Raw genomic sequence first — 57,671 nt, 5'->3', positions numbered from 1 at the left:
GTGTGCATGCACCCACACCCCTGGTTCGAACCCATCTTGAGTTCGAACGGTTCGATCACGTGGGAAGCCAGATATCATAAAACCCGAGCCGTTCGGGTCGCCGTCTTGACGAGCTCCGGTAGCGCTCGCGGTCGGGGCTCTCGTCCTCCTAGACACTGCCGCAGTTGTGCCCGCCCAGGGTTCCGCTTCGAGCACCCTCTCGACGTGTTAACCAGGGAGGCTCGCGACAGGCCAGGGAGTGATCGCTCGGACCCCGAAACTCTCTCTCCCTCTTGCTTGGTTGTTAACCCGAAGGTGGCGCGGTTAACGAGTAGAGAGCGCAAGCCGTGCTAGGGCTCTCCGTGTTGTTAACCCCGAGGTTGCCCCGGGTTGACAGGCAGAGAAGTTAGAATCCTCCGAGCTGTTAACCGGAAGGGTTGGCTGGCGTCCGGCCAGGAGCCCCATGAAGGCCGCACTCATTGACCGCTACGGAAGCAATGACGCCGTGAGCGTGGCGGATATTGATATCCCAACCTTGGGCGCCACGGATTTGTTGGTCCGAGTACACGCCGCAAGCGTGAATCCGGTGGACATCAAGACGCGTGATGGGAAGCTGAAGACGCTGTTGAAATGCCGTTTTCCGCTGGTGCTGGGCAATGATCTCTCAGGCGTGGTTTCCGACGTGGGCTCACGGGTGACGCGCTTGAAGAAAGGCGATGCGGTCTCACTCGTGTGAGCGTCGAGCCGCATATGGACAAGATGAATGGCTGAGCAAAGCCCTGGAGTCTTCGTCCTCTCGCCCGCATATTTCCAACGACTCAGGCGCACGATCCTCTGGACTGCGGGCGCCATAACGCTTGGATCGATCGCACTGGCAAACTTAACAGGACGAAGGGCCCCAAACGAATTGGGATCGAAGATCTTCGCTTGGGTGTTCGTGATTGTCGTTGTCGGGATCACTCTATATTTGAATTACAAGAAGCAAGTTGCCCGATGGCGGACGTTCCGGGTAGCGGTCTCAAGAGATCAAGTCCTCCGAACGCAAGATGGTTCTGACGATGTGATCGCTGCGGCGTCGGCGATCACTCGGATGGTCAGAATCCCCGGACGTGGGCTGCTGATATACACGGGGCACGCCCAACCCGCAATCATCATCCCTGATACGCTCGAACAATTCGATGCCTGCTGTACTCTCATTCAGCGCTTTGGCCCGATCGACGTCCGAACACGATCAGCCCTCCCCCGCTGGCTTACGATTCCGGCCGCGCTCGCCTTCATGGGGGTCTACATCGCGTTTGAAAGATCCTCGGACCTTCGGGTCATGAGCGCATTGGGCGCTCTCATCGCCTGCGTGATGGTATTTGGGGCATGGAGGCTCTACGGTAGTCCGGACGTTGATAAGAAGGCCAAGAAGCGATTCGCCTGGATATTGCTGCTGGCGATTGTGCCAGTGGGAATGCGGATATGGTCGACTTGGAACGCGCCACGTCGCATAGACCAGGAAATCCGAGACGATCGGCTGCTCAGTCTCCTGGACAAGGCGAGGCCTGACCTGCATGAGCGGCTCCGAGACGCAATGCTCGCTGGTGAGAAGAACAGGATCGACGCACACGGCGGGGCGTACGTCAACCCCGCTGTAAGCGTCATCTCGGAAATACTCCCACAGTATCTGCCGATATGCTCCGATGAATCCGTTATCAGGTACGCGAAGGAAACTGTGACTGTCCTCGAAAGGCTGGAGGCTGATCCCTCGGATATTTGTGACCAATGGCTGCGGCCGCACGGCGTTCATGTTGACCTTCTGGGTGTCCTTGGAAAGGACGGATTGAATCCCTTGACCGACGCTATGGTAGGAGTGATGGAAAGCGCTCTCACGGCGCCGCAGGCCGCACCGGATGTGATGGAAGCCGAAACGCTACGCGCACGGGCGTTGGAGAATATGACGAAGGAGGATAGACTCGGCCGACACGAGTTGCGCCCACCGGAAGCCCCGGGAACCGACAAGAAAGCATGGTGCCATACCGTAGAGAACACCTTCAGAGCGGTTCTCGACCTGCCACAGACACAGAGCAGCCTGGTGCTCCGATACATGTTTTCACAGGCGACAAAGAAGTAGGGCTTCCTGAAGGGCCGAAGCCCGCGTGCGGGGCTATCGATCTCGGATCGAATCGAGGCGTGCACGGTGCGAGGAAGACGTCGTCACCGGCCCATAGCTCCTCATCGGAAGAGGGGTTCACGAGCCGCTGCCCTCGCGCCTCCGGAGGATGGACACCGGGACCTCCACCTGGGTAAGCTGGTCAACAAGTCATGGGTGGAAGGTGGAGGATGGGCGACATCGCATTGTCCGACCTGACCCCGATCGTCGCACCGGGCGACTTTCCAGCGAGCAGGAGGAGTGTCTACCTCAACACCGCCTCGGTCTGTCTCATGTACAGCGGCGCGGAGCGGGCGGTGGTCGAATGGACGCATGATCTCGCCGAGAACGGAACGATCCATTTCGACGAGGCTGCTGAGGAGCGGGCCTTCGCGACACTGCACGCATCGGCCGCGCGGCTGTTCAACTGCCGTCCCGAGGAGATCGCTGTCGGATCGAGCGCGACCGAGCTGCTGGCTTCCCTCGCCTGGGCCGTCGCGCCGCCTGCCGGCAGCAACATCGTCAGCACCGGTCTGGAGTTTCCGAGCACGGTCTACCCGTGGGCGCGAGTCGCGCGCCACACGGGAGCCGAAGTCAGGCTCGCCGGCATGAAGGGCGATTGTCCGCTGGCCGACGATCTGATCGGCCTGATCGATCGCGGGACCGTCGTCGTCTGCGTCTCCGACGTGATTTACAGCACCGGCCGGCGACTCGACGTGGCGGCGCTGGCTGAAGCCGCGCACCGGAACGGAGCCCTGCTCGTCATCGACGCAACGCAGTCGGCGGGCGGAATCCCGATCGACGTCGGGGCGCTCGGGGCCGACGCCCTGATCACCGCGTCCTACAAGTGGCTGTGCGGGCCGTTCGGAGTCGCCGTGATGTATCTCGCCCCCCATCTTCACGAACGTCTCGAGCCGGGGCTCGTCGGATTCCGATCCCATGAGCGGATGTGGGATCTGCGCGCCGATCGACTGAAACTTCCCCCGAACGCCCACCGTTTCGAGTTCAGCACCATGGCCTACGGGTGCGCGCCGGGCCTCGCCAGCTCGATCGATTACCTGCTCCAGCTGGACGTCGGGCGGATCTTCTCCAGGAACAAGAGGCTCGCCGACCTCCTGATCGAGGGGTTGCGCGAAAGGAAGGCCGAAATCCTGTCGCCCACCGACGACGGTGCGCGCTCCTCGATCGTCGCAACCCGGTTCGCCGGCACGGACGTGCGGATCCTGGCCGAGCGTCTCAACGAAGCCCGGATCGTCGTGTCGGCGCGCAGGAACGTCCTGAGATTCTCCCCGCATCTTTACAACGACGCGGATGACATCCAGCAGGCGCTCACGGCGATCGATCGCTGCCTGACCTGACGGCGATGACCTGAGCCACGCCCTGCTTCTTCCAGGGTGGCCCGGCGAAGCCGTCCTCCGGCTTCAGGTGCTCGAACTCCTCCCCCTTGTCACGATATTTCTTGATGACCTCCTGGATCTTGGAAGCGTCCTCCTTGACCCAATTCAAGCCCTCGTCCGTGGTGGTGAGGGTGCGAGCGACCTCGAAGTGGGTGCGCGCCTTCATCGCTCCCATGTGGATAGCCACCTGGACGACATAGACTCTGTCGGGGGTGACGTCCGCTTCCAGGAAACCGGCGTTCGCCGCCTCCACGACGAATTCGTGCTTGCCTGGATCGACTTCAACCGGGACGTAAGGCTTGCTCATGATCAGAGCGAACCCCATGGTCTGGGTCCGCACGAAGTAGATCAGGGCCTTCCCGGGCGCAGGCCGTCGCGCATCGTCCATCGGCCTGTCATCGTGGACGGTGAACTTGTCGGATGCCGCAGCTGGGAAGGCAAGGGCCACGGCGAACAGGGCGATGAAAAGTCGGCGCATGAACCCCCTCCTCGTTTGCCAGCGATTCTAGCCTGCTCCGGCAGCAAGTGTGTGGCGATTTCCTCCTGGAATGCGCGTCACCCAGACTGTCAAGAGAGGTCTTTCCTTCAGCGGCGAAGGATTTTCTGCCCCGCGGGCTCTTACACGTAACAAGAGGGGGGGGAACGGTGACGGGAGCGGTCTGCGGCGACACGATGAACACCGCCTGGATTCGACTGGGTTGTGTTGCTCTCCTTGTCGCGCTCGTGCGTGGTGACACCTTCGCCCAGGTTGACGTCGAGCCGCGTACGATCCTGACAGCGCAATCGAGCACGTCCGTCTTGCACGGCGAGGAATGGCCGGGCGGATTCGGCGCCTTCTGGTTCAACCGGAATCACCTCCCCTGGGAGCATACCGCGCTGCGTCTCGTCTACGCCGGCATCTACGCGGATGCCGAGCTGAGCTATTTCGCGGGCGGGAATCCCAACACCACACTCGGCCTCGGAATCGGCGGCGGGGCATTTCTCGACGGAGTCGATCCCTACACGAGCGGCGAGCGGCTGTCGCACCAGCAGTTCTACGGCGACTCGGTCAACGCGCGTGTGTTTGTCAACCAGACGATCCCGGGCTCATCGCCGCTGCCGATCAACATCCGCGCCACGTACACGGTCAGCGGCACCTCCTTCCGCAACGCCAGCGACACTCTTCGCTTCACCCGTCCTCACGACTTCCGCACTCAGCAGCTCATGGCCGAGTTCCGCATCGGCGGCATCGAGCCCGGTCTCACATCAACTCGCGGCGTCGAGCTGTATCTCGAGGCCGACACCAACGAACGCACCGGATTCCATCCCTTCGGACCGAACGGCGTCACATTCCCAGCGTGGACTCGAAGCGATCGCCTCTCCGCCTCGCTTGGAGGAAGAATCCCGGCCGGCCGGACCTTGATCGTCGTGGGCGTCCACGGAGGGCTCGGCAGACATATCGACGAGCTGAGCGCCTGGAAACTGGGCGGCAACATGCTCGGCATCGATCCCTTCTCCTACACGCTTCACGGCTACTACACACGCGAGCTGCTCGCCGAGAGCTTCGTCCTCGCGAATCTTGACTTCGCATTCCCGATCGCTTCGGCGCATCAACTGACCGGGCACCTCTATGGCGATTACGCGACGCTGAGGCAGCTCGACGCGGCGACCGGCGAAACCATCGGCTGGCACCGCTTCCCCGGGATCGGCGCCGGGGTCGGCTTCAAGACTTTGTGGGGCGCGGATTGCATTATCGGCTACGGCTACGGGATCGACGCCGTCAGGGATGGCCGCCGGGGCGGCCATGAAGTCGGCTTCGCCTTCGAAAAGAGCTTCTGAAGCCTCGTGTGCAGCCCCGCGAGGCTGCCGGCGATCTGCCATCGGGTGAAACCACGACTTCAAGTGCGACACCTCGGACACGCGGAGCCCTCGTCCGGCGTCGCGATCACGATGTTTTGCTTTCGGGGCCCGCGTCCCCGGACACAGGTTTCATATTGCCCGTTCGTCGCTCTCGTGGTAAATAAGGGCGGTGCTCGTTTCTCTCACCCTGTCACCTGGAGGAGAACGACCATGCGAAAGATTGTCGCCCTCCTGTTCCTCTCGAGCCTGTCCTGCTTGCTCATCGTCCCTTACGCCAGCGCCTCCTGCGAAACCCCGACGTTCGTCGGGCACGCGCGCGGTTCCTATTTCCTCTGCGCCGATTCGACGCCGGTGGCTGCCCTGGCGTATCAATTGAGCGACCCTCTCGGGACGAACACGGGTCCTTTGGACATCGCCTGCGAAGCGAAGGACGGTGTCGTGTGCCTCAACGAGGCCGGAAGCCTTGGAGACGGGCAGACGACGATCCAGACCGACTGGTCCGACCCACAGGCCCACGGCTGCCCGGTTCAGCCGGACGGACCCCGGCGTCTCGTCATCGTCGTCCAGGGGAACGACGGCAACGGTCTTCTCGTCTCCCTGAGCGGAGCCGCGCCGGAATTCGGATATGGCGTGGAAGCCGCGCAGAAATATGACCCCGCGGCGCCGAACCTCGTGCAGCCGCTGCCCTGCGGCACAGGCGCCGGAAAGCCGGAAATCCTGGCACAGTCCTCCAACGGGAACGCGCTCAACCTGACGCTGCATTTCCGAACGCCCGTGGTCTACAGCGACTGTGATCCGGATTCGCTCGGGGTGCTGAGCGGCTCCAACAGCTGCAACGACCAGTTCGCGCCCTCGACGGCCGTCGGCCGCATCCTGGCGCGTGTGGGACCCTGCACGACGGCCCCCGACCTGCGCGACAGCCAGTGGTTCGACACCGGCGTCCTGCCCGACGCCTCCGGCGACGCGCGCCTCACGATCGTCGCACCGGCGGCCGATCTTTGCCTGTACGTGGGCAGCACGACGATCATCAACGGGTCGGATAGCGGCGCCGTGACCGGTTTCGCGTTCTTCCAGGGCATCTCCTGCGTCGACGCCGATCACGACGGTGTGTCGACCTGCCAGGGAGACTGCGACGACGCCGACCCGGCGCGCTTTCCCGGGAACCCCGAGATTTGCGACGGCCTCGACAACGACTGCAACGGCTTGGTCGACGACGACGCCAACGGTCTCGATACGGACGGCGACGGCGTGCCGAACGCCTGCGACAACTGTCCCACGATTCCGAACCCCGGGCAGGATCCGTCCGCCTGCGATCAGCGGATCGAGCCGATCACGATCAGCTTCGCGAATCCGTTGGGCGCCGGCTCCGGGACAGTCACGTGGAGCACGACGCACGAGGTCGACGTCTCCGCCTTCAACATTGCGATCTTCGACGCTCAGGGAAACAGGAGTCAGGAGAATGCTGGCCCGATCCAGTGCGAGGAGTGCATCACGGGATTGCCCCACACCTACAACTTCCCCGTCTTGAAGCACAAGAGCGGCAAGAACGTCTTCATCGAGCTGATCCGGCGCAATGGAGTCGTCGAGCTCTGGGGACCGGCCACGAAGCAATAGCGATCGCCGCGGCCGGGCCCCGCTGCTCGCCCGGAGTTCGGACTCTAACGTCGTGCCGTCCCGTGCCGACGGTTCAGTGGTGGCTCGATTGGGGCGTGCTCAGGCTCGGGGCCGCGGGCTTGCCACTGGTCCGCTCGCAACGTCCCCGGGCTTCGGCGACCTCGCGCGAGGCCGGATTTGTCCACTCGAGCGGACACGACACTCCGTCAGGCAGGCTTCTCACTTCATCAGATCATCGCCCTTCAGGGCGAAGGACAGGTCTTCCGTCTTCGCGAGACAGCTCGTGTCCAGCCTCGCGAGGGTGCCGGCGAGCATGAAGGATTCGATCATCCCGTTGACGCACGGATCCGTATCGTTGTGTCCGCGCTGCGACAGGACGAGCCGGCGTGCGTGGGCCAGCGATTGCGCCACTCGCTCCCCGTAGCGCGGCGGGGTCACGTGATCGAGGGCGCCGTTCATGACCAGGACGGGCACATCAGATTTGACCGGGATCCAGAAGTCCGGCGGCAGCCAGCCTCGGATCCACTCCCGGCAGGCGCTGACGTCCCGCCCGACGCGAAGACCACCCATGAACGTGTCCGCCGTCGCCGCCGGCAGCGCGCCCGGGTCGAACTGCGGGATGATTTCGCTGCAGACGATCGAAAGATAGATACCCTTCGGAATCCCGCTCTCTCCCCTTACGGCGACTCTCTCGGCGAGAGGCTGATAGTCACCTTGATGAGCAAGATGGACGAGCAGGGGAAAATCGTGGATGCGGGAAGCGGAGTACAACGCTCTGAAGACATAGTAGCGCAGGATCTCGTCGTCGACGGTGACTTCCATCTCCTGGCCGGTCTCCGGGTTTTTCACCTTGACCGTGACGGACTTCCCGGCGAGGCGCTTCAGGAGCGAGTTGAATTCGTTTTCGAGCTCCGGGAAGGCTTCGTGACAGCCCGGCTGCCGGGCGCAGGCGGCGAAGACCTGCTCGAGCGCCTGCTGTGACGAGCGGGGCACTTCGAGCCACATCGGCACGTCGAGGGGAATGACGCCCTGCAAGGCGACGGTCCGGACGCGATCCGGATGCTGGCGCAGGTAGACCATCGCCGCCGTCGTTCCGTACGACACGCCGAACAGGTTGAGGCGCGGATACCCGAGCGCTCCCCTGACCTCGTCCAGGTCATCCATCGCGATCGGCGTCGTGTAATAGCGCAGGTCGGCCTTCTGCTCCAGCTCCTTCCGGCACCGGCGAACCGCCGCCAGGAAGCGGCCCTCGTCGCGATACTCCGCGCTCGCGGGATCCGTGGTCAGATCGCACTCCAGCGGGTTGGACCCTCCGGTCCCCCGCTGGTCGACCAGAAGGATGTCGCGCTGACGTCGCAGATTGGAGTACGACTCGCCCAGGAAGCCCGCATAGCTGGTGGCCGGTGCGACTCCCCCGCCGGCGAGGAAGACCAGGGGATCCGCTGCGACTCTCGGACCCTTCGCCGGAAGAACGACGATGTTGAGCCCAATCTTTCTTCCCTTGCGGGCGGCACGGTTCTCATAGACCTCGTACCGGCCGCAGAGGACCTCCTCGTCCACACCCGGCACATGGCATGGCTTGAGCTTCTTCGAGCCGGCCGCAAGCTCACCCAGACTGAGGGGGAGCAGAAGGAGCGCCGCGAGAACTCTGCGTCTCGTTTTCATCGCCGGTTATACGACAACGGATCCGGGAAGGTTGCAACGATCCGGTCGGTCAGAACCCGGCGGCTGTCATCCGAGGCGGACGGCAACCGTACTGTGCAGCCGACAGTCAACTCTGGAGGCTCGTTGCGCGAAGTCCGCGAGCTGCGAGCGCCTCACGCCGCTTCGCGTCGCGGCAAATTCCGTTCGAGCAACGGTTTGTGTCGCACGGGGTCGAGAGCGCGCGGGTCCTCGAGTCGAGATTGATCGACTCCTCCGCCATAGAGTCGCGAGTGGCATGAATCCTGCTGCCGGCTCAGTCTAAAACACCTTATGGCGGGGACCACCCCGCAGGAGGCGTCATGAAGCACACGAGGAGTTTGTTGGTGACCGCGGCGATCGCCGCGACGGTCGTCTTCGGAGCGACCGGCTGCTCTAGACCGGGGCCGGGCTCGGCCAAGACTTCCGATGAGCTCTTGGGCCAGCTGCAGGAAGATCGGAGCGAAATCGACAAGACCTCGGACACCATGATGAAGCGTATCGAGGTCTTCAATTCCTCCCGCAAGCCCGGCGAGCGGACGCTCCAGTTCAGCGAGATCTTCACGCAGGATCTGAATCCCGAGCAGCGTGACGTGCTCAACGCGCTCGTGGAGCAGGAAAAGGACATTTCCTACAAGACGCTCCTGCAGAAGATCATCGCGGACCGTGACAGCATCCGGGAGCTGCAGGAGAAGGTGGCGCACCTCGAGCAGGCCCTGCCCGATAAATTCGTGATGGCGAAGCGCGGCGACAGGCACCAGGACCTGGCGATGGCCTATCTGACCGGCGAGGCCAATCTGGACGCCACTAAGGCCAAGGCCCTGCTAAGCCAGGTCGACCAGACGGACGAGCTTCTGGCAGGCAACAAGGTGTGGTTCTTCTACGATCCACAGCAGGACTCCTTCCGCACGTATGTGACCCAGGGGGATGCCGGCCAGACACCGGTCCGCGTTCGCCGGGCGCGCCAGCGCCAGCTCGTCAAGGAGCGGGACGCCTACAAGAGCGAGCGCGATGCCGCCCAGTCGGAAGCCGCGGCGCTCGAGCAAGCCAGGTCTCAGCTCGAGAGCGACATGGCTACCCGGGAGAACAGCCTGTTCTACCACGCCGCCAACGCTCAGAATCTCAAGGACGAGGGAGTGTTGAGCCCGGTTCTGAAGCGTCTGCGCGACGTGAAGGGGGTCACCTTCAACGAGTCGCTGGATCTGAGGGCGCAGACCAGCATCGACCTCGTGCCGCAGAACTTCGGCCTCGAACAGATTCGCATGGTCCGTCTGTTGCCGCCGGTCTACCAGGAAGGCAGGGACTTTTCCATCGAAACCTCCGAGGACCACGGCAGCGCCCGCGTAGTGATTCTCGACCCGGATGTCTTCAAGGGCAAGGAGGTCGTGCTCGCGATCGGCGGCTAGGCCGACAGACCCGGATCCCCCTCGACGATCCGCTGCTCGAGCCGCGGGCGCTCGTCCCTGGTCCACAGCGGCGCCCGATGAACGACTCGATACCGCAGCGGGCCGCCGTCGGCCCGCTCGGTACGTTCGAGCGGGCGCGGAATGCACACGAATTCGCTCTCGATGGCATCGCTCGCGACCCTGACCGTGGCGTAGCCGTGGCCGCCGATATCGACGAAGGAAAGGTGGGGCGCGAGATCGGGATTCGAGAGCCTTCGCGCCTTCTCCGCGTCGCCGGTTTTTCCGTACTCGACGCAGGTGCGCACGCCGTGCCGCAATAACAGGTTGATGGCGGCCTGAGGTTTTCCCCCATCCGGGCGGTCGGCCAGAAACAACGGACGCAACGGATGGTCCTTCGGGAAGCGGTGCTCGAGCGCCTCGACCAGACCCGGCGCCGAGATCGAGCCCGTGATGAAAGCGACACCCACCGGCTCGAATTTCGCCGGCGGTAGGGCCTTCGCCGCGAATCCGGCCCAGAAGCTGTGACGATCGCCGGCGACGGTCGCGAATCCCGTGATGCCCGCGTCTCGGACGAGATCGTAGATCTCCGCTCGCTCCACATACGCGCCGCTGTGATCGCCGCCGCCGAAGCCGGCGTAGCCCGCTCCGGGCCACGGCGTCGTGAGCCCGGCGGGGAGATTCTGCGGGTCGGCGCGCCAGTCGAGAGTGCCGAGAGAGTTGGCCCAGATTTTCCACGTCGCCTTCGACGTGCGCAGGCGATCCAGGAACCAGGCCTTCTGCTCGGCGCCGAGAATCGTCTGCGGCGGATCCTCCTTGCGGAAGTTCGGCACCTCGGCCGCCCCGAAGCGAATCGTCGCCGGGGGATGGCCCCCCGCGTAGTTGCGTCCGGCGTCGAGGATCTCCTGGGCCTCCTGCGGCATGAAGTTGGGGAAATCCTCGCTCGACAAGGCCGCGGCCTCGGGACGATCGGTCGGCTCCTCCGATCGGTAGCTGTGCTGGTCGGTGATGATCAGGTCCACGTTGCGGCCCCAGCGCAGGGCACGATAGCCCGTGAGGCTGGCGATTGCGGCGAGATTGTTCGGCTCCTGCCCGAGGCCCTGCGCATCGAAGCGCGTGATCGGCGTATCGACGACGTGCGGCGGATCGAAGCGCTCGAGCCCCTTGCCGGTCGATCTCTTGATGCGTGCCGGCTGGTATTCGAACCACGCCTGATTCGCCGCCACCTTGCGCGTCTGCGCCGGGCGCGTCTTGCCGCCGAGCTTCAGCAGCGACTGCCATCCGAGCCAGGAGAACTCGTGGTTGTCCCACATCGCGACGAACGGCCAGCGGGCACGCGCGTCCTGGAGATCGGGATCGTGCAGGTAGGCCCGATACACGGCCCGATAGTCGTCGACTGTCGTCGGAACGTGGAAATCGGCGACCTTCTCCCCGTTCGCGTACCGCACGATATCGCGAAGACGACGATCGTACATCCCCTGCGGCCGATCCTCCGGGTACCAGACAATCTCGTAGATGAAGTCACCCAGATGGAGGACAAAGGAGAGGCGCTCCGCAACCGGCGCACGTTCGTCCTCGTAGATCATGCGGCGGTACGCGTGCTGGGCGCCCTGATTGACGTTCTGGCAGCTCACGAACGCGAAGCGCACCGGGCGCGGGTCATCGGCGCCGGGGGCGGTGATCGTGCGTCCGACACGGCTCCCCGCTCCAGAATCGTCCGTGAAGCGATACCAGTACTCGCGAGCCGGTTTCAATCCACCGGCGAGCACGCGGCATGTCCAGTCCGACGCTGCGCTGACCCTGGCGCGCGCCGTCGCGACGATGCGCTCGAAGCCCGCGTCCTCGGAGACTTCGAGCCTCAGGCCGGCCTCGGTCGAGCCATCGCTCCTGGGATAGCGCGTCCACAGCAGCACGTTGTCGGACTGCGGGTCTCCGGATGCGACCCCTTCCGGGAACAGGTCGCGCCGCTCGCGCCACTGCACGCGCGATGGCCTGGCGTGAGCGCTGCCCCAGGCCAGCGATGCGCCGAGCGCCGCGGCGGCCACGAGGAATTCCCGCCGGCTGATCTCGTCCATAGGAGCACAGGATACCCCTTGACAGGACCCTCCGGCGGGCGTAAGTGGAAAACACACCGCCCACAGCGTGCCGATGCAATCGTGCCTCGGTCGCCCACATGGCGCAGGAGGACGAACATCATGAACATCAGAGTAGGGACGAGCATAGCCCTCGCGCTGTTCGTTGGCGTCGTTCCCGGCGGGGCGACGACCGGATCTCCCCCGGCCGCGGGGCCGCAGGTACCCGTCGAGCCGAATGTGGTCCTCAGCGGCAGCTACTCTTGTTACTACACGGTCACGTCGTATTACACCGGCCCGTTCGTGGATCCGAGCCCACCCCCCCAGACATTCGCCGAGACCACGGACAGCCTCACGCTGGGCACCACGGGAGGCAGCATCCCGGCAGACTCGAGGGCCCCGGGCATCGGCGGTATCGGCCCAGGCTTCGGAGGCGTTCCAACCGTAAGAGGCTCTATCCCCATCGCAGCGCCCGTGCCCGCATTCAGCACCGGGCACTCGTTCAACGAGGGGTCAATCGAAGACTGTGTCCGCTTCGCCCTGGCGATGTCGGCCGCAGCCAAGGGTCTCGGATGCACCACATCCGACGTCCGGCGCCGGCAGCCGCCGCAGACGATAGGCGGCAACAGCGCCAGCGCCTCTTTCAACTTCGTCTGCGAAGGGCCGCAGGCGGACATCGTCCACGACGTGGGGGAGCTGAGCCGGGCGGTCCTGGCGCTCAAGCTGCAGTCGGTGTAGTTGTCATACGGAATCCACGTCCGGGCGGACTCGGGGTTCGCCCGCGAGGTGATGGAGATCGCCCCTGCGAGCCCTATTGCGTCGAGGGGCTCTAGAACCCATCTTGAAACAGCCTGATGCAGGGGCCGATTTAGGGGAGGATCGTCATGGCCGCCGTCTCCGCTCGCACGCTTCTGCCGTTCGCGCTGCTCGCCGCGGTCTGCACTGCGGTCCACGCCCAGGCCCCTGCGACCGCTCCCTCCGGCGCGACCCCGGCCTGGACGATCAAGATGAAGGGGGACATCCGCTGGCAGCAGGTCACGCCGGCCGGGGCGCTTCTCGTCTCGACGGACGCCGGGCTCGCGGCCGTGGATATCGAGCGCGGCCAGATCGCCTGGGTGAAGCCCGAGCTCGGAGGATTGCCGGCCGACGGCGTGAAGATGATCGAGGGGTCGCTCCTCATGGAGGCGGAGCGTCCAGGGCTGACGCTCGTCTTCGACCCGGTGACCGGGTCGGTCGTGTTCGATTCCCGACGCCTGGACCTCGCGCAGGTCGTCACCCGCCGTGTGCTGCCCCAGAGCGGCACACTGCTCGTCCACGGGCGGCGCGCCGGGGGGCCGCCGGTCGTGGCGCTGTACGATCTCTCGTCCGGCACGCAACGCTGGGCGAGCGAGTCGCTCTTCCCGCAGAACGAGCCCAGGCGGGGCGGGCTGGCGGGGATGATGCAGGGTCTCGTGCGCTCCGCGTCGGAAGGGACCGCGCTGGAGGTCCTGCAGGCGGGGCCGGGTGTGATCGTCGTGCACACGTTGACCGGCCTGCGGGCGCTCGACGCGCGCACCGGCGCGGTGCGCTGGTCCGCCGTGCTGCCCACCGCCCGCGCCGGCAACCCCGCGCGACACGTGCGCCTCTACCCGTCGCTCGACAAAGCCGATCGCCTGTACGTGAGCTTCGACGACCGCCTCATGGCCTACGCCCTCGCGGACGGTCGGGCGCTCTGGGCCAAGCCGGCGACGGTGGAGGGGTGGGTGCACGACATCGTGCAGCATCCGAACGGGATCGTCATCCTCCCGGAATCGCCCCCGGCGGGCGAGGCGACGGGCAACGTGCGCATCGTGAACGGTGTCGTGCAGACGGGGCTGAACGTCGCGCGCTATTCGGATGGAACGACGATCGCCGCCAAGCCGCTGCGCATGCGCGGCACCGTCATGGACGCGATGATCGCCGATGGCTCCGTGGTCCTCGCGGTGGATGCCGAGTCGCGCACGTTCGTGAACGTGCTGGACGTGGCCACGGCCACGCTGCGTCTGAAAAAGGACGTGAAGATCAAGGGCCGTCTCGACTATGCGGAGCTCACGCCGGCGGGTCTGCTCTACATCTCGCGCCCCGACGCGGCGACGAACGCCGAAGTGAATATGATCGACCTCGCGAGCGGCGAGCCCCGCTTCGAGGACGCAATCGAGAGCGGCAGGCCGTTGAGCTCGGGCGACTACAAGGCCGCGCGGTACTCCCTGCATCATGTCGTCGAGGGGCGGACGCTCTACGTGTTCGCCAACCGTGACCATCGGCTGTACGCCATCGATCGCGACGCCGGCACCTTCAAGCCGCTCGGCGACGAAATCAAGATGCAGGGGGGCGAGGACCCGACCGACATGGAGATCCGGCCCTCGGGGCTCATCCTCATCGCGCCGCAGAACCTCGTTGTGGTGGCACGGGATGGGCGGGTGAAGAGTCAGGTTTACTACCCGGCGCCGCAGCTTCCGGGGTTGCTGCGGGCGCTTTACAGGATCGACGCCGTGCGCGCGGGATTGTACGGCGCCGCCGCCTCCGCGTACGGCGATGCCTTTGCCCAGACGTCGCGGACCGCCACGGATCCGACAGCGCGACGCATCACCGGAGAGCTGGCGACGGCCTACACGCAGGGCGGCGCTCAGCTCACCGGCTATTCGCGGCAGGCGGCGGCGCTCGCTTCGAAGCGCTTCCGCGCATCCCTCACCGTCCCGGGATCGGTCTTCATGCTGACGCGCGCCCCCGAGGGGAAGGGCAACATCCTCCTCGAGATCGCCAAGGACAGCGCGCAGCCGCGGGCGCGCGTGGATCTGGGCAAGGAGCGCGAGCCGGTGTACGCCGTCGACGACGTCGCCGGCATGCTGTTCCTGCAAACCGCGCCCGGAACGCTGGTCGGCTACCGGCTCTGACCGCGAGCGGGCCCTTTATGGACACCCCGCGGCTACGCAGGTCCCGCTGGAGTTCGTGCAGATCGTGGGCGTCAGGACCTTGGCGCACACGATGTTGTGTCGTGAGCCTCCCGCGCAGTCTTTGAACGCACAGCCGCCTCTCGCCAGCGCCGGAGTCGCAAAAGCATCCGATAGAGCAGACAGATAGGGTGTGGTCCGGGGGTCGCCCGGACCCAGGACCGGCGCCAGCAGGCCCACGACGACCACGATGACGACCAGGGGGATTGCCACTCGAAGCAGTCTCCGCATCGGCTGACCTCCCGTGGAGGTGTCATGGCTTCCCATCCGTGGTATACGAGTAGAGGGGCAGGTATGTATGACGACACGAGTCTGGACAGTTTTGTTTCTGCTGATCGCCGCCGTCTTGTATTGCGGGGCCATGAACCGGCTCTCGCTGACCGATCCGGATGAAGTCTTCTACTCTCAGACCGCGAAGGAGATGATGCGGCAGAACAGCTATGTGACGCCGCTCATCTTCGGCCACCCGCAGTATGAAAAACCGCCGCTGTTCTACTGGTTGCTCATCGCGGCGTTCAAGATCGCCGGCGTCACCCGCGCGGCGGCGCGTTTCGTCCCGTCCCTCTGCGGACTGCTGGGCGTTGTCGCGACCTTTCTTTTCTGCCGCCGTGTGTTCGATTCAGAGATCGCGTGGCTTGCGGGGACCCTGCTGGCCACATCCTCGCTCTATCTGGTCATGTCCGAGGCGGTCCTGACCGACATCACCCTGTCGCTCATGATGACGGTGGCCTTCTATGGTTTTTACCTGTGGACCGTGGAGCGGCGGGACCTGTACCTGTATGTCTTCGGGGTGGCCGCTGCCCTCGCCGTCCTCACCAAGGGCCCTGTCGCGATCGTCATCCTTCTCCCGACTACCGTGATTTATCTTCTTCTTCTCAGGGAGTTCACGCTCCTTCGGCGCTATCTCATCCATCCCTGGGTGCTGTTGTTCGGCGTCGTATGCGCACCGTGGTATGCGGATATCCTGGCAAGAGATGGCAGGGCGTTTTTCGCCGAATTCATCGTCCACGACAACATCGACCGCATCTTTCACCCCGAGCACCAGAATTTCGACCACTGGTGGTTTTATCCCGCCACTGTTGCCGTCGGCCTGTTTCCCTGGACGTTCGAGCTGACGGTGCTGGGCCGAGGCTGGGCGAGGTACAAGAGGGAACACCTTTTCTTCCTGCTTTGGTTTGCGTCGACGTTCACGGTCTTCGAGATCGCGCGCTCGAAGCTGGCGAGCTATATCCTGCCCCTGATCCCGGCGCTCGTGATACCGCTCGCGATGTCCTTGGGTCATGTGAAGCTGCGCTCGAGCTCGAAGACTGTGCTCAGCGTCATGCAGCTCCTCTCCGGGTTCGCCCTGGTCGTGCTGCCCTGCCTGGTGACCCGGGAATACCGGGATGTCGCGACCACGGGGGCCGTGAACGGCATCAGGTTCTTTGGCGGGATCTTGATCGCCGGCTCGGTCCTGCTGTGGCGAGGGAGGATCAAGGAGGCGATCATGACGAAGGCGTGCGGAGTCGTGGTCCTGGTCGTTTTGCTTGGCTCAGGGATGACCGCGGCGCTCGACCGGTCGGTTGCGGACGCTTTTGTCGGAGAGATCGTGGGCCAGGAACATTATGGAGACCAGGCGATCGTGACGGACAGGAGTTATGCGCGCGGTGTGTATTTTTACACGGGGGACCCGGTGGTCGTGATGGACCACAAGACGCAACCGTTCTGGAGCCCGCACCCGATCGAGGTCATCAGCAGTCAGGCGGACATCGAACGCTATTTCGCCGGCCGGAATCGGGTCCTGTGTGTGCTGGATGATGCCCGCGCCCAGGAACTCGACCGCATGTTCCAAGGCGAACGCGTCAGTCGACAGATCGCGAATGACGGGCACAAAGTTGTCTTCATGAGCGAGAAGACCCAATGACCGGGGACGGGGACTCCGGTATCGCTCATTCAGGACAGCCCAGGTCACAGGACACCGGCTCCTCGGGCCAGGGGCTCGACTCCGTACCCCAGCCACTGGACATCAGTCCGTCCCGGTACTGCGCGAGGTAGAAGAACGCCTTGCCGGCGGCCGGAATTTCGGCCGTGGCCCCTTCCGTGTAGCTCGTCTCCGTGATCCCCGACGCCAGCACCCGCACCGGCCCAAGCCACAGGACCCCGGTCTGAGCCGCGACCTTATCAAGATCCCCCACGATCAGGTCGTACATCTCCGCCCCCGGCACCGAGCTCCAGGAGATGTGTGCCATCCCGGGTGTTCCACCAGGCTCCAGGCTCATCAGCAGAGGCTCGGACCCCGTCCCCAGGTCGTACGGGACCATCACGGTCCCCACGGCCGACGCCGTGTTACCCGAGACGTCCGTGGCCGCGTAGGTGAGCCTGTAGATCCTCCCCGATCCGTCCGCTGACCTCTCGGCCCGGAGCAGCACCGAACTGTCCGGGGTGCCGATCGAGGCGTCCTGGATGTCTTCCGTCGTGCTCCCGTCCTCGGCGCCGGGCGCGTCGTCCGGCTCGCTGCTCGTGGCCGAGACCAGGATTGCCCCGGCCGCCGGATCACAGACGTCGCTCACCTGCCACGCTGCGTGCACCGGAACCAGCCGGTGATTCGGGGGCCACAGGGTCGTCGGATTGAGGGTGAGGATCAGAGCAGGAGGCGTCCTGTCGACGACCGTGACCGTCGCCTCCGCGGTGCCCGTCAGGTGGTCGTCGCTGTCGGCCACCAGCAGCGTCACCTGGCTCACCCCCAGCGGCAGCACCACTGAGAGGTGCGCTCCCGTTCCGAGCAGCCGCTGCACGGGTTGCCCGAAATCCCGGAACCACTCGTACGACGAGATGCCTCCTTCGGAATCGGAATCGACCGATCCCGAGCCGTCCAGCGTCACCACCCCTCCCCCCGGCCGGTCGCACTCGACCTGTGAGGACACCGCGATCACCGCCCGCGGGGGCTCGCCGTTCGTGATCACCATCCTCGTCTCGCCCTGGTAGACGAAGTCCTGGTGCGCCGTCACCGGCACGGTGTTGCCGTCGGTCACGGTGACAGAGAGCGTGCAGGTCGTCCCCGACGGCAGCGACGGGAGAGCGACCTCTCTCGGCAGCCCGGACGTGAAGGGGACATCAACGACTGAGTGAAGATGCACGAATGAGGCGCGCAGAAAATCCGGCTCGAGATCGAGGATCTGCAGATCCGACCCGAGCTGGCTTCCGACCTTTCGAACGCAAAGGGCCGTGGGTGCCGGGGCCACACTCGAGAGATCCAGGACCTCCATGAAGGGCGTCTCCGGCTGTGCGCAGGCCCCCGCGGCGATCTCATAGTCCTGCCGTGCGTCCTCGCAGACGAGGATGCTGTCCAGGTCGAAGACGATCGGAGTGCCAACGGAGCCGTTGGCGAATCCGATCCCTTCGCCCGGGACGTTCTCGGGAAGGAAGCCCTGGCTGCACTCCCAGGTATTACCCAGATCCTGGAGCGTTACGTCCTGTTTGGTGGTGATACAGACGGCAGACACGTTGCCGCTCAGGGGATCGTTCTGTGGGTCCCTCGCTCTCAGGGCCACATCGAGGTCCAGGAAGGCACCCTCCGTGATGCTGAGGAGAGCGAGTGTCGGCTGACACGCGTCTCCCGATCCGTCGTGGTTCACGTCCGCCTGATCGGCGTTGGGGGCCGCGGGGCAGTTGTCGCAGGCGTCGCCTACACCATCGCGATCGATATCCGCCTGGGGAGAGTCCGCCACGCGAGGACAATCGTCGCACGCATCGCCGATCCCGTCGCCATCCATGTCTGCCTGCGAAGGATTCGAAACACTCGCGCAGTTGTCGCAGGCGTCGCCTGTCCCATCCCCGTCCATGTCCAGCTGATCGGGATTCTGCACCGTCGGGCAGTTGTCCGCGTTGGCACAGCGGCCGTCGTGGTCGGCATCATTGCGAGGGTCAACCGGACAGGGATCACACGCATCGCCCGTGCCGTCAGAGTCGCTGTCCAGCTGATCGGGGTTGTAGGCGCTCGGGCAGTTGTCGAGGCGGCACGTGCTGACTGGGAAGCCAGGGTCCCCGAATCCATCTCCGTCGGTATCCGTGCACGAATCGCAGAGGTCGCCGATCCCATCATGGTCCCTATCCCGTTGCTGAGGATTGTAGAGGTTCGGGCAGTTGTCCACCGCGCAGGTAGTCGCCGGGAAGCCTGGGTTGCCGTAACCGTCGTGGTCCGTGTCGGTGCAGGCGTCGCACGCATCGCCGACCCCGTTGCCATCCATGTCTGCCTGCGAAGGATTCGAAACGCTCGCGCAGTTGTCGCAGGCGTCGCCTGTCCCATCCCCGTCCGTGTCCAGCTGATCGGGATTCTGCACATTCGGGCAATTGTCCGCGTTGGTGCACCGGCCGTCGTGGTCGGCATCATTGCGAGGGTCGGTCGGACAAGGGTCGCACGCATCGCCCATGCCGTCAGAGTCGCTGTCCAGCTGATCGGGGTTGTAGGCGCTCGGGCAGTTGTCGAGGCGGCACGTGCTGACTGGGAAGCCAGGGTCCCCGAATCCATCTCCGTCGGTATCGGTGCACGAATCGCAGAGGTCGCCGATTCCATCATGGTCCCTATCCTGCTGCTGAGGATTGTAGTGGTTCGGGCAGTTGTCCACCGCGCAGGTAGTCGCCGGGAAGCCTGGGTTGCCGTAACCGTCCTCGTCCATGTCGGTGCAGGCGTCGCAGGCATCCCCGATCCGATCTCCGTCGGCGTCCTGCTGGCCGGGGTTATAGACCTGCGGGCAGTTGTCCACCTGGCAGACATTGTTCAGAAATCCCGGATCGCCGATCCCGTCGTGGTCGGTATCGGTGCAGAGGTCGCAGGCGTCTCCTGCACCATCCCCGTCGGCGTCCTCATGGCCGGGATTGTAGACCGTCGGACAGTTGTCCATCTGGCAGGTGTTGACCGGGAATCCTGGATTTCCGAGGCCGTCGTGATCGGTATCGGTGCAGGAGTCGCAGACATCGCCGACTCCGTCGAGATCGGTGTCGACCTGGTTCGGATTGAAGACCAAAGGACAATTGTCGCAAGCGTCTCCCAGAGCATCCTGGTCGCTGTCCTGCTGATCAGGGTTGGCGACGGACGGGCAGTCGTCGATCGGACACGTGCTGGCCGGGAACCCTGGGTTGCCGAACCCGTCCCGATCGGTGTCGGTGCAGGGGTCGCAGAGGTCCCCGATCCCGTCCCTGTCCGCATCGGCCTGCGAGAAGGAGGCGAGGTTCGGGCAGTTGTCGCAGGCGTCCCCCAGCCGATCCTGGTCCGAGTTGGTCTGCTCGGGGTTGTAGACCGCCGGACAGTTGTCCACACCATTGGGGACTCCGTCTGCGTCGGCATCGACCGGCCCGATATTGAGCAGCACCGACACGTCGGCCCCCCCGGTGGCGACCCTGCCGTTCCCGAACACGAGATCCGGCTTGGCGTCGCCGTTCAGATCTCCGGCTACAACCAGCCTGGGGTGTCCACCTCCCGGGTAGCGCAGTTGGGGGGCGAGCGTGCCATCCCCCAGACCCCGAAGCACGAGGATGTCCCCCGGAGCGTCGGTCGTCACGACGTCCTGGCGCCCATCGAGGTCGAAGTCCGCAATGGCGACCGAGTTGGAATGTGCGTTCGGGAAGAGATGCCTCTCGGCATCGAAGGAGCCGTCCCCGTGCCCGAGGAAGAGAGAGACGTACGAGTCCGCATTCGCGGCCACGACGTCCTGATGGCCGTCGCCGTCGACGTCCCCGATGGCGACGGATTGGGGAGAGCCTCCGGTCGCGAGGAGGATCGCTGAACCGAACGTACCGTCTCCATGGCCCGGAAGCAGGGCGACCCCGTGGGCACCGGAGGATGCCAGTACCAGGTCCCGCCGTCCATCCTCGTCGAGATCCCCGACGGCGACCGACTGAGAGAGGCCGGCCGGGGCGAGATAGGTCGCCGGACCGAAGGTGCCATCCCCGGCGCCCAGGAGGAGGGAAATCCCGGAGGAGTTGTTGAAGCCGCCATTCGCCATGACCAAGTCCGGGCGTCCATCGCCGTTGATATCGTCAATCACCATGGACCGGGGAATATCGCCCGTCGGGTAGAAAGCCGGGGGGCCGAAGGTGCCTCCGCCCAGCCCCAGGAAGACGGTCACTTCGCCGGAGCCCAGGTAATTGTCCCCCACGACCAGATCGGCGCGTCCGTCGCCGTTGAGGTCCCCGGCTGCGAACGAGTCGAGCGTTCCGCCTCTCGGGGTGAGGGAGAGCCCTGAGGGGACGAAAGTGCCGTCGCCTGCGCCCAGGACCAGACCAGCGCCGGTCGAGACGAGATCCAGGACTCCGTCGTCGTTGACATCCGCCAACACCAGGACCATCGGGTCGGTGAATCCCAGCATCTGGATGGGCCTTCGGGAGTCGAAGGTGCCGTCTCCGCGGCCCGGGAGGACGTACGCTTCAGAGGTGTTCGTGTCGGTCACCACCGAGTCGAGGCGTCCGTCGGCGTCGAGGTCCCCGATCGCGGTCGCGGAGGCGTTCCTGAGGACCCAGGCAGGCATCTCCGGCCCGACCGTCCCGTCGCCGCGGCCCAGGAAGACCGAGACGCCGCCCGAGGTCACCGCCAGGTCCTGATAGCCGTCGGCATTCAGGTCGATGATGGCGACCGTGAAGGGGTGATAATCCCCGAAGACTCTTTCGAAGAAGGTGTGCGTGAGGCCGAAGACGCCATCACCGTGGCCCAGGTAGATGGTGAAGCGCGCAGTGGCCGTGGTCGCTACCAGGTCGAGGTGGCCGTCGCCATTCATGTCCCCGGTCGAGACCGACTGGATGGCGACATCCTGCTCCTGGCGCTTCCGGTCGCCGAAGGTGCCATCGCCGCGCCCGAGCAGCACGGCCAGACCATCGACCGCCACCGCCAGATCCTGAAATCCGTCACCGTTGAAATCCCCCGCTGCGATCGAGGTGACGAGGTTGTCCGGCGTGCGGATCTCGGGCTCGAACGTCCCGTTCCCCCGGCCGAGCAGCACCGAGATCCCCGCCGCCGAACCAACCACCAGATCCTGGCGACCATCGGCATTGAAGTCGCCGGGCGCAGCCAGCCTGCCTTGGTCGATCGTCGGGAAGAAGCCTGAAGGGCCGAAGGTCCCGTCCCCAAAGCCCGACAGAACGAAGACGCCGGCCAGGCCGTCAGGAGAAACACACCCCGGCACCGCCAGATCCTGCCTGCCGTCACCATTGAAATCGCCGATGACGACCGATTTGGGATGGCAGCCGGCGGCATAACCCGTCCGGGGGCCGAAGGTGGTGTCGCCGAGACCAAGGAGGACCGAGATGCCGCTCTGATTCGCCACCACCAGATCGGGCCTGCCGTCGCCGTTGAAGTCCCCCAATCCCGTGAAGATGGGACCGGCGCCGACATCGAATGCCTCCCCCGGAAACAGAGGCCGGTCACCACGCACCGCGCCGATCGAGGCCACGAGGACAGCGGCGATCAGGGCTATCCTGGCGGATGGCACCACGACCGCGCCTATACGTTGCAAGAGCTTGCTCCAGACGATGCCCGTCGCCCTGTCGAAGCCAGTCAGCCTGGGCGGAGGAACGCTTGTACTCTCATACGACCATTGAGCACTGGTGTCAAGGCAGGGACACGCCGGAACTCGAACCCGATCCGGGTGTTGCCACCCCTTTTCAGGAACGAAGATTCTTGGTATTTTTTACGAAGCGGAGGAGGTTCCCCTGGATCGGCTCGCGCGGGTGACGGCGGTGGCGGTCGTGATCGGCTCGATGATGGCCGCGGGCACCGATCGAGCCGCGGGGGCGCCGGCCGGCCGCGGCTCACGCGCGGCCAACGGCGCGAGCGGGGCGACTTCCGTGCGAACCCGGCGCGGCGGCCCGGACCTGAAGTCGAACGTGGCGCTGGTGATCGACGCGGCGCAGGGCGAGACGCTGTACGCGAAGCACTCCGACCAGGTGGCCCCCATCGCTTCGATCACCAAGCTGATGACCGCCATGGTCGTGCTGGACGCGCAGTCCCCAATGGACGAGGTGATTGAAATCGAGCGCGCCGACGTGGACACCCGCAAGCACACCCGCTCCAGGCTGCCTGTGGGCGCGCGCCTCGGGCGCGGCGAGCTGCTCTGGGTGGCCTTGATGGCGTCGGAGAACCGGGCGGCCTTCGCCCTGGCCCGGACCTATCCGGGGGGGGCCGGAGCGTGCCTCGAAGCCATGAACAGCAAGGCGCAGGAGCTGGGGATGCTTCGGACCCGCTTCACGGACCCGGCCGGGCTCTCCGGCGAAAACGTGTCCAGCGCCGAGGACCTTTCCCTGATGGTTCTGGCGGCCACGCGGTATCCGACGATTCGCGAGGCCACCACGTCATCGTTCCACTCGGTGACGCTCTCCAACGGCCGGGTCCTGGAATTCCGCAACTCCGATGGGTTGGTGAACAACAAGACCTGGAACATCGGGCTCTCGAAGACCGGCTACATCAACGAGGCCGGTCGGTGTCTGGTGCTGCAGGCCGAGATCGCTGCGCGGCAGACCGTCATCGTGCTCCTCGATTCCTGGGGCAAGTACACGCGTCTTGGCGACGCCAACCGGATCCGCAAGTGGATGGAGGCCACCCGCACGCGGCGAGCGCAATCCCCGTCCTGAGACGGGGCCCGGGCTCGTCACTTTCCTTCTGTGTTCTCGTGCAGGGCGCGCTTGAAGTCACGGATGCCCGTCCCGAGCCCGCGCGCCATCTCGGGCAGCCTCTTGCCTCCGAAGATGAGCAGGACGATGAAGAAGATCAGGAGCAGCTCTGGAAGGCCTATCGATCCCATGGCGTCACCTCGATGCCCCCGCCGCTTGCGGGGAGGGAGTTGTTTCTGCGTTTGAGCGGATGCCCTCGTAGAACGTCGGCACTCCCAGACTTCCCTTGGGAGGGAGATGCCGGAGGTAGTGGACGATCGCCCACATCTCGTCGTCGTCCAGGATTCCCTTCCACGCCGGCATGCCGGATGGAAAGATGCCGTGCTCGATGATCGATTTGAGCTGGCCGTCCGCGTACGCCTGGATGTCGTGCGAGACCAGCAACGGGACGGGCGGAGACATCCTGTCGGCGAACGGCACCCCGGTGTTCTGGCCGTCGAGACCATGACAGGCGATGCAGTGCCTCGAGAAGAGATCGAGCCCCTTCGCGACGGTCGACTCGTTCGAGGGAAGCGGGTTCCTGTCGCCGCGGCCGCCGATCGTGATGCTCCGCTTCACTTCGGCGGCGAGAGTCCTCTCGAAGCGGCCGGGCGGCGTGGCCTGGCAGGCCGTGAGGAACAGAAGCAGGCCCGGAGTGATGCGTCTGAGAACCCCACCCGGATGGCGTACCCTCTCCAGCCGGCTCATTGGACCACGATCGTCATGTGCATGTTGCCGTGCCCCTCGCCGCAGAAGTGATCGCAGATCGTCGTGAAGCTGCCCGTCGTCTGCGGTGTGATCGTCACGTCGGTGGGCTGGCCGGGCTCGATCACGGCGTCGATCCCGAGCGCCTTCATGAAGAAACCGTGCGTCACGTCCTCGCTGGTCAGGCGGAGCGTCACCGCTTCCCCCTGCTTCAAGGTGATCTCCTTCGGGACGAACTCGAAGCGTCTGGCCGTGATGGCCACGACGCGCGGCCCGGGGGCCTCCTCGGCGCGCGCATGGAATGGCGAGGCGAAGGTCAGCCCCGCCGCCGTCAGCGCGATCGCAAGCAACACTTTCCTTCCGCAATCCTGTCCGGTTCTCATCGTGCGGCTCCTTCCTTGAGGAACTGGTTGATGCCCACGGTGCCCGAGTACTCGCGCATCGTGAGCTCGACATCGTCGATCGTCGGGGGGTCGGGCACGGCACCGCGCGTCCCCGGCTCCTGGACGAGACGAAGTCCGAGGTTCTTGAACGGCTCCTCCTTGTCGAACGGCAGCGGCTTCTTGTCCGCCGTCGTCGCCGGGTCGGGAAAGGCCCAGATGAGAGAGCGGGCCGCGTAGTGCCGGACGCCGCCGGCGGCATGCTCGTGCTGCCGGTGGATGTGGCCGTAGAGCACCGTCACGTTCTCGTACGACGCCAGCGCGTTCATGACCTCGTCGCCATCGCTCGTGAACCACTCCCACTCCGGCTTCAGATCGAACAGCGGTCTGTGGGTGAACACGACGATCGGGGCGGTCGTGGGGAACCGGGCCAGGTCCTTCTTCAGCCACGCCAGCTGCTCGGGACCCACCTCCGGCTTGGCGCGCGACACGTTGTCGAGGCCGATGAAGTGAACGCCGCGGTGGTCGAAGGAGTAGAAGGTCGGGCCGAAGACGTCCCGGAAGAGCGCTCCGCCGTCGAGCCCGGCATCATGCTCCCCGGGGACGCATCGGACAGCATCCACACGGAGGCGGCTGGAGATCTCCTGGAACCTCTTCATCCGGTCCGCGTGCTCCCCCGGCTTCTCGCTGTCGTGCGTCAGGTCGCCGGTCACGAGGACGAAGTCGGGCCGGTGGCGCAGGCCGTTGATCATGTCCACCGCCCGCTCGTAGGCTTGCGTTCCGAGCGGGTCCGGCGGTCCGTTGAACCCGACATGCGTGTCGCTGAGCTGGACGAAGGAGAACGGCTTGAGCCTTTCTCCGTGCTTCTTCCACAGCATCCTCGCGATCTCGGAGCCCTCTCCGTCGGCCCCGAGGAGCGGCGCCACGCTGTAGAGCGCGCCGATCCCCAGGGAAGTCCCCGCGATCTTCAGGAACGATCGTCGATCCACCCGGTTTGCCATCTCCGCCTCTCTTTCCGGCGCGCGGCCCCGATCATCGGGAAACCGCCGCCGCCCTCCGAGACTCGCCCCGGCCGGGGAAATTCCCGAGGCGTGTGCTACTCTCGCCGCGGGAATAAAAGAGCTCTCACGAGAGTCTTCATCTGGAAGGGGCCGCGGGTCGAAATGGCACCTCGAGCGCTGGATGAGCGCGCCGTCGCCCGTTTCGAAGAGTCGGTGCTGCCTCAGCTGGGCGCTGCCTACAACCTGGCCCGCTGGCTGACGCGCAACGAGCACGACGCGCAGGACCTCGTGCAGGAGGCGCTCCTGAGAGCCTTCAAGGCGTTCCACGGATTCCGCGGCACGGACCCGCGCGCGTGGCTTCTCGCGATCGTGCGCAACGCCTGTTACACCTGGCTGCGCCGCGGCCGCGCGCACGAGGTCACCACGCCCTTCGACGAAGAGGTCCACACGCCGGACGGGGACGTGCTGAACCCCGAGAGGCTCGTGCTGAAGGAAGCGGACACGACGCGGGTGCGACAGGCGCTCGAGGAGCTGCCGGTGGAGTTCCGCGAGGTGCTCGTGCTGCGGGAGATCGAGGGGCTTTCCTACAAGGAGATCGCCACCATCGCCGACATCCCGGTCGGAACGGTCATGTCGCGGCTGGCCCGCGCGCGCGGCCGCCTGCAGATCGGGCTCGCAGGTCCGCCGGGCGGGGGGGTCGCAAGATGACCTGCCAGGAGGCCCGATCCCTGCTGCACGCCTTCCTCGACGACGAGCTGGATCTCACGCACAGCCTGGATGTGCAGCGTCATCTCGACACGTGCCCCGCCTGTGCCCGGGAGCATTCCGCGCAGCGGGCGTTGCGCACGGCACTCCGCGACGAGGCGCTTTATTTCAGGCCGCCCGAAGGGTTCACGACCCGCGCCCAGGCGGCCCTGCGCGCGTCCGCGGAGCCCGTCGGCGCGGCCGCTCGGGCGGGTCCTCCGAGCGGCTTCTCGTGGACACGGTGGCTCTGGCTGCCCGCGGGGGCGCTGGCCGGCGTCCTGGCGGTGCTGGTCGCGCCGCGGCAATCCGCGGATGATCTCCTGGCGCAGGAGGTGGTCGCCAGCCATATCCGCTCGCTCATGCCGGGCCACCTGGCCGATGTGCCGTCGTCCGACCAGCACACGGTCAAGCCGTGGTTCAACGGCAGACTCGATTTCTCGCCGCCCGTGAAGGATCTGGCCGATGAAGGCTTTCCCCTCACGGGCGGACGGCTCGATTACCTGGGAGGCCGGCCGATCGCGGCCCTCGTCTACGAGCGTCGACAGCACATCATCAACCTCATGGTCTGGCCCGCGTCACGCGACATGGATCGCCCCCTGACCGTCGCGACGCGTCAGGGGTACCACCTGCTCCACTGGACCCAGGGCGGGATGAACTACTGGGCCGTCTCCGATCTCAAAGAAGACGAGCTGAAACAGTTCGTCAGACTCGTCTCGCCGTAGCCGGAGAGCCGGCCCGATGCCTCGATGGCACGTCTATCTGGTGCGGTGCAGAGACGGGGCCCTTTACACCGGTATCACGACGGACGTATCTCGACGGGTTGCGCAGCATCGACAGAACGGGGGCAAGGGCGCAAAATACCTTCGAGGCAAGGGCCCGCTGCGGCTGGTCTTCAAGATGGCGATCGGAGGTCATGGCCTTGCCCTCAGGGTCGAAGGCCGAATCAAGAGGCTCCCGCGGCGGCAGAAGGAAAGACTCATCGAGCAGGACAACATGATCAAGCGCGTGGTGAGACAGGCCGGGAAGGTCGGATGAACATTCTTCTTCTTTCCATGCCGGACTCCTTCGAGCACATGCCGGCGGTCGGGATCCGGATGCCGAACGGCGCGCTCACCTCCCTGGCCGGGAACGTCGATCCCCATCACAGGGTGGCGGTCGCCGACCTGATCCTGGCCCAGGACCGGGTCCGTCGCACCGTGTCCCGGCTCGTCGGCGACCTGAAACCGGACCTCGTCGGCCTCTCGATCATGACCTTCCAGCGCCGGACCGCGACGCGGGTCATGGAGCTCGTCCGTTCCTTGCGCCCCGAGGCGCGCTTCGCGGTCGGAGGTTACGATCCGAGCCTGGCGCCGGAGGCCTACGAGGCGCCCTCACCGGGTCGCGCCGACTTCATCGTGCGCGGCGAAGGGGAGATGACCTTCCGGGACCTCGTTCGGGCGATGGAGACGGGCGGAGGGTACGGGAACATCGCCGGGCTGACCTATCGCGACGGCGACACCGTTCGCCGCAATCCCGACAGACCCGTCGGCCGCCTGCGCGGTGGTGATCTGCGGCTTCCGAAGCGGAGCGCGCGCGTGCTCCGAGGCTACACGCTGCTGGGCCGGCCGGTCGATGTCGTCGAGACCTCGCGCGGCTGCACGTTCGATTGCAGCTTTTGCTCGATCATCGCGATGCGCGGCCGGAATTTCCACACCTTCGAGATCGAACGGGTCCTCGAGGACATCCGCGACGCCCGGGCGCACGGGGCGCGGGCCGTCTTCCTCGTCGACGACAATCTCACCCTCGATGTCCGGCGTTTCGAGGCTCTCTGCCGCGCCATCATCGATGCGAAGCTGAACACGCTGCACTACCTCGTGCAGGCGATGACCTCGTCCATCGCGAACCATGGCGAGACGCTGGCCCCGTTGATGCGCCGGGCGGGCTTTCGCTACGTCTTCCTCGGCATCGAAAATGTCCTGGAGGACGACCTGGAGTTCCTGCGTGCCTCGTCCAAGAACCGGGAGCGGAGGGACGGACGGACCGTCGGAAACGCATCTGTCGCCGCGATCGATCATCTGCATCGCAACAAGATGTACGTCGTCGGCGGCCTGATCGTCGGGAACCCGGGGGACACGCGTGAATCGATCGAAGCGAATCTCGAGTTCGCGCGCCGCCACGTCGACTGGCCCTACATCCAGCACCCGACGCCGTACCCCGGAACCCCGATGACCGCGGACTTCCGCGACCGCGGGCTGATCATCAGCGAGCGCCTCGAGGAATACGACGGGACCACGGCGGTCGTGCGCAGCGAGCACCTGACGGCCGAGGAGATCGAATTCCAGCGCTGGCGCGCGGAGCGCTGGATGAAGGTCCGGCACATCCCCGCCGTGCTGCGGCAGAGCCCGCTCTTCCTCCTGCGCCACTGGCACGGGATGCTGAGTCACACGTACCGGGGGCGCACGCTGAGGACGATGCTGGGTCTCGAAGAGGAACGGGCCGCATTCGAGCGTTACAGGGCGATCCGGCGGGCCGAGCGCGACTACCTCGACGAAGGGGAGGTCGCGAACGCCGGCGGGAGGTCCGTCCCCGCGGGCCCCCTCCCGGCTGATCGTCCCGTGCGAGCTCTCCTGGTCGCGGGCCTGACGGCAACGACCGTCATCTGCGGCGTGGCGCAGGGGCGGGCGGACGACACGCCGCAGCTCGACGCCGCCTTCCGCCTCATGTACGAGCTTCGGTTCGATGAGGCCCGCAAGGAGATCGCTGTTTACCGGCGCGCGCGCCCGGACGAGCCTCTCGGCGTCGCCGCCGAGGCGGCGAGCCATCTCTTCGAGGAGTTCGACCACGAGGGCGTCCTGACCTCCGAGTTCTTCCTCGACGACGACAGACTGCTGGGCGGTATCCAGGGGGCACCCGACCCCGCGCGGCGCGCGGCCTTTCTGGCCGCCAATGGGAGCGCCAGGGATATGGCGCTGAAGCGGCTGAAGACACATCCCGACGACCCGGATGGTCTCTTCGTCCTCACTCTAACCGACGGCATGGAGGGAGACTTCCAGGCCCTGATCGAGAAGCGCCAGCTCTCGGCCCTTTCCTTGATCCGTCGTGCGGAGAAGGAAGCCACGCGGCTCCTCGCCGTGCGGGCCGACGCCCAGGACGCCTATGTGGCGCTCGGCGCCGCGAACTACATCATCGGCTGCCTGCCTGTCTACAAGCGATTCCTGCTGTGGTTCGGAGGCGTGCACGGGGATCGCGACCGTGGCATGGAGCAGCTTCAGACGGCCGCGGAGCGGGGCCGCTACCTGCGGCCCATGGCGAAGGCGCTGCTCGCCCTCGCCTCCGAGCGCGAGGGCCGGCTCGACCGCGCCCGCGCGCTCTTCGAGGAGCTCGCTCGTGAGTTCCCGGCAAACCCGGTCTTCGCGCGCGAGCTGGCGCGGGCGCGGAAAGACGGCCACTAGCCTTATCGACTGGGTGGCTTGTCATCGGCCGGAGTCGGCTTCGGCTTCTCCTTCTTCTTCGGATTCCCCTTCCGCCTGGCGTCGGCCTTCGCATCCGCCTTCGCCTTGGCATCGTCCCTCGCCTTGGCATCGGCCCGTGCCTTGTCGTCGGCCTTCACCCCGTCGTCGGCCTGGGCGCCGCTCCTGTCCTTGATCCTGTCCCCCTCGTCCCGAGGAGGACGCGTCTCCGGGCGGGGCGTCCTCTCCCCGGCCCTCGGGGCACGGGACTCGTCCCGGCCGCGCCCTTCGATGATGGCCCTGGACTGCCTCTCGGAAATCGGCTCGGCGGCGCGCAGGCCGGTCCCGCTCTTGACTGCATCCACGCGCAGATCGTCGCGGCTCATGTGTCGCGCCGGGCCCACTCTCGGAACGCGCTCGATCGACTCGGCTTCGATCGTCCGCCCGCTGGCCCTCTGCACCAGGCGCACGTCGGGACCCGTGTTGACGACCACGTTGTTCTCGACGCGAATGGTGTTCTCGATCCTCGTGTTGTTGATGATCACGCGCGTCCTGGCAGCCGGGACGGCATAGGCGCCGACGCGCGGCGCGAGAAAGTCGCGGCTGGCCACGAACAGAAAGAGATCGGGACTGTAGGAGGCGGAGCCGATGGACCCGCCCACGGAGTACCCGACCGGCACCGGCGCCCAGCCGATGTAATCAGGGCCGGTGCGGAAGACGACCCAGGCAGGCGCCCACACGTACCCCGGCACCCACACCCAGCCGACGTCCATGTCGAGGACCCAGGTCCCGTAGTGATACGGAACCGCGCCCCACTCATAATCCGACAGCCAGGTCCAGCCGACGTCGGTGTAGACCCAGTGACCGTCGGAGTAGGGGTTCCATCCGGCCCTGTAGTCGGCAGGCTGCCAGACCCGTCCGTAGCTTCCGGAGACGAGCCAGCGACCGTGCGGGCTCAGATCCGAGTAGAAGAAGTCGAACGAGATCCCCACGTCCGCCCTCGAGGGAGCGGGAATCGTGACGCACCCGGCGACCAGGAGCGCCAGTGCGAGTAAGTCAGGTAGAGACGGCTCGCCAGGGGGTGCCGCAGCCAACGACGCGGGAATCTGTCCCCTCGCGGGGACGACTGGAAAAATGCGAGAGCACCTCACGGGTCTCGAAGAACGTGTCGCGCTAGACTGGTTGCCGCGACATGAACGCGGCGGTCCTGCACCGGAGGAGGGAAGGATGCCGAACTACACCTACTTGATCGTTGGAGGCGGAATGACCGCCGATGCGGCGATTCATGGGATCCGCGAGATCGATCGCGGTGGATCCATCGGCGTCATCGGGGCGGAGTCGCACCCCCCCTACAACCGTCCGCCGCTTTCCAAGGGGCTCTGGAAGAAGCAGCCGCTGGACAGCATCTGGCGCAAGAGCGACACGCTGGGATTGACTTTCCATCTGGGACTGAGGGTCCAGCATCTCGACCCGGCGAACAAGCGGGTCACCGATGATCAGGGGAACGTGTACACGTTCGACAAGCTGCTCCTGGCCACGGGCGCCACCCCCCGCCGTCTGGCGTTCGGGGCCGAGCAGATCATTTACTATCGCACGCTGGACGATTACCAGCGTCTGCGGGCGCTGACGGAACGAGGGCGGAAGTTCGCGGTCATCGGCGGCGGATTCATCGGTTCCGAGGTCGCCGCCGCGCTGGCGATGAATAGGAGGGAGGTGGTCCTGGCGTTCCCCCAGGAAGGGATCGGCAGCCGTGTGTTTCCGTCCGAGCTCTCCAGGTTCTTGAACGACTTCTACCGCCAGAAGGGAGTCGAGGTTCTGACCGGAACGTCGGTGACCGGCATGGAAACGCGCCGGGACAAGTCGATCCTGACCCTTCGCGACTCTCGGGCCGGAAACGGACAGGAGATCAGCGTCGATGGGGTGGTGGCCGGGATCGGCGTTCAGGCGAACGTCGATCTGGCCCAGGCGGCCGGCCTCAAAGTGGAGAACGGCATCCGGGTGGATGCATCCCTGCGAACCAGCCATCCGGACATCTACGCCGCGGGGGACGTTGCCGGCTTTCATAATCCCGTCCTGGACGTGTGGATGCGTGTCGAGCACGAGGACAACGCCAACACGATGGGGGGCGCGGCGGGTCGCGCCATGGCGGGCGAAACAGTCGCTTACGACCATCTCCCGTCGTTCTATTCGGACCTTTTCGAGATGGGATATGAAGCCGTCGGTGAAGTCGACTCGCGTCTGGAGACCGTCGCGGACTGGAAGGAGCCGTGTCGTGAAGGTGTGATCTATTACCTGCGAAACGGCCGCGTGAGGGGCGTCCTGTTGTGGAACGTCTGGGAGCAGGTCGACGCGGCGCGACGGCTCCTCGCCGAGCCCGGTCCGTTCAAGGCCTCGGATCTCAAGGGGCGGCTGCCGGCGTGAAGCCCTCTGCGTGCCTGCTTCTTCTCGTTTTCGCGGTCGGTGGCGTGGAGCCTTCTGCCGCGCCCCCTCCGAAGTATTCCATCCAGGCGATCCGGTATGCGGACTCCCAGGGGGATTCCGTGGCGGACCTGGTCATGGGAGCTCCCCGGAACGAGACCATCGACACCGTGTTCGTCGTGTGGCTGATCCGCGGTGGCGGGCGGAACATCCTGTTCGACAGCGGATTCCATCGGGAGAAGTGGTTCAAGTACTCTCCCGTGACCGATTATCTCAGACCGGATGAAGCCGTGAAGCTCGCGGGAGTGAAGCCCGATGAAGTCACGGACATCGTGATCAGTCACGCGCATTGGGATCACATGGGCGGGATCGATTTGTTTCCGAAGGCCACCGTGTGGATCCAGAAGGACGAATTCCGATACTACACGGGAGACGCGTGGCAGGTGGATGGGGACCACGACGGCATCGATCCGGAAGATGCCCGGGAACTGGTGCGGCTGAACACGGAGGGACGGCTGCGTCTGGTGGACGGCGACAACATGGAGATCTTTCCCGGGATTCGCGCTTACACGGGCGCGCGCCACACCTATGCGTCGCAATACCTGCGCGTGGAGGGGAGCCCGTCGTTCGTGCTGGCCTCGGACAATTGCTACCTCTACCGAAACCTCGCGGAGCACAAGGCGAGCGCCACCTTTTCCAAGGCGGACGAACCCGCCAACATCAAGAATCAGGAACGCATGATCGAACTGGCGGGGTCCGTGGATCGAATCGTTCCAGGACATGATGCGCTGCAGTTTCGACGGTTCCCGACCAAGGGACGGGTCGCGCGGATCAAGTAGCGGCTCACCTCCAGAGGGTTTCCCACCAGCGCCGGGGCGCTTCGATCTCCATCTTCGATCGGACGGCGTCGATGTCCCACCCCGTCAGATTCGCCAGAGTCTCCGCCCGCTTCTCCCGTCGTGCCTGCAGCTCCTCGAAGTATCCCGCCGCGGCGGGGCACGCGTCGGGGGCTCCCGTCCAGGGGTGCTGCAGGACGTATCGTCCCTGGAAATTCTGCTGGTCGCCGGTCTCCTGGAAGACCAGGTCCTCGGGAAAGGTCTCGGCGCTGTAGCGCAGGTGCAGGCGGGTGAGAATGACTTGCGTCGGACCACCGGCCGGCCGTGATGCGGGCGCCCGCCCGAATCCCCACCCGGGAGCTTTCCCCCCGAATCCCGGACCGACGCCCTGTCTGGATCCCGGATCGTCGAGCCAGAAGACACCGAGGGCGCGCATCTCCTGGGGTGAAAGAGGGTCGGCCGCGCAGGGATCGCACCAGCCCATGTTCCAGACGTACTCGGTGAAGACGGCGCGTCCGTTTTCGCGCTGGACCTGCCGGTTGAACATCGCCTTGTAGAAGTCGGGAAACGATTCCTTGACGTATTCGGGGATCTCCATGCCGGTCGGCAGCATCACCGTGCGGTAGTTGGTCGTCTCGACCCGCCCCGTCCTGGTGAGGGCGTACACGACAAGGTCCTGCGGCCCGCGCGCGTTCATCATTCCCAGCCGGATCGGCAGCATGAACTTCTCCGACTCGAAGGCGAACTGCAGAGGGCGGAGATACGTCGCGCCTATCCTCACCTGCTCTTCGAGATTCACCCGGGCGACGAAGAACTTCATCCCCTGGCGGACATAGGGCTGCAGCGCCCGGCTCGCCCCCTTCGGAACGCGGTAGCCGTTCTCGTGGAGCCAGGTCTCGAGACCGTCGGAGACCTTCGCCGAGAGGATGACGATGTCGTACTCCCCCACCGTGTATTGAGCCTCGACCGCGACCCCGAGGCTCCGGGTGCGGGCCGTAGAGACGCCCGATGCCATGACCCCTCCGGTATCGCCGAGCACCCGCATTTTCTCGGTCAGCTCACGGGCGCAGGGGTCCGCGTCGAAATACTCGACGAGGCGCGGGGCGCTGTAGGCGTCGAGATGCTTGAAGAGAGCGGCGTCGCCGACGTGGATCTGTCCCTTCTCCAGCACGACCGGCACCGGCACGACCAGCGCGAACTCCTTCAGGTCTCCCTGGTAATCGTTCAGCATGCTGATGACGGTCCGGTCGCCGTCCCGGACCAGCGCCACCTGGGAGGCGCTGTTGAACAGCGACGCGTCCGCTCGTCCGACGTAGAAGCCGCAGAAGGCGCGCGCCTCAGGCGGCGACGCAAGCCACAGCACGGCCAGCAGGATCCCGGGATGGCGCAAGCGGCAAGGGTCAGCGGAGCGACGCAATATTCCCCGGCACGAGCGAATCAAGCCCGGCCGTGCCGGCGGGACGGGCCGGGATATCGGGCCGCGGTCGGATGGCGAACATGGGTCCATGGGTCTCTCCTTGTAAGGCGTTTTGCTGCCAGGTGAACTTCGGTGCGGGCCAGAGTCGATCCCACAGCGCCACCGCCGGCGCCAGCAGGAATAGAGCGAAGAGCAGGCCGTTCGGCCGGTAGAGGCCGAACTGCCAGATGGCCGCGAATCCCGCGACGAGCGCTGCATGGACGATCCGTCCCCGCGGGTGGTTGGGAATCGTCATCGGATCGGAGATCATGAAGAATGCAAAGAGAAGCAGTGAGCCGTTGCCGATCTGGTGGACGAACACCGCCGGGCTCTGGCCGAGCCAGGCGACGCGCGCCGCGAGGAGGCCGAGGTAGAACGCGAGGAAGGCCCAGCTGATGTCACCCCTGCGGGCCCGGCACGTGACGATCGTCCCCAGGGCGACGAACCAGCCGGTGAAGGCGAGGTCCTGGCCCCACTGGCCGGGTGACGTCCAGGTGCCCGGGACGAGAAGCAGGCCCAGGATTATGCCGAGGTTCCCCGGGTTGAAGACGTGCTTGCCCCGGACGCGGATCAGGAACTTCGAGCCGATCGCCGACGCGGCCAGAAGCGGATGGGCCCACAGAGTGTCGGCCCGCAGGAGGATCGACAGGCTGAGGCAGGTGATGACGGCGCTCGGGATGCCGATCCGCTTCAGCCCGCGGGTCCGCGCGCACAGGACCTGCGTCGCGATGCCTGCGAAGAAGGTGAGAGCGACCTGCGAAGGACGCAGACTGAAATCGCGCAGCCAGGCCCCCGCCGCGAGCAGCGTGCCGAGAAAGAGGATCTGAAGAATCCGCGCGTCGCGCATCGTATGGATTGGACACCGGGGGCGGCGCAGAGTTCCCGACGATCCAGGGGTGGCTGCCGACTCCCATGAATAAGGTGGACGGTCGCACCTCGCTCTTCAAGTCGGTCCCGGTGGCCGCCGCTGCGTTGCGCCTGCGCCGGGTGCTGCAGGCGAGCAACACGGATCGAAACTCTCCTGGGCAGGCGTAGATCCCGTGCGCCGTGACCCCGGAGACGCGATACAATTCGCGCCAGCATGATTGGCAGAACCCTCGGCCACTACCGCATCATTGAAAAGATTGGCGCCGGTGGAATGGGCGAGGTCTATCTGGCGCGCGACGAGCGACTTCAGCGCGACGTCGCGATCAAGATCCTGCCCGCCGGGACGCTCGCCGATGAAACGGCGCGCGCGAGGTTTCGCAAAGAAGCCCTGGCGCTTTCCAGGCTCAACCATCCGAATATCGCGACCGTGCACGACTTCGATACGTCCGATGGAGTGGATTTCCTGGTGATGGAATACATCAGGGGCGTCACGCTGAACGAGAGGCTGACCCAGGGGCCGCTTCCCGAGAAGGACGTCATCCGGCTCGGGACGCAGCTGGCGGAAGGGCTGGAAGCCGGCCACAAGGAACATGTCATCCACCGGGACATCAAGCCGGGCAATATCCGGGTGACGCTCGATGGACGGGCGAAGATCCTGGACTTCGGCCTTGCGAAGGTCGTCCGCCCGGCGGGCGAGACCGCAATCGCGGACAGTCTGTCCGAAACAGGGACGGTCGGGACGCTCCCCTACATGGCACCGGAGCAGGTGCGGGGCAGACAGGTCGACGCGCGCACGGACATCTGGGCGCTGGGGACCGTGCTCTATGAGATGGCGACCGGGCGGCGTCCCTTCCTCGAAAATGATGCGTTCCGTCTGGGCACGGCGATCCTCGAGAGCGCGGCCCCCTCGCCGCGCGCTCTCAACCATCGAATACCGCCCGAGCTCGAGCGCATCATTCTCAAGACGCTCGAGAAGGAGCCCGCGAGGCGCTATGGCTCGGCGGCGGCCCTGCTCTCCGATTTGCGGCGTCTTGACGAGACCGATTCAAGGGGCACGACGCCGGGAGCGAAGACCCGCGCGTGGCGTACGGCCGCGACGATGGCTCTCGCCGCGGCCCTCGCTCTCGCCGGGGGCGGCTACTGGCTCCGTCGGGCCGGCTCCTCCCCGGGCGCGCTCCCGGGAAAGATCATGATCGCGGTGCTCCCGTTCGAGAATCTGAGCGACAACCCCAAAGAGGATTACTTCGCGGACGGGCTCACGGAAGAAACCATCGCCCAGCTGGGCGAGCTGCAGCCCTCACGGCTGGGCGTCATCGCGCGCACCTCGGCGATGAGATACAAGCACACGCACGAGACCGTGGACCAAATCGGCCGCCAGCTGAATGTGAGCTACGTCCTGGAGGGAAGCATACGCCTCGCGGACCAGCGCGTGCGGGTCACCGCGCAGCTCATCCAGGTCAGCGACCAGACGCATCTGTGGGCCGAGAGTTACGAACGCCCGCTCAGTCACGTCCTGCGAATCCAGAGCGAGGTCGCGCAGAGGGTGACGCAGTCCCTGGCGGTGGAGCTCCTCCCCTCTCAGCGAGCCGGCCTGACGAACACGCGTGAAGTCGATCCGGAAGCCTACGAGACGTACCTTCTCGGACGCAACGAACTCCGCAAGCAGAGCCGCGAAGGAATCCAAAAGGCCATCGAGTATTTCCAGAAGGCCATCCAGGAAGACCCGCAGGACGCCCGGGCTCAGGCGGCGCTTTCCGAGGCCTACTGGGCGGGGAGCACCTACTACGTCGCGCCCCTGGACGTGATGCCGAAGGCCAAGGCCGCGGCGCTGAGGTCGCTCGAGCTGGACGACAACCTGGCCGATGCCCACGCCTCGCTCGGCAACGTGCTCCTCTTCTTCGACTGGGATTGGCCCGGATCGGAAAGAGAATTCCGTCGCGCTCTGGCGCTCAACCCCAGTCTGCCGGACGCGCATATGGGATACGCCGACTACCTGGCGACGCTCGGAAAGTTCGACGAGTCCATCGCGCAGGTGCGGCAGGCGTACGCGCTCGACCCGGTCTCGCCGAGCGTCAGGCCTGAGGCGCTCTGGATCTACCTCTTCTCGGGACGCAGCGAGGACTTCATCGAGCAGTGCAAGAAGCTGATCGATCTGGAGCCGGAATCGGGGATTGCCTATGCCCTCCTCGCGCAGGCGTACGCGCAGACGGGAAGGTCCAGCGAGGCGGCCGACGCCGCCAGCCGCGCGACGCACCTCGGCAACGCCCCCGTCGTGCTCATCACGGCCGCGGCGGCCCTCGCGAGAGCGGCGCGCCCCGGGGAGGCCCGGCGACTGCTCGACGCGGGCCTGGCACAGGCCACTCAACGTTATGTGTGCCGATTCAACGCAGCGGCCGCCTATGCGCAGCTCGGGGAAACCGAGCGCGCCTTCGAGTCTCTCGACGCGGCCTTCCTGCAACGATCGGATTGAATGCCATGGCTCGGGGTGGATCCCCGACTCAATCCGCTGAGAAAGGATCACCGCATCCAGGACCTGGCGCGCCGCGTCGGGCTCCCGTCCTAGAGCTGCGCCCGTCAGGCTACGGACACGGGGGGATCGAGGCGTCGCTCATGGGCGTTCCGAAGGTGCCGACGCCACAGGAATTGCGGGAGCGGACCAGGTACCAGTAGGCGCTTCCCGCGGGAGGAGCAGGGCGGGTATCGTCGTAGACGACGGCGGTCGTCGAGTTGAGGCAGGTGGACGACGCGAAGGCGGGACCGGTGCCGGAGGACAGCGCGCCGCTGACCAGGTCGTAGCGTGTCTCGGGGCCGCAGGCCTGATCCTGTCCCTGCCATGCCAGGCTCGGTGAGGCGTTCAACGCCGCGAATCCGGCGACCTCGAACGGCGCCGACCAGACGGTCGGGTCGTGGTCCGCGCAATCGTCCCCGCCGCAGTGCGCGTCGACGTGGGTGTCGAGATCGTCGTCGGGGAAGATCGGGACATGCTCGCAGGCGTCCGGCGTCGCGCTCACGGTGACGTTGTCCACGGCGAAGGTATGGCCGGTGAGCGCGTCGCGCGTGTCGTAGACGAACATCACCTGCACCGTGCGGCCGGCAAACGCTCCCAGATCGAACTCGTGATGGATCGCGGCCCCCGTGCCGTCCGCGAGCCGCGTGCAGTCGTTGAGGGGAGTGTAGGTCGCTCCGCCGTCGAGGGTGATGCCCGCGTCGTGCGCGTCCCTGTCACCGGAGGCGAGGCAGGAGCCGGCCTCGTCGCGCGACAGGGCGTCGAACGAGAGGACGGTGCGTCCGGATGCGGGCAGCAGGACGGCGGGGCCGACGAGCTGGCTGCGCTCCCTGGATGAGTCGGCCTGGCAGGCCGAGCCGTAGTTACCATTGGAGGAGAACATCACGCTCGGGAATCGCTCGGCCAGGCAGCTCGCGTAGTCCTGGTGCCACGTGTCGGCGCCGCCCCGCGAGGCGTGCGTCCACCCGGGGAAGCCGGATTCGAACCCTTCCCACGACAGGACGATCGGCAGACCGCACAGATCCGTCGTGCAGGGATCGCCGTCGTCGCAGGACGGCGGCGTCCCCGCGTGACAGGAGCCCGCGCCGCACCACTCGACTCCGTTGCAGAAGACCCCGTCGTCGCATTCGCTCTGCGACGAGCAGGTGGAGGGTCGGAGCAGGACGGCGTAGGTGGCGGGAGGATCGAACCCGAGGGGCCCGGTGGCGCTGAGACTCACCAGCAGATCGCTGCGGCCGTTCCCGTCGAGGTCGGCCACGGCCAGCTTCTGCGGAAACTCCGCCAGGCCCCAGATCGTGTCGGCACGCGTCAGGGCGCCGGTCCCGTCTCCGTACGAGATCGTCAGCTTCGCGCCCGGGCTGCGCGGCGAGAACCAGGCGCCCGTCGAGGCGACGTCGAGGTGACCGTCGCGATCGAAATCGGCGGCGACGACCGACGGCTGGAACGGCTCGGGGACCGCGGTGCGGCCCCCCAGGGCGAATCCGCCGGCGCCGTTCGCGAGGAGAACGTCGATATACGATCGCGTGAAGTTTGCAGCGCCCCCCGCGGGCTGCAGGTCCGACAGCGCGAGATCCGCGCGGCCGTCCCCGTTGAAGTCTCCGGCCGCAAGGCTGCGGGCATCGACCCTGACGGTGACCGTGCTGATGGAGGTGGACATCGGCTGGAATCGGCCGGAGCCGTCCCCCTGGAGCACGACGATCGACGGCGCGGAGGCGGCCCCGGCCACGCCGGCGACGTCGACGGAGGGGCTACCGGCGAAGTCGCCGGCCATCAGGGCCCCCTCCGGGAAGGACGTCCCCGCAGGCAGCTCGGTGGCGACGGTCGTGAAGCCGCCGTCCGCCCGTCCCATCAGGGAGTAGACGGAGGCCCCCCCCGCGGCGTGGCGGATCAACGTGACCAGGTCCGGGTACGGGTCGCCGTCCAGATCGGCGACAGCCAGGTCGGTCAATGTGTCCTGGTCGGGCGCGTCGAGGAGCGTAACCGGCGCGCCAAACCCTCCTCGGCCGTCACCGCGGTACAGTCGGACCTCCTTCCCCGTGGTGCTCGCCACGGCTACGTCGAGGAAGTCGTCCACGCCGCGGTTGAACTGCCCCGCGACAATCGGCCCGTTCCCGGGGAACGACGCCACGTCGACGGGAGGCGCGAAGGTCCCGTCGCCGTGACCACGGTAGTACCGGACGAGGTTCCCGGGCACGAAACCGGTCTGCGGCGCCACGAAATCAACGGCGCCGTCCCCGTCGAAATCCCCCACGGCGAACTCCACGGGACCGCGAGATTCACCGAGCGCCACGTTGCTCACGCGCAGGGGCTGGTCGTTGACGATGATGTCGACGCCCTGCGCGATCGTTCCGGCCGCCGCCACGATCGGCGTGAAGGCGCGCGGATCGTCGACCGCCGGATCGGCGCTCTCGCCGGTGCCGTTGTAGAACTCGGGTGGACCGGGCAGTATGACCGGCGGAGAGAACGGCCCGATGCGGCTGCCCTCCTGCGCGAACACGTCCACCTCCTGGATCTCGATCCGGTAGGAGTCGCCGGGAACGAGCCCGGCGAGCGTGTACGCGCCGGGGGGCACCACGGTCGTGCCCGACAAGTACGAGATGGCGTCCCGATCGTCGGCGAGATTGCGGGCGATGACGTTGATCCCGGAGAGCGGGGCGCCGTCCGGCGCCAGGATGCGTCCGCGGACGGCTCCGGTCGTTGCGGCGTAGTTCGAGATCGGATAGAGCGACGAGATCGCCACGACGTCGTCCCTCTCCGGAGTCGCCTGCGAAGCGTCGCTGATGAAAGGGTACATGGTCTCGACCGGCGTGGTGTAACCGGCGAGATCGGAGTCGGGAGGATTCATGAGTCCGTGCACCTGCGTGTGGTCCAGGCCGGCGAAATGCCCGAATTCGTGGACGAAGACCGCCTTGAACAGATCGAGTGATATCTCGTGGTTGCCGGCCGCCGGGTCGTCCACGCCGTCGATCCACTTGCCGTTGAGGAACGCCAGCCCCTCGACGATGTGGGACCCCGGAGGGACCGGATCGCCGATGGCGACGGTGCTCGTCCCGTCGGAGAGAAATGTCGGGCTGGCGAAACCGAGCACGCTCGTGCCGACACCGTACAGCGCGTCGAAGATGGAGCCGTCCGCATCGAACACGATCACGCTCTGACCGAGAGGTGCCGTGGCGCCGCCGTACGGGCCCAGGTACGGTCCGAAGTTGGTCTCGTCGACGTCGACGGACAGGCCGCCGGCGCGGACGAACGCGATCGTCGCCGTCGGAACATTCTCCCAGGTGGCGAACAGGTCTCCGGTCAGGCGGACGGCCTCGCTGCGCGAGAGGAGACCGAGACCGCTCCTGTCGGTGGTATAGCCGACGGCCGCCGACGTGTCCCATCCGACCGGTTTCCCGTCGGTCGAGGAGACCAGCGGACCGCCGGCCAGCGCGACGGTGCACGATCCGAGAAGGATCAGAGGACCCGCGAAGACGCGTCGCATCCAGGGCCCCCGCGGCTCAGCGCCGCGCCGGCGGAGCGCCGACGAGCGTCTTCAGGATCGATTCGCGCACCGTCCGGTAGGGAACCCTGCCGCCGCCGGCGGCGGTCGTCGCGTCGCGTCCTTGGGGCGCTGACGGGAAGAGACCGGTGAGTTCCTCCGGAACGATCACATCTTCGCCGGCGACGAGGAAAGCCCCCCGGCTCGCGCCGGCCGGAGACGTCAGTCGTGCCTTGCTCTCCGGCAGGAGGAAGATGACGTACTCCAGTCCGGGGGTGTACACCGGCAGGCCGGCTGCCCTGCCCAGGTCCCTCGGACCCCCGCTGGGTGTTCCGACCTGCCGGAAGGTGACCGTCTTCCCGCCGCCTCCCTTGAGGTATTCCCGGACCTCGAATGTGTAGGTGGTCGCCGCGATCCGCGCCCCGGCGTATTCCGTCGTACCGACCTCCGCCGACAGACAGACTCCGCGAAAGACCCGGGCGGCGCTGCCGCTCAGATCGGGCAGGGTGACGGGAAGGGCGGTCATCGCCATCGGCCCCGGCTGCGCAGACACCATCGCCAGGGCCAATGACAGAGCCAGACGCGCCGACACTGTGGACATGTGTAGAGAACTCTTACCGCGACGTGGAAAGAGCGTCAAGCGGAATCTGCCCGGGCGACATCGGGCGAGGTCAAATTTGTCCACTGGAACGGACACGAACCTCTGTCCTCTGCACGGTCTTCCCCCTTGGAGCGGCGCGAAGTTCACGAAGCGCGGTGTCCAGGGGGGTGGCATCGATATTGCTGTTTTGCTTGTCCATCTCCAGCAAGTCCACTTGGCTACTCTAAGAAGGAGGATCGATGACCAGAGTCGCTGTGCTGATGGTTGCAGTTCTGATGGCCGTGCTGCTGGTCCAGGTGGCGCCCGCAGTCGCCATGGGCAAGACGCACGACGTGAAGGGGACTGTCGTCGCCGTCAACGTCGAGGGCAAGACGATCACCTTCAAGGATGATTCCGGCGCGAGCGTCACGGCCCCCGTTCTGGACGCGGCGGCCGGGACCCTCAAGAACGTGAAGGCGGGCGAGTACGTGACCTTGACCTGCCAGGACAACGAGAAGGGAGAGCACGAAGGGATCACGCGGATCCAAGCCGCGCCCGCCGCGGATTCTCAGAAGAAACCGTCGCGCTGACAGTCGTCTGATCGGCGCGGGAACCTGACGCGCCTGGCGTTGCCTTCGCTTCCGACGCGCCAGTAGAGGTCCTGGAGGACGAGCTTCTGTTCGAGAGGGTCATGGGCTCGAAGCCGAGCCCGGCCTCGATACGGACAGGGCTCGGAATCCTCCAGGACCTCTTGGCTTTCACCGCACATCCGTCCGCTTGACCCGATGCCTGCCTGATCGTAGAAAAGTGGCATCGATTGGGAACTCTCCACTGCGATCCGACGACAGAGGTGAGATATGCCTATTGACCTGAGCGCGATCGTTCGCCACAGGATCGTTCTCGTCCTTCTGTTCGCTCTGCTGGAGCCGGCGCAAGCCGGCTGCCCGGGAGAACCAATCGGTACGTCCGCTGTCGCCGCGAACCGCCCCAGGAAGTGAGGAGGTGCCAGGTGCTCACGTCAGTGCTTCCTCAGAGGCTTGAACATGGTACTAGCGGGCAGAAAACATTCAAGCACATTAAGGCGCACTCCTCCCCCTGGCAACGAGTTCCCTGAAACGAGCCGTGCACCTGGCAGGGGAAGCCAGCGCCGCAGGTACCGTCTGGATCGGAGACGATAAGACTGGCGTCGCCCGTGAAGCTGTTATCGCGCAGAGTGGCGACGTCGTTTTCTTCGACTCTCATATTGTTACAGGTTGTGTCGCGCCCAATGGCGCGGACGGAAGTCAGGGTCATCGAGCTCCCCTGCAGGCTGCCTGTATATCGGGTGTCGAAGGCACAGCAGCAGTCCTCTCGCAGGGCGTCAAGATCGGGTCCCGTCTGGACCATGTCCACGATGGAACCGATCGGTTTCACAATGCCTGCGAGGCCGCAGGGGTCTGAATCGACGTTCAGGGTTACCCGCCACTTGGTTTTCACGGGGCCCACCGGGGGGATCCCCTTCCCCAGGGCACCGCCCGACTCCTGACACGAGATCAAATCGAAAGCGCTCATGAACACGATCGCAACTGCGATCCCAGCAACATTCCGTCGCATGGTCGGCCCCTCCCAAGGCGCCTGGCGGCCCTGAATCCTCGACCCCAGGCCTTCCGTACGCTCTGCTGTGGAATCTACCGCGGGATCAGTTTCGCTGTCGGGCAGGATCAGGGCGCGGCGCGGTTTCGAAGCAGCGTGCCATTCGTCACCGCCACTCCGGTATTCATCCTAATCGCGCAACGGAACGGCTCCCATGATGCATGGTGGTATGCTCTGCCGCGGAGGCGCATCCTGGCCAGCGCGTTCAAACGAGGCGTTCGCGAACATCCTCTCCGGTTCTTTTTCCCGCTCGCTTTCCTGCTGTCCTGGTATCCAACGCTGCTTTCGTTCGTCGGCCTGCACGCTTCAGGTATCGGTGCCTGAGAGAGAGAATCCCTGAACAAGGAGCGCTGGTTCGCGAACCTGGTCCTTCTCGCCGCCTCGGCGGCGACCGCGGGCGCGGGGCTGCTGGCGTTCACGACCGCCCGTAGCGTCCATGCCGGGATCGCCCGGCAGGCGCTGCTTCTGGGAGGGGCGCTCTGCCTGAGCGCCGTGTTTCTGGCCTGTCTTCGGCTGTCACTCCCCCGGCGGGTGACGCTGGCCGTGACGCTTGTTTCCCTCGTCGCGGCGGCCTACATCGCGGAGGCCTACCTTCGGGAGCTGCCGTTCCTGCGGGTCCGGCTGGCCGCCCGCCGGTTCGGAATTCCCTTCGACGCTCGCGACCAGTTCCAAGTGGTCCGTGACCTCCGAAAACAGGGACCCGACGTCTATCCCGTCACCTTTCCCGCCTGGCAGGGATTGCCTTCCGCGGATGCACCCCTACTGCCTCTGGGCGGGATCTCGGACGTGACGACCGTGTTCTGCAACGAGATGGGGCAGTACGTCGTCTACCGAAGCGACGAGCACGGGTTCCACAATCCGAAGGGGATCTGGTCGTCCGCCCGGTTCGACCTGGCCGTGCTGGGTGACTCCTTCACCCAGGGTGCCTGCGTTCCGACGGAACAGAATTTCGTGGAGCTGCTGCGCCGCCGGTACCCCGCGACCCTCAACCTGGGGATGGTGGGGAACGGACCGCTTCTTATGCTTGCCGGATTGAAGGAATTCCTCACGGAGCTCAGACCGGGCGTCGTCCTGTGGGTCTATACGGAGGGGAACGACCTGACCTTCGATCTGAACCGTGAGAAGCGCTTCACCCGACTCACGGACTACCTGCTCCCGGACCATCGTCAGGGCCTGATCGGGCGACAGTCGGAGTGCGACGCCTTCCTGCGAAGGTTGACGGACAGCGAGTACATTTCCCGCGAGACCGACACGATGCAGATGTCGGCTCCGGGTCGGTTCTGGCGACTGTGGTCCCTGCGACAGGCTCTGGGGCTGCAGGTCGGAGAGATCACGCTGGACTCCACGCGTGTCGATCTCCCCCTGTTCCGGCGGATCCTCGATGAGGCGCGCCGGACCACCGGCGGATGGGGCGGACGGCTCTACTTCGTCTATCTCCCCGCCGAGGCCCGCTATCATGAGGATAGATACCGCCGCGAGTACGACTGGGCCCGCGGGCAGGTCCTTTCGATCGTGGAGGACTTGCAGATCCCCCTCATCGATCTGCATCCGCCGATCTCCCGGCACCCGGATATCTCGGAGCTCTACTCTTACCGCGGTGCTCATTTCAGCCCGGCCGGCTATCGCCTGGTGGCCGAGACGATTCTCCTGGCACTCCAGACGTCCTCGAGTCGATGAGCCCGCCGACCCGGGAGATTGCGACTGCGGCCGACGCGGTCGCCATCGTAGGACGTGCCGGTGTCGAGCCGGACGGCCCTGGAGTATGATCCCCGCCTCGAAGGGAGGACGCATGAAGAAAATCCTGATCATCGCCGTGACTGTGCTCGCGCTGACCGGTGGATTCGTCAGGACGGCATCCCAATCTTGCCGCGGCGCAGAGGCTGGCGTGGGAGGCGTTCGAGAAGATCGCAGCCGCGCAGAGGGCGAACGAATGGGACATGAACGGTCACGCCCAGAAAGCCAAGGAGCTGCTCGACCAGGTGAGTATCGAGCTCAAGGAAGCGGCCGAGGCCGCGAACCAGAACGCTCCCAAGTAGCGCGGTCCCGCTGAAAACCCTGAAAAGGGCGGTTCGCGGGACAGGGCGATTCCTGGCCGGCGCGTTGATCCTCGCCGTGTCTCCCGCTTTCGGAATCGATCGCGCTCCGCCCGCCACGAAGGCTGAGATCCGGCGTCCGATCCTGGTCACCGTCGACGACCTGCCGATCGCGTCCGGCAGGCTGCACATCGAACCGGCGGAGAGGGAGAGGATCACGCGGGACCTTCTGGCCGCGCTCGATCGCCACCACGTCAAGGCGGTCGGTCTCGTGATCTGGGGCACTGTAGGCGAAGGCAAGGGCGGTCCCGGTCTGCTCGATCTCTGGCTGAAGCGGGGACACGAGCTCGGCAACCATTCGTTCGGTCACCTCGACTACAGCGCCACCGACGAGGCGGTCTACATCGCCGACGTCGAGCGAGGCCGCCGGGGGCTCGCCGATTTCCTCGGCACGCGCGGCGCGACACCGCGCTTCTTCCGGTTCCCCTTCCTGGACGAGGGGGAGACTGGGGGGAAGCTCGACGCGATGCGGCGCTACCTGCGTTCGAGCGGCCAGCGGAATCTGCCGGTGACCATCGACACGCAGGACTGGTCGTTCGAGGAACCCTGGGTCGCGGCCCGCCGCGCCGGGGATCAAGGGGCGCGCGCGGAGGTTGCGGCCGATTACCTCGCCGCCCTCAGACTCGAGGTCCGGTCGCACGAGCGTCGCGGTGACCGCCTGACCGGCCGTCTGACGCCACAAATCCTTCTCCTGCACGCCAATGAAGTCGGCGCCGCCCTGTGGGACGATCTCTTCGACTGGCTGGAGAAGACCGGGCACCGCTTCGCGACCGCCGACGAGGTCCTGGCCGATCCCGCCTTTTCCGAGGAGCCTCGGTTCATCGCCCGCCAGGGGTGCGGTCTCTGGGATCGTCTCGAGCACGAGCGGAGCGAGCGCGCCGCCCGACGCGAGATCGAGGATCTCCTCGCCCACCAGGCGGACGCCTGGAATCGCGGGGACATCGAGGCTTTCTGCTCCGTCTACGCCGACGATGCGACGTTCCTCTCCCCTGCCGGAGTCACGAACGGACGGCAGGCGGTCATCGATCGCTACCGCTCGCGCTATCCCGATCAGGCGGCGATGGGACAGCTCAGCCTCGAGATCCTCGAGGCCCGCCCCACCTGGGGGATGGAGACTGATCTGATGCAGAACGCGGTTCCGGGAAGCGTCCAGGGGATGACGGTCGCCGCCCGCTGGACGCTCACCTACTCCGGAAAGGCACCGGCCACGGGATTCACGCTCCTCGTCCTGCGTCCGCGCGGCGACGGCTGGGCGATCGTGCAGGACGCCTCGATGTGATCGGACCTCGCCTCGGACTATCCCAGGGGCCCCACAATCAGCGCGATCGGCAGAAGCAGGATGAGGGTGGTGAGCAGCCACCAGTCCACCGATGGGTCATGCCGCGCCGAGAGGAGCACGACCGACAGGGCCATGAGACCGCGATTCACGCATCCGAAAACGGCGACGGGCGTGAAGTACAGACCGGTCACCGCGGCGGGTGCAACCGCCGGCAAGGCGATGTGTCTGATCAACGCCGGGAACAGCGGCCTGGCGGTCTCCATGCCGGCCAAGATAATGTCGGGCTTGGGCCGAGGGCAAGCTCCGTCGGGTGACCCTCGGATCACGACACGCGGAGGGTCGGCTTCTCCGGCACACTGAAGAGGTAGGTGGGACTCCCCGTGCATGTCCACGAGTGGCGCGATTTCTTCTCGAAATCCCCGTCCGGCTCGCGGTGGAGGGGCCATGAAGCGAATCTGGATGGTGGACGGCCACAACCTGATCTTCGCCATCCGCGGCCTCCACGAGATGCAGGTCTCGGGTCGCGGTGACGAGGCGCGCGGCGCCCTGGTGGACACGCTGAGACGGTTCGCGCAGAGCAGGGGTGAACAGGTGCTCGTGGTCTTCGATGCCAAAGAGTTGCCCAGGAACCCGGACGTCTCCCGGGAGCCGTTCCTCGAGACTGTTTACACGCGGCGGAGTGATGGAGGGGCCGACAAGCGGATCACCCACGAGGCGATACGACGCGCGGAGCAGGGACAGCATGTGACGGTCGTGACCAACGATGTGCGCACGCTGGCGGTGAGGCTGCCGAAGAGCGTGCTTCGCATGAAGGTGCACGCGTTCTGGCTGAAGCACATCGAACGCGCCGCCGATCCCGAGGGCAAGCCGGTCGAAGGCGACTTTTCGGACATCGAACGCGAGCTGGAGGCGCGGGCCGCTCTGGAGGATCCGGTGCCGGTGGTCCGGGACGACGAACGGAAGCGACAGGCCCCGTCTTACGCGGAGGCGGGGCCTGCCGAAGCGATCCGGCGAAAGAAGGAGAGAGGGCGCCTCCGCCAGGAACGCCGGCTGCGGCGGCGCCCGAAGCCCGAACGGCGGAGCTGACCGGGCCGGAAAAGTTACATCCTTTTACACGTCCCTTGCGTCTTTTTACGGACCGCCGATCCCACCGCGTGCTAGCCTGCCCGCGGACTCCATGGCCGCCTTCACGCTGACGATCAATGGACGGAAGCGCCGGGTCGATGCGGATCCGGAGATGCCTCTGCTCTGGGTCCTCCGCGATCTCCTGCACATGACCGGGACGAAATACGGATGCGGCGCCGGCGTGTGCGGCGCCTGCACCGTCCACGAGAACAACGTGGCGGTGCGTTCCTGCCAGATCGCGGTCTCCCAGGCCGTCGGCAAGCGCTACACGACGATCGAGGGGCTCGCGGACACCGGCGATCATCCGTGTCAGAGGGCCTGGATCGAAGAGGACGTGGCCCAGTGCGGCTACTGCCAGCCGGGGATGATCATGACGGCCGCCGCATTGATTCGAGACAAGTCCGATCCGACCGATGCCGACATCGACACCGCCCTGTCGGATTCGGTCTGCCGTTGCGGCACCTACCAGCGCATGCGTCGGGCCATTCATCGAGCGGCCCGCGAGGGGAAGCGCACATGAGGGTCTCGCGCCGGGCCTTCCTGAACGCGGGCGCCGCCGCCGGGGCGGGTCTGATCGTCGGCTTCCGGATGCCCGGAGTCGCGCAGGCGGCGGACGCCGCGCCGGCGGCGTTCCGGCCGAACGCCTACATCGAGATCTCCCCGGACGACACGATCACGCTCTGGGTGACGCGCTCCGAGATGGGACAGGGGGTGCGCACCACTCTCCCGGTCCTGCTGGCCGAGGAGCTGGAAGTGGACCCGGGCAGGGTGAGGCTCGAGCAGGCGATGCCCGGCGCGCGCTTCAAGGGCATCCGGCTGCGCACCAGCGGCAGCGGCAGCAGCTCCGGGACGTTCCGCGCCCTGCGACTGGCGGGAGCGACCGCGCGCGAGATGCTGATCGCAGCGGCGGCGCAGGTCTGGCAGGTCGATCGCTCCAGCTGCCGCGCCGCGCTCGGTTCGGTGATCCACACACCGTCGGGCCGGACGCTCGGCTACGGCCGCCTGGCCGGGGCGGCGGCCCGACAGACGCCGCCGAGCGATCCGCCGCTGAAGGACGCCAGGAATTTCCGTCTGATCGGAACGCGCGTGAAGCGCACCGATGGTCCGGCGATCGTGCGGGGCGGCGCGGTCTACGGCATCGACGTGCGCGTGCCCGGCATGCTCGTCGCGGTGATGGAGCGGTGTCCCTACCTGGGCGGCAAGGTTGCAGGCTTCGACGCGAGCAAGGCCCTGGCGACCCCCGGTGTGCGTCATGTCGTCCCGATCAAGAGCGGGATTTCGACCGGCGTGGCGGTGGCCGCGGACAACACCTGGGCCGCCCTCAAGGGCCGCGAATCGCTCCTCGTGACGTGGGACCCCGGACCGAACCGGGACTTCGATTCGGAGCGTTTCATCCGGACGATGGAAGAGGCGTTCTCGAAGGACGGTTATCCGATTCGCCGGGACGGGGATGCGGAAGGTGCTATGGGCTCCGCGGCCACCACGCTCGAGGCGGTCTACGAGTATCCGTTCCAGGCGCACGCCCCGCTCGAGACGATGAACTGCACGGCCGACATGCGGAAGGAATCGTGCGAGGTCTGGGCGCCGACCCAGACCCCCGAGACCGCCTTCAACGACATCATCAAGACCTACGGCCTGCCTCCCGAGGCGGTCCAAGTGCACACGACCCTGCTCGGTGGCGGCTTCGGGCGCCGGCTCTTCGTGGACTACGTCCACGAAGCGGTCGAGCTGTCGAAGGCGATCGGCAAGCCCGTGCAGCTGCTCTGGACCCGGCCGGACGACATGCGGCACGGCTTCTTCCACCCGGCCTCCGTCGATCGGCTGCGCGCCGGTCTCTCCGCCGACGGAACGGTGCTGGCCTGGCTGCACAAGGCCGTGGGCTCGGATCTGTCGATGTTCGGTCTCCCGAGCGAGGAGGAGAAGAAAGACCAGCAGCGGTACGCGAAGGATGGATCCCCCTGGGGGGCGTACGACAACCCTTATGGCTTCCCGGCCATGAAGGTGGATTACGTCCCGGTGGATAGCCCCGTGCCCACGGGCGCATGGCGCGCCGTGGAGTACCCCTCGCGTGTCTTCGCCCGCGAGTCGTTCATCGACGAGATCGCGCGCGCGGGAGGGAAGGACCCGCTGCGGCTGCGCATCGACCTGCTCCGGCCCGGGAACATCCTGGAGCTCGGCGATCAGCGCATCGATCGCGGTCGGATGATCAAGGTTCTGGAGATCGCCCGGGACAAGACCGGCTGGGCCACTCCCCTGTCCTCCACGAAGGATCGGCTGCGGGGACGCGGCGTGGCCGTCAACTCCTACTTCGGCGAGAGCTACGTCGCCGAGGTGGCCGAGGTGTCCGTCGCACGCGACCTCGGCGATCTTCGCGTGGACCGCGTCGCGTGCGTCGTCGATTGCGGAGTGGCGATCAACCTGGCCGGTCTCGAGGGCCAGATCGAGAGCGGAATCACCTGGGGACTCTCGGCCGCCCTGCACGGAAAGATCGACTTCCGCGACGGCCGGGCGCTTCAGGAGAGCTACACCGACTTCGAGGTCATGCGCATGGACGAGTCGCCCGTGATCGAGACCCACCTCGTTCCCAGCCAGGCGCCCCCCTCGGGATTCGGAGAACACTCGGTCCCGCCCGTCGCCCCCGCCGTCGCGAACGCCGTGTTCGCCGCGACGGGGCGGCGGGTCCGCAGACTTCCCATCACGCCGGCCAGGCTGCGCGCGTAGCCGTCGAGCAACAGCGGCGATGGGCTCCCGGCTTCGGACCCCCAGGCCGCCATGCTAAGCTCTCATCATCACCGGGAGGATAAGATGCGTCGCATGCGAGCACGAGGAATTTCCATGACTGCGACCGCACTGGTCGCGTCGGCGGCTCTCGCCGCCGGCGGCTCCGCCGATGCGCCGGCCTCCTCGTCGCGGGCCTTCGAGTTCAAGTACACGGTCCGCGTGAAGGAGCCTCCCAAGGACGCGGCCCGCCTGCAGCTCTGGATTCCGGTTCCCACGTCGGACGCCCAGCAGGAGATCTCGAATCTCAGCATCAAGAGCCCCCTGCGCTACGAGATGCATGAGGACGCGGAGTATCACGACCACTACGCCTACCTGGACTTCGACCCGCGCAAGCAGCCGGTGCCGATCGAGATCGAGATGACCTTCAAGGCCGTGCGGCGGGAGAACCGGGTCGCCGTGCGCGACGCAGGCGCCCCTTCGGCAGCCGTCTCCAGGCCGGCGGATCTGAGGCGATCGCTCGCTCCCGACCATCTCGTGCCGCTCGACGGTCCGATCGGCAGTCTCGCGTCCGATCAGACGAAGGGCCTGGAGCGGCCGCTCGACAAGGCGCGTGCGATCTACGACTACGTCCTGTCGGTGATGCGCTACGACAAGACCGGGGAGGGCTGGGGCCGCGGAGACGCGGTCTACGCTTGCAGCGTCAAGAAGGGAAACTGCACCGACTTCCACGCGCTCTTCATCGGCATGATGCGCGCTTCGGGCATCCCCGCCCGGTTCGAGATCGGATTCCCCCTGCCCCGCGACAAGAAGAGCGGCGAGATATCCGGATACCACTGCTGGGCCCAGTTCTGGATCGACGGTCTGGGGTGGATCCCGATCGATGCCTCCGAGGCCTGGAAGGACCCGGCGCGCCGCGACTACTTCTTCGGCGCGCACGACGTCAACCGGATCCTGTTCACCCGGGGGCGCGACATCCGGCTCGACCCGGCGCAGCAGGGCGACCCGCTGAACTACTTCGTCTATCCCTACGCCGAGATCGACGGCAAGCCCTGGACGGGGATCCGGTCGACCTTCTCGTTCAGCGATCTCGCGCCCACGGTCGCGGACGCCTCGTCCCCGCGGGGCGCGGCCGACTGAGACTCGCCCCCGTGGATTTCCGTTACCGGGGGTCGGACGTCTGCGAGGCCCGGCGCTCCTGGAGGGCGCGGACGAGGAGGTAGGCGCCGAAGATCATCGGAGCCACCGGCCACCACTGTTCGACCCAGTCGAGCGACACCCCGAAGCGGGTGTTGAGGAGCAGAATGAAACCGCCGACGATGAGGGCGCCGCCTCCGAAGATCGAACCGCGGATTCCGGGGCTCTTGAAGTCCTGCGGCAGCTCGATCGAGACGTTCCCGGCGAGGGCGTCGTTGTAGAGGGAGGCTCGGCGGGCCGCGTCGATGATGTTGTAGAGCCAGAAGAACGCCACGAACAGCCCGAAAAGGGGGCTCAGGCGGTCGAGCGTCCCCGAGGACATGATCGTGATCAGGGTGCCGATGACCGCCGCGTGCACGAACCCGCGCTGGTAGTAGCCCACGTACACCTGTCCCAGGCCAGGCATCATCGAAAGGATCGCCGCGATCGCCGGCGACTTGCTCCGCGAGTCCCTCATCCCGGTCTGCAGCGGGACCACCGGGGGTGCCTGGGGATGGGAAGGGACGTGCGGCACCGACGATTCCTGCATGGCGTTCATCTGGATCCTCCCTCGTTCGTATCGTGTGTCGTCTGCTGAGACGCAATCCGATCCCACACGGTTCCAACTTCCTTCTTCAGCCCGTCCCATGCCACTTTCGAGCGACGCCTCGCCGTGGTCGTGAGCTCACGAGTCGCGTCCTGGACCCGCGCCTTCGTGCCGTCCCAGCGCGAGCGCACCGCACTGCGGATCCGGGGGGCTTCCACCGCGGCGGCGTCCGCCGGCAGCGTGGCCTGCACCGTCCGGACGAGACCGAGCGCCCTCCCCGGTACGTCCGCGAACGGCGCGTTGGGAGCGCCAAACAGGAGGAGCACGAGGAGCGACCCGGCGTACGCCCCTTCCCAGGCGATCCTCGGGCGATGCGCGAGCCGCCGCCAGCCGGCTGCGAGACGCGCCATCCAGACGGAAGACGGCGCCGCGCGCCCCGAGGTCCGGGCCAGGACCCCGGGAACAAAGAGCGCGTCCGGTTCCAGCTCGGCGAAGGACGGAAGATCGGTCGCGAGCCGTGCGAGGGCCGCCGCCAGGCGGCCGCAGTCGTCGCAGCCGTCGAGGTGCATGCGAACCATCTCGTCGTCCGTCGGCCCGAGCAGCCGGTCGACGTGGTCGCACAGCCGCGCACGGGCGCTCCCGCACGTCGAGCCGCTGGTGCGCGCCAGGACCGCGCCGAGAAGACTCGCCGGCGGAGAGACCGGCGCGCCCGCTTCGGCCAACAGGCTCTTGAGGTCGCGGCACAGGGCGCACGAGCGGAGATGCTCTTCGACCGCCCGGCGATCCGCCTGGCTCAACCGCCCCTCCAGGAGATCGTCGAGCCGCTCGATGATTGAGTCGCAGGTCGCGTCGTTCACCCGTCACGCTCCATACGATGGATCGAGGCGCCGCACTCGCGTGGCCAGATCGAGCCGGGCCCGGTTGCAGCGCGACTTGACCGTGCCGATCGGGACCTTCAGCAGAGTCGCGATCTCCTCCACTTTCAAGCCCTGGATCTCCTTCAGCATGAGGATCTCCCGGTCGGAATCGCTCATCCGGTCCATGGCGCGATACAGCAGGTCCCGCGCCGAACGCGACGCCGTGGCCTCCTCCGGCGTCGGCCCCGACGACACAAGGTGCTCCGGGTCGTCGGCGAGGTCTTCCGACCCCCGGGGACGCGCCTTCCGCCTCCTCAGGGCGTCGATGCAGACATTGCGCGACAGGCGCAGGACCCACGGCAGAAAGGCCTGATCCCCGTGGAAGGACTCCAGACGCTCGTAGACCCGGACGAAGACCTCCTGCGCCACGTCCCGGGCGTCCTCGGCGTTCCGCATGTAGTGGCAGGCGACCGAGTACACGCGCGCCTGGAAGAGGCGCACCAGCGCCTCCCAGGCGAGGTCGTCTCCCCGGCGGCAACGTTCCAGGAGGGTGGCGACGTCCAGCAACGCTCTCTCCCGCTTGCTTCCCTACGCCCCGGCCCGCGTTCCATCGACCTCGGGGTGGCGCTCACCCTGCAGGACGGATGGGACCGCCCCCAGGTTCGAGGAATCTCGGGGCCGGGATACCCGCTCGGTGGAGACTTTACCCCGAACTCGAGGCGGAAGAAGACGATCGGAAGGATCCGGCCTGCTGCCGGCGAAGCTCCCGCAGGGCGCGGTAGCCTGTCAGTCTGCCACGCTGTTCGTCCCAGAGACGGTAGGTGAACGATCGCAGACTGGAAAGCAGCGTGATCGGCTTCACGCGTTGGAAGAGCGGGTCGGCCCGGTGGCAGGGTTCCAGGTTGTAGTTCGGAATGCGCGGGCTCAGATGGTGAATGTGGTGGAACCCGATGTTGCCCGAGAACCACTGCAGGATCCTCGGCAGCCGGTAGAACGAGCTCCCCTGGAGGGCCGCTTCCGCGAATCCCCAGCTCTCGCGTCTCTTCCAGTACACCCCTTCAAACTGATGCTGCACGTAGAACAGCCAGAGACCGACCGTTCCGGTCAGCGTCATCACCGGAAGTTGAATCAGCACGTAGGCCTTGAGGCCGACGGTCAGGCTCATCACGACCGCGATCAGGAGGAGCGCTCCGTTCGTCCAGTGCACCTCGAGGCGTTCCCGCCTGCCGACCGCGCGCGACGGGAATCTCTGGTGGATCAGGAACAGGTACAGGGGGGCGATGACGAACAGCACGAAAGGATTGCGGAAGACCCGGTACGCGAGACGCTTCCAGCGGGGCGCATCGATGTACTCCTGCACCGTCAGCGTCCAGATGTCCCCCGTGCCGCGCCGATCCAGATCGCCCGAGGTCGCGTGATGCAGGGCGTGCTTCTGCCGCCATTGGAGGTACGGCGTGAACGTCAGGACCCCGGTGACGAATCCCAGGACATGATTCGCATGCTGCGATCGAAAGAAGGAGCCGTGGCCGCAATCGTGGAAGATGATGAAGATGCGAATCATGAATCCGGCGGCGGCGACGGACACCGCCAGCGTCAGCCAATAGGAGACGTGCAGCGTCCAGATCATCAGCCCGCAGAGAGCCAGGTACGGCACGAGCGTGTTGACGACCTGCCAGATGCTCTTTCGCAGCATCGGCTCCTGGTACCTGATCACGGCCCGCTTCCAGGACAGCATGTCAGGTCACGATAGGTCAATTCACTTTACTTGTCAAACCAAGGAGTGCGATACTGACATTGTTTATGAATTGTTAATCGATTACAGTTAAGTTACGAGAGGACCATTCCTATGGACATCTCCCTGGTGATCGGGCGCCGGCTGAAGGAGTTGGGTCTCGAGCAGCGCGACCTGGCGCGGGCCGCCCAGGTGACGGAATCGTACATCTCGCAGCTGCTGGGCCGGAAGAAGGCCCCGCCCGCGCCCGATCGCACCGATCTCTATGACAGGCTGGGGAAGATCCTGAAGTTCCCGCACGGTGAGCTGGCGCGCCTGGCCGGCCTGCAGCGCCGCGAGGCTCTGAAGAAGCGCCTGGGTGACACTCCGACGCCCCTGTTCAAGGAGGTCCGCGGCCTGATTCTCCGCAAATGCCCGCCCGCCAGGGGCAAGCACCTGCGCCCCATCTTCGAGAAGGAGGCCTTCGGCGAGCTCGAGCGTCTGGTGACTCAGAAGCTGCTGGACGTGGTCAAGAGACTGGCGACGGAAGAACTGCAGAATGAGCGCTGGGTCCGCCTGGTCGCCCGCCTCAGCCACAGACGCTTCGATCAGATGCGCGTCCTGGTGCTCGAGTTCCTCGACACCGACATTTTCAACCTGTCGGCGGAACAGTGCGTCGTCTTCATGGATCCGCTGATCGAGTCCTGGGACATCGACCTGGCGACGTTCGGCATGGAGATCGTCCTCAGCCGCAGAGTCGCGCGGGAACCCCTGAAGAAGTTCGACTTCATCGAGCGGGGCCCCGAAACGCAGCCGATCGACGAGCCGGGGCTGAAGGATTTCCTGAAAGACCCTGCCCTGGGCGGCACCGCGACCGGGGAGGAGATCGAGTTCCTGAAGAAGCTGAGATTCCAGGGGAAACGACCGACCGCTCTCTACTATTACCGGGAGCTTCAGAGCCTCAGAGATCCATTGCACTTCGCTCCGCGAGCAGCCGGCCGCGCCGTCGCAGCCAGGTCGTGAAGTCGGCCACGTTGACATCGGCGTGCCTGGTCGAGTACGATTGGCACTCCACAGCACCGAGTGCCAAGAGGACCGTGACCATCCCCCGGCCTTCGACCCACTCTCAAACGGAGGTCTTCCCGATGAAAACGACTGTCAGACCCCTGAGCGACCGGATCCTGATCAAGAGAGTCGAGCCCGAACACAAGATGAAGGGCGGCATCATCATCCCCGATACGGCCAAGGAGAAGCCGCTCGAGGGGAAGGTCGTGGCCGTCGGAGCAGGTCGTCTTGACGACAACGGCAAGCGGATCGCGCTGGAAGTCAAGGCCGGCGACCGCATCCTTGTCGGCAAGTACACCGGCACCGAGGTCAAGATCGACGACGTTGAGCACGTGATCGTCCGCGAAGAAGATATCCTCGGCATCATCAGCTGAAAGGGGAAGAATCCATGTCTGCAAAAGAGATCATCTATTCGGAGGATTGCCGTCAGGCGATCCTCCGCGGCGTGAACAAGCTGGCCGGCGCGGTGAAGGTCACACTCGGACCCCGGGGCCGGAACGTGGTCCTCGAGAAGAAGTTCGGGGCACCGACCAGCACCAAGGACGGTGTCACCGTGGCGAAGGAGATCGAGCTCCAGGACCCCCGGGAGAACATGGGCGCCCAGCTCGTTCGTGAAGTCGCGAGCAAGACGTCCGAGGTCGCCGGGGACGGAACGACCACGGCGACGGTCCTGGCGCAGGCGATCTATCGCGAAGGCGTCAAGGCGGTCACCGCCGGCGCCAACCCCATGGACCTCAAGAGGGGGATCGAGAAGGCCGTCGAGAAGGCGATCGAGGAGATCAAGAAGATCTCGAAGCCCGTCGGCGGCAAGGCGATCGCCCAGGTCGGCACGATTTCCGCCAACAACGACGAGACCATCGGCGAGATCATCGCCCAGGCGATGGACAAGGTCGGCAAGGACGGCGTCATCACGGTGGAGGAGGCGAAGGGGCTCGAGACCTCCCTCGAGATCGTCGAGGGGATGCAGTTCGATCGCGGCTACCTCAGCCCCTACTTCGTCACCGACGCCGAGCGCATGGAGTGCGTGCTGGAGAACCCGTACATCCTGAACCACGAAAAGAAGATCTCCAACATGCGCGAGCTCCTGCCGCTTCTGGAGCAGGTCGCCAAGAGCGGGCGCCCGCTGGTGATCATCGCCGAGGATGTCGAGGGTGAGGCGCTGGCAACGCTGGTCGTGAACAAGCTGCGCGGCACGCTTCAGGTGCTGGCCGTCAAGGCGCCGGGCTTCGGCGATCGCCGCAAGGCGATGCTCGAGGACCTCGCGATCCTCACCGGCGGCAAGTGCATCACCGAGGACCTCGGCATCAAGCTCGAGAACGTCAAGATCGAGGACCTCGGCCAGGCCAAGAAGATCACCGCCGACAAG

The 57,671-nt window shown here is 66.0% G+C and carries 47 protein-coding genes; 28 read left to right on the top strand and 19 right to left on the bottom strand.

From position 1 onward, the window contains the following. The first annotated feature begins 442 nt into the window (after positions 1-442). From VEW47_11315 to VEW47_11305, 3 genes are all read left to right on the top strand, one after another. Positions 443-715, top strand: a complete 273-nt coding sequence (locus tag VEW47_11315; protein HYS05769.1) for an alcohol dehydrogenase catalytic domain-containing protein — start codon at positions 443-445, stop codon at positions 713-715. 27 nt (positions 716-742) lie between these two features. Then, positions 743-2,095: a hypothetical protein gene (locus VEW47_11310; GenBank protein HYS05768.1), complete on the top strand. Its 1,353-nt coding sequence runs from the start codon at positions 743-745 to the stop codon at positions 2,093-2,095. Between the two features lie 209 nt (positions 2,096-2,304). Beyond that, the gene (locus tag VEW47_11305) at positions 2,305-3,471 is read left to right on the top strand and encodes an aminotransferase class V-fold PLP-dependent enzyme (GenBank protein HYS05767.1); all 1,167 of its coding nucleotides are present in this window, start codon (positions 2,305-2,307) and stop codon (positions 3,469-3,471) included. Here the strand turns inward: VEW47_11305 and VEW47_11300 are convergent. Next, the gene (locus tag VEW47_11300) at positions 3,443-3,988 is read right to left on the bottom strand and encodes a hypothetical protein (GenBank protein ID HYS05766.1); all 546 of its coding nucleotides are present in this window, start codon (positions 3,986-3,988) and stop codon (positions 3,443-3,445) included. The genes VEW47_11305 and VEW47_11300 overlap by 29 nt on opposite strands. Before the next feature lie 167 nt (positions 3,989-4,155). On the opposite strand from VEW47_11300, the gene VEW47_11295 reads away from it, so the two are divergent. Next, the gene (locus tag VEW47_11295) at positions 4,156-5,328 is read left to right on the top strand and encodes a hypothetical protein (protein HYS05765.1); all 1,173 of its coding nucleotides are present in this window, start codon (positions 4,156-4,158) and stop codon (positions 5,326-5,328) included. Positions 5,329-5,559: 231 nt separating this feature from the next. Next, the gene (locus tag VEW47_11290) at positions 5,560-6,963 is read left to right on the top strand and encodes a MopE-related protein (protein ID HYS05764.1); all 1,404 of its coding nucleotides are present in this window, start codon (positions 5,560-5,562) and stop codon (positions 6,961-6,963) included. Positions 6,964-7,182: 219 nt separating this feature from the next. Here VEW47_11290 and VEW47_11285 read toward each other — a convergent pair whose 3' ends face one another. Next, positions 7,183-8,628 (bottom strand): alpha/beta fold hydrolase, encoded by a 1,446-nt coding sequence (locus VEW47_11285; protein ID HYS05763.1) that lies wholly within the window; start codon positions 8,626-8,628, stop codon positions 7,183-7,185. Positions 8,629-8,966: 338 nt separating this feature from the next. On the opposite strand from VEW47_11285, the gene VEW47_11280 reads away from it, so the two are divergent. After that, a complete protein-coding gene (locus VEW47_11280; GenBank protein HYS05762.1) occupies positions 8,967-10,049 on the top strand; it encodes a hypothetical protein in 1,083 nt (360 codons plus the stop codon). Here VEW47_11280 and VEW47_11275 read toward each other — a convergent pair. Next, the gene (locus tag VEW47_11275; protein HYS05761.1) at positions 10,046-12,121 is read right to left on the bottom strand and encodes an alkaline phosphatase D family protein; all 2,076 of its coding nucleotides are present in this window, start codon (positions 12,119-12,121) and stop codon (positions 10,046-10,048) included. The two genes, VEW47_11280 and VEW47_11275, sit on opposite strands and share 4 nt — an antisense overlap. Before the next feature lie 120 nt (positions 12,122-12,241). Between VEW47_11275 and VEW47_11270 the strand changes: the two genes are divergently transcribed. Both VEW47_11270 and VEW47_11265 read left to right on the top strand, forming a co-directional pair. Continuing rightward, on the top strand, positions 12,242-12,856 hold the full coding sequence (locus VEW47_11270; protein ID HYS05760.1) for a hypothetical protein: 615 nt from the start codon (positions 12,242-12,244) through the stop codon (positions 12,854-12,856). A gap of 146 nt (positions 12,857-13,002) precedes the next feature. Continuing rightward, positions 13,003-15,030, top strand: coding sequence for a PQQ-binding-like beta-propeller repeat protein (locus VEW47_11265; protein ID HYS05759.1), 2,028 nt, complete (start codon positions 13,003-13,005; stop codon positions 15,028-15,030). Positions 15,031-15,045: 15 nt separating this feature from the next. Here the strand turns inward: VEW47_11265 and VEW47_11260 are convergent, their stop codons facing one another. Next, on the bottom strand, positions 15,046-15,300 hold the full coding sequence (locus VEW47_11260) for a hypothetical protein (GenBank protein ID HYS05758.1): 255 nt from the start codon (positions 15,298-15,300) through the stop codon (positions 15,046-15,048). 109 nt (positions 15,301-15,409) lie between these two features. Here VEW47_11260 and VEW47_11255 point away from each other — a divergent pair, with 109 nt between their 5' ends. Beyond that, positions 15,410-16,990 carry a glycosyltransferase family 39 protein gene (locus VEW47_11255; GenBank protein ID HYS05757.1) on the top strand — a complete coding sequence of 527 codons (1,581 nt, stop codon included), beginning with the start codon at positions 15,410-15,412 and terminating at the stop codon, positions 16,988-16,990. Between the two features lie 25 nt (positions 16,991-17,015). On the opposite strand, the gene VEW47_11250 is transcribed toward VEW47_11255, so the two are convergent. Further along, entirely contained in the window at positions 17,016-22,571 is a 5,556-nt protein-coding gene (locus VEW47_11250) for an FG-GAP-like repeat-containing protein (GenBank protein HYS05756.1), read from the bottom strand. Positions 22,572-22,785: 214 nt separating this feature from the next. Between VEW47_11250 and pbpG the strand changes: the two genes are divergently transcribed. After that, the gene (pbpG, locus tag VEW47_11245) at positions 22,786-23,685 is read left to right on the top strand and encodes a D-alanyl-D-alanine endopeptidase (protein ID HYS05755.1); all 900 of its coding nucleotides are present in this window, start codon (positions 22,786-22,788) and stop codon (positions 23,683-23,685) included. 17 nt (positions 23,686-23,702) lie between these two features. On the opposite strand, the gene tatA is transcribed toward pbpG, so the two are convergent. From tatA to VEW47_11225, 4 genes are read right to left on the bottom strand one after another with little or no spacing between them, the layout of a single operon-like run. Then, the gene (gene tatA, locus VEW47_11240; protein HYS05754.1) at positions 23,703-23,855 is read right to left on the bottom strand and encodes a twin-arginine translocase TatA/TatE family subunit; all 153 of its coding nucleotides are present in this window, start codon (positions 23,853-23,855) and stop codon (positions 23,703-23,705) included. A 4-nt stretch (positions 23,856-23,859) separates the two neighbouring features. Further along, positions 23,860-24,411, bottom strand: coding sequence for a cytochrome c (locus VEW47_11235; GenBank protein ID HYS05753.1), 552 nt, complete (start codon positions 24,409-24,411; stop codon positions 23,860-23,862). Continuing rightward, positions 24,408-24,791: a cupredoxin domain-containing protein gene (locus VEW47_11230; GenBank protein HYS05752.1), complete on the bottom strand. Its 384-nt coding sequence runs from the start codon at positions 24,789-24,791 to the stop codon at positions 24,408-24,410. Before VEW47_11230 ends, VEW47_11235 begins: the two co-directional genes overlap by 4 nt. Then, positions 24,788-25,777, bottom strand: a complete 990-nt coding sequence (locus tag VEW47_11225; protein ID HYS05751.1) for a metallophosphoesterase — start codon at positions 25,775-25,777, stop codon at positions 24,788-24,790. Before VEW47_11225 ends, VEW47_11230 begins: the two co-directional genes overlap by 4 nt. A gap of 174 nt (positions 25,778-25,951) precedes the next feature. Between VEW47_11225 and VEW47_11220 the strand changes: the two genes are divergently transcribed. Genes VEW47_11220 through VEW47_11205 form a run of 4 tightly spaced genes read left to right on the top strand, consistent with a single transcriptional unit; the run spans position 25,952 to position 29,964 of the window. After that, positions 25,952-26,497 carry a sigma-70 family RNA polymerase sigma factor gene (locus VEW47_11220; protein HYS05750.1) on the top strand — a complete coding sequence of 182 codons (546 nt, stop codon included), beginning with the start codon at positions 25,952-25,954 and terminating at the stop codon, positions 26,495-26,497. After that, complete coding sequence (locus VEW47_11215; GenBank protein HYS05749.1) at positions 26,494-27,255, top strand: anti-sigma factor; 762 nt, start codon at positions 26,494-26,496, stop codon at positions 27,253-27,255. Before VEW47_11220 ends, VEW47_11215 begins: the two co-directional genes overlap by 4 nt. 16 nt (positions 27,256-27,271) lie before the next feature. Beyond that, positions 27,272-27,568: a GIY-YIG nuclease family protein gene (locus VEW47_11210; GenBank protein ID HYS05748.1), complete on the top strand. Its 297-nt coding sequence runs from the start codon at positions 27,272-27,274 to the stop codon at positions 27,566-27,568. After that, on the top strand, positions 27,565-29,964 hold the full coding sequence (locus tag VEW47_11205) for a radical SAM protein (GenBank protein HYS05747.1): 2,400 nt from the start codon (positions 27,565-27,567) through the stop codon (positions 29,962-29,964). The genes VEW47_11210 and VEW47_11205 overlap by 4 nt, the downstream gene beginning before the upstream one ends. Positions 29,965-29,966: 2 nt before the next feature. Here VEW47_11205 and VEW47_11200 read toward each other — a convergent pair whose 3' ends face one another. Continuing rightward, positions 29,967-30,953, bottom strand: coding sequence for a DUF6600 domain-containing protein (locus VEW47_11200; protein ID HYS05746.1), 987 nt, complete (start codon positions 30,951-30,953; stop codon positions 29,967-29,969). A gap of 235 nt (positions 30,954-31,188) precedes the next feature. Here VEW47_11200 and VEW47_11195 point away from each other — a divergent pair, with 235 nt between their 5' ends. Continuing rightward, positions 31,189-32,382, top strand: a complete 1,194-nt coding sequence (locus tag VEW47_11195; GenBank protein HYS05745.1) for an FAD-dependent oxidoreductase — start codon at positions 31,189-31,191, stop codon at positions 32,380-32,382. Next, complete coding sequence (locus tag VEW47_11190) at positions 32,379-33,218, top strand: N-acyl homoserine lactonase family protein (protein ID HYS05744.1); 840 nt, start codon at positions 32,379-32,381, stop codon at positions 33,216-33,218. The genes VEW47_11195 and VEW47_11190 overlap by 4 nt, the downstream gene beginning before the upstream one ends. Before the next feature lie 4 nt (positions 33,219-33,222). On the opposite strand, the gene VEW47_11185 is transcribed toward VEW47_11190, so the two are convergent. Both VEW47_11185 and VEW47_11180 read right to left on the bottom strand, forming a co-directional pair. After that, a complete protein-coding gene (locus VEW47_11185) occupies positions 33,223-34,605 on the bottom strand; it encodes a DUF2330 domain-containing protein (protein HYS05743.1) in 1,383 nt (460 codons plus the stop codon). Between the two features lie 10 nt (positions 34,606-34,615). Continuing rightward, the gene (locus VEW47_11180) at positions 34,616-35,518 is read right to left on the bottom strand and encodes an RnfABCDGE type electron transport complex subunit D (GenBank protein ID HYS05742.1); all 903 of its coding nucleotides are present in this window, start codon (positions 35,516-35,518) and stop codon (positions 34,616-34,618) included. 234 nt (positions 35,519-35,752) lie between these two features. On the opposite strand from VEW47_11180, the gene VEW47_11175 reads away from it, so the two are divergent. Continuing rightward, positions 35,753-38,008 carry a protein kinase gene (locus VEW47_11175; GenBank protein HYS05741.1) on the top strand — a complete coding sequence of 752 codons (2,256 nt, stop codon included), beginning with the start codon at positions 35,753-35,755 and terminating at the stop codon, positions 38,006-38,008. 109 nt (positions 38,009-38,117) lie between these two features. On the opposite strand, the gene VEW47_11170 is transcribed toward VEW47_11175, so the two are convergent. Together VEW47_11170 and VEW47_11165 are read right to left on the bottom strand one after the other, a co-directional pair. Next, entirely contained in the window at positions 38,118-41,525 is a 3,408-nt protein-coding gene (locus tag VEW47_11170; GenBank protein ID HYS05740.1) for an FG-GAP-like repeat-containing protein, read from the bottom strand. 16 nt (positions 41,526-41,541) lie between these two features. Continuing rightward, positions 41,542-42,123 carry a hypothetical protein gene (locus VEW47_11165; GenBank protein ID HYS05739.1) on the bottom strand — a complete coding sequence of 194 codons (582 nt, stop codon included), beginning with the start codon at positions 42,121-42,123 and terminating at the stop codon, positions 41,542-41,544. Between the two features lie 239 nt (positions 42,124-42,362). On the opposite strand from VEW47_11165, the gene VEW47_11160 reads away from it, so the two are divergent. From VEW47_11160 to VEW47_11145, 4 genes are all read left to right on the top strand, one after another. Continuing rightward, complete coding sequence (locus tag VEW47_11160) at positions 42,363-42,692, top strand: hypothetical protein (protein ID HYS05738.1); 330 nt, start codon at positions 42,363-42,365, stop codon at positions 42,690-42,692. Positions 42,693-44,277: 1,585 nt separating this feature from the next. After that, positions 44,278-45,411, top strand: coding sequence for a GDSL-type esterase/lipase family protein (locus VEW47_11155; GenBank protein ID HYS05737.1), 1,134 nt, complete (start codon positions 44,278-44,280; stop codon positions 45,409-45,411). A gap of 158 nt (positions 45,412-45,569) precedes the next feature. Beyond that, entirely contained in the window at positions 45,570-45,770 is a 201-nt protein-coding gene (locus VEW47_11150) for a hypothetical protein (protein ID HYS05736.1), read from the top strand. A 76-nt stretch (positions 45,771-45,846) separates the two neighbouring features. Next, positions 45,847-47,106 carry a polysaccharide deacetylase family protein gene (locus VEW47_11145; GenBank protein ID HYS05735.1) on the top strand — a complete coding sequence of 420 codons (1,260 nt, stop codon included), beginning with the start codon at positions 45,847-45,849 and terminating at the stop codon, positions 47,104-47,106. Positions 47,107-47,123: 17 nt separating this feature from the next. On the opposite strand, the gene VEW47_11140 is transcribed toward VEW47_11145, so the two are convergent. Then, entirely contained in the window at positions 47,124-47,369 is a 246-nt protein-coding gene (locus VEW47_11140) for a hypothetical protein (GenBank protein ID HYS05734.1), read from the bottom strand. Between the two features lie 181 nt (positions 47,370-47,550). Between VEW47_11140 and VEW47_11135 the strand changes: the two genes are divergently transcribed. From VEW47_11135 to VEW47_11120, 4 genes are all read left to right on the top strand, one after another. Then, the gene (locus VEW47_11135; protein HYS05733.1) at positions 47,551-48,192 is read left to right on the top strand and encodes an NYN domain-containing protein; all 642 of its coding nucleotides are present in this window, start codon (positions 47,551-47,553) and stop codon (positions 48,190-48,192) included. A 91-nt stretch (positions 48,193-48,283) separates the two neighbouring features. Continuing rightward, positions 48,284-48,751 (top strand): (2Fe-2S)-binding protein, encoded by a 468-nt coding sequence (locus tag VEW47_11130; GenBank protein ID HYS05732.1) that lies wholly within the window; start codon positions 48,284-48,286, stop codon positions 48,749-48,751. After that, positions 48,748-50,952: a molybdopterin cofactor-binding domain-containing protein gene (locus VEW47_11125; GenBank protein ID HYS05731.1), complete on the top strand. Its 2,205-nt coding sequence runs from the start codon at positions 48,748-48,750 to the stop codon at positions 50,950-50,952. The genes VEW47_11130 and VEW47_11125 overlap by 4 nt, the downstream gene beginning before the upstream one ends. A 114-nt stretch (positions 50,953-51,066) precedes the next feature. Next, complete coding sequence (locus VEW47_11120) at positions 51,067-52,089, top strand: transglutaminase domain-containing protein (GenBank protein HYS05730.1); 1,023 nt, start codon at positions 51,067-51,069, stop codon at positions 52,087-52,089. Positions 52,090-52,111: 22 nt separating this feature from the next. Here the strand turns inward: VEW47_11120 and VEW47_11115 are convergent, their stop codons facing one another. The 4 genes from VEW47_11115 to VEW47_11100 all read right to left on the bottom strand — a co-directional run bounded on the left by VEW47_11115 (position 52,112) and on the right by VEW47_11100 (position 55,264). Continuing rightward, positions 52,112-52,684 carry a hypothetical protein gene (locus tag VEW47_11115; protein ID HYS05729.1) on the bottom strand — a complete coding sequence of 191 codons (573 nt, stop codon included), beginning with the start codon at positions 52,682-52,684 and terminating at the stop codon, positions 52,112-52,114. Beyond that, on the bottom strand, positions 52,681-53,529 hold the full coding sequence (locus tag VEW47_11110; protein HYS05728.1) for a zf-HC2 domain-containing protein: 849 nt from the start codon (positions 53,527-53,529) through the stop codon (positions 52,681-52,683). The genes VEW47_11115 and VEW47_11110 overlap by 4 nt, the downstream gene beginning before the upstream one ends. A 3-nt stretch (positions 53,530-53,532) precedes the next feature. Further along, positions 53,533-54,096 carry a sigma-70 family RNA polymerase sigma factor gene (locus VEW47_11105; protein HYS05727.1) on the bottom strand — a complete coding sequence of 188 codons (564 nt, stop codon included), beginning with the start codon at positions 54,094-54,096 and terminating at the stop codon, positions 53,533-53,535. 136 nt (positions 54,097-54,232) lie between these two features. Continuing rightward, a complete protein-coding gene (locus tag VEW47_11100) occupies positions 54,233-55,264 on the bottom strand; it encodes a fatty acid desaturase (GenBank protein HYS05726.1) in 1,032 nt (343 codons plus the stop codon). Between the two features lie 111 nt (positions 55,265-55,375). On the opposite strand from VEW47_11100, the gene VEW47_11095 reads away from it, so the two are divergent. From VEW47_11095 to groEL, 3 genes are all read left to right on the top strand, one after another. Beyond that, positions 55,376-56,263, top strand: coding sequence for an XRE family transcriptional regulator (locus VEW47_11095; GenBank protein ID HYS05725.1), 888 nt, complete (start codon positions 55,376-55,378; stop codon positions 56,261-56,263). Between the two features lie 122 nt (positions 56,264-56,385). Then, complete coding sequence (locus tag VEW47_11090; protein HYS05724.1) at positions 56,386-56,679, top strand: co-chaperone GroES; 294 nt, start codon at positions 56,386-56,388, stop codon at positions 56,677-56,679. A gap of 14 nt (positions 56,680-56,693) precedes the next feature. After that, positions 56,694-57,671 (top strand): chaperonin GroEL (groEL, locus tag VEW47_11085; protein HYS05723.1); only part of this gene is annotated, 978 nt, incomplete at its 3' end.

Source organism: Candidatus Dormiibacterota bacterium, from assembly GCA_035635555.1.
Classification (GTDB): Bacteria; Acidobacteriota; Polarisedimenticolia; order Gp22-AA2; family Gp22-AA2; genus Gp22-AA3.
This window is presented reverse-complemented; position numbering and strand designations above follow the sequence as displayed.

Coding starts and splice junctions, on each gene's coding strand:
- VEW47_11125 (HYS05731.1), top strand. CDS start 48,748: ATGAGGGTCTCGCGCCGGGCCTTCCTGAACGCGGGCGCCGCCGCCGGG.
- VEW47_11170 (HYS05740.1), bottom strand. CDS start 41,525: ATGCGACGCGTCTTCGCGGGTCCTCTGATCCTTCTCGGATCGTGCACC.
- VEW47_11310 (HYS05768.1), top strand. CDS start 743: ATGGCTGAGCAAAGCCCTGGAGTCTTCGTCCTCTCGCCCGCATATTTC.
- VEW47_11270 (HYS05760.1), top strand. CDS start 12,242: ATGAACATCAGAGTAGGGACGAGCATAGCCCTCGCGCTGTTCGTTGGC.
- tatA (HYS05754.1), bottom strand. CDS start 23,855: ATGGGATCGATAGGCCTTCCAGAGCTGCTCCTGATCTTCTTCATCGTC.
- VEW47_11115 (HYS05729.1), bottom strand. CDS start 52,684: ATGAACGCCATGCAGGAATCGTCGGTGCCGCACGTCCCTTCCCATCCC.
- VEW47_11275 (HYS05761.1), bottom strand. CDS start 12,121: ATGGACGAGATCAGCCGGCGGGAATTCCTCGTGGCCGCCGCGGCGCTC.
- VEW47_11280 (HYS05762.1), top strand. CDS start 8,967: ATGAAGCACACGAGGAGTTTGTTGGTGACCGCGGCGATCGCCGCGACG.
- VEW47_11120 (HYS05730.1), top strand. CDS start 51,067: ATGACTGCGACCGCACTGGTCGCGTCGGCGGCTCTCGCCGCCGGCGGC.
- VEW47_11100 (HYS05726.1), bottom strand. CDS start 55,264: ATGCTGTCCTGGAAGCGGGCCGTGATCAGGTACCAGGAGCCGATGCTG.
- VEW47_11215 (HYS05749.1), top strand. CDS start 26,494: ATGACCTGCCAGGAGGCCCGATCCCTGCTGCACGCCTTCCTCGACGAC.
- VEW47_11130 (HYS05732.1), top strand. CDS start 48,284: ATGGCCGCCTTCACGCTGACGATCAATGGACGGAAGCGCCGGGTCGAT.
- VEW47_11140 (HYS05734.1), bottom strand. CDS start 47,369: ATGGAGACCGCCAGGCCGCTGTTCCCGGCGTTGATCAGACACATCGCC.
- VEW47_11230 (HYS05752.1), bottom strand. CDS start 24,791: ATGAGAACCGGACAGGATTGCGGAAGGAAAGTGTTGCTTGCGATCGCG.
- VEW47_11180 (HYS05742.1), bottom strand. CDS start 35,518: ATGCGCGACGCGCGGATTCTTCAGATCCTCTTTCTCGGCACGCTGCTC.
- VEW47_11235 (HYS05753.1), bottom strand. CDS start 24,411: ATGAGCCGGCTGGAGAGGGTACGCCATCCGGGTGGGGTTCTCAGACGC.
- VEW47_11265 (HYS05759.1), top strand. CDS start 13,003: ATGGCCGCCGTCTCCGCTCGCACGCTTCTGCCGTTCGCGCTGCTCGCC.
- VEW47_11095 (HYS05725.1), top strand. CDS start 55,376: ATGGACATCTCCCTGGTGATCGGGCGCCGGCTGAAGGAGTTGGGTCTC.
- VEW47_11160 (HYS05738.1), top strand. CDS start 42,363: ATGACCAGAGTCGCTGTGCTGATGGTTGCAGTTCTGATGGCCGTGCTG.
- VEW47_11315 (HYS05769.1), top strand. CDS start 443: ATGAAGGCCGCACTCATTGACCGCTACGGAAGCAATGACGCCGTGAGC.
- VEW47_11175 (HYS05741.1), top strand. CDS start 35,753: ATGATTGGCAGAACCCTCGGCCACTACCGCATCATTGAAAAGATTGGC.
- VEW47_11300 (HYS05766.1), bottom strand. CDS start 3,988: ATGCGCCGACTTTTCATCGCCCTGTTCGCCGTGGCCCTTGCCTTCCCA.
- VEW47_11195 (HYS05745.1), top strand. CDS start 31,189: ATGCCGAACTACACCTACTTGATCGTTGGAGGCGGAATGACCGCCGAT.
- VEW47_11090 (HYS05724.1), top strand. CDS start 56,386: ATGAAAACGACTGTCAGACCCCTGAGCGACCGGATCCTGATCAAGAGA.
- VEW47_11290 (HYS05764.1), top strand. CDS start 5,560: ATGCGAAAGATTGTCGCCCTCCTGTTCCTCTCGAGCCTGTCCTGCTTG.
- VEW47_11135 (HYS05733.1), top strand. CDS start 47,551: ATGAAGCGAATCTGGATGGTGGACGGCCACAACCTGATCTTCGCCATC.
- VEW47_11220 (HYS05750.1), top strand. CDS start 25,952: ATGGCACCTCGAGCGCTGGATGAGCGCGCCGTCGCCCGTTTCGAAGAG.
- VEW47_11205 (HYS05747.1), top strand. CDS start 27,565: ATGAACATTCTTCTTCTTTCCATGCCGGACTCCTTCGAGCACATGCCG.
- VEW47_11210 (HYS05748.1), top strand. CDS start 27,272: ATGCCTCGATGGCACGTCTATCTGGTGCGGTGCAGAGACGGGGCCCTT.
- VEW47_11165 (HYS05739.1), bottom strand. CDS start 42,123: ATGTCCACAGTGTCGGCGCGTCTGGCTCTGTCATTGGCCCTGGCGATG.
- VEW47_11285 (HYS05763.1), bottom strand. CDS start 8,628: ATGAAAACGAGACGCAGAGTTCTCGCGGCGCTCCTTCTGCTCCCCCTC.
- VEW47_11305 (HYS05767.1), top strand. CDS start 2,305: ATGGGCGACATCGCATTGTCCGACCTGACCCCGATCGTCGCACCGGGC.